This window comes from Microcoleus sp. B13-B6, from assembly GCF_036705405.1.
Classification (GTDB): Bacteria; Cyanobacteriota; Cyanobacteriia; order Cyanobacteriales; family Microcoleaceae; genus Microcoleus.
Genome location: NZ_JAUBUJ010000025.1, coordinates 1 through 57023, shown reverse-complemented (window position 1 = coordinate 57023; position 57023 = coordinate 1). Strand labels below are relative to the sequence as shown.

General features: G+C 44.3%; 57 protein-coding genes and 2 pseudogenes (1 of these 59 running past the window's edge). 33 read left to right on the top strand and 26 right to left on the bottom strand.

Annotated features, from left to right (window positions below; genetic code table 11):
* On the top strand, positions 1–1331 hold the 3' portion of the coding sequence (locus QUB35_RS13760; protein ID WP_333142434.1) for a CHASE3 domain-containing protein. Its footprint begins 127 nt before the window's first position; 1331 of the gene's 1458 nt are visible here — the last part of the coding sequence; its start codon lies beyond the left edge, outside the window; the stop codon is at positions 1329–1331.
* 353 nt (positions 1332–1684) lie between these two features.
* Here QUB35_RS13760 and QUB35_RS13755 read toward each other — a convergent pair whose 3' ends face one another.
* Positions 1685–2104, bottom strand: coding sequence for a hypothetical protein (locus QUB35_RS13755; protein WP_333142433.1), 420 nt, complete (start codon positions 2102–2104; stop codon positions 1685–1687).
* 31 nt (positions 2105–2135) lie between these two features.
* The gene (locus QUB35_RS13750) at positions 2136–2360 is read right to left on the bottom strand and encodes a hypothetical protein (RefSeq protein ID WP_333142432.1); all 225 of its coding nucleotides are present in this window, start codon (positions 2358–2360) and stop codon (positions 2136–2138) included.
* Between the two features lie 603 nt (positions 2361–2963).
* Here QUB35_RS13750 and QUB35_RS13745 point away from each other — a divergent pair.
* From QUB35_RS13745 to QUB35_RS13725, 5 genes are all read left to right on the top strand, one after another.
* On the top strand, positions 2964–5729 hold the full coding sequence (locus tag QUB35_RS13745; protein ID WP_333142431.1) for an HAD-IC family P-type ATPase: 2766 nt from the start codon (positions 2964–2966) through the stop codon (positions 5727–5729).
* A 941-nt stretch (positions 5730–6670) separates the two neighbouring features.
* On the top strand, positions 6671–8071 hold the full coding sequence (locus QUB35_RS13740; RefSeq protein ID WP_333142430.1) for a CmpA/NrtA family ABC transporter substrate-binding protein: 1401 nt from the start codon (positions 6671–6673) through the stop codon (positions 8069–8071).
* Between the two features lie 80 nt (positions 8072–8151).
* A complete protein-coding gene (gene ntrB / locus QUB35_RS13735) occupies positions 8152–8997 on the top strand; it encodes a nitrate ABC transporter permease (protein ID WP_333142429.1) in 846 nt (281 codons plus the stop codon).
* A 197-nt stretch (positions 8998–9194) separates the two neighbouring features.
* Positions 9195–11195, top strand: coding sequence for a nitrate ABC transporter ATP-binding protein (locus QUB35_RS13730; RefSeq protein WP_333142428.1), 2001 nt, complete (start codon positions 9195–9197; stop codon positions 11193–11195).
* Positions 11196–11341: 146 nt separating this feature from the next.
* Positions 11342–12187, top strand: coding sequence for a nitrate ABC transporter ATP-binding protein (locus tag QUB35_RS13725; RefSeq protein WP_333142427.1), 846 nt, complete (start codon positions 11342–11344; stop codon positions 12185–12187).
* Between the two features lie 599 nt (positions 12188–12786).
* Here QUB35_RS13725 and QUB35_RS13720 read toward each other — a convergent pair.
* A pseudogene (locus QUB35_RS13720) lies at positions 12787–13333 on the bottom strand (DUF6745 domain-containing protein); the annotation flags it as partial.
* A 149-nt stretch (positions 13334–13482) separates the two neighbouring features.
* Positions 13483–16353 (bottom strand): diguanylate cyclase, encoded by a 2871-nt coding sequence (locus QUB35_RS13715; RefSeq protein ID WP_333142426.1) that lies wholly within the window; start codon positions 16351–16353, stop codon positions 13483–13485.
* A 761-nt stretch (positions 16354–17114) separates the two neighbouring features.
* Here QUB35_RS13715 and QUB35_RS13710 point away from each other — a divergent pair.
* From QUB35_RS13710 to QUB35_RS13685, 6 genes are all read left to right on the top strand, one after another.
* Positions 17115–17693 carry a class I SAM-dependent methyltransferase gene (locus QUB35_RS13710; protein ID WP_333142425.1) on the top strand — a complete coding sequence of 193 codons (579 nt, stop codon included), beginning with the start codon at positions 17115–17117 and terminating at the stop codon, positions 17691–17693.
* A gap of 322 nt (positions 17694–18015) precedes the next feature.
* Positions 18016–18561, top strand: coding sequence for an RNA 2'-phosphotransferase (locus QUB35_RS13705; RefSeq protein ID WP_333142424.1), 546 nt, complete (start codon positions 18016–18018; stop codon positions 18559–18561).
* 71 nt (positions 18562–18632) lie between these two features.
* Positions 18633–19841, top strand: coding sequence for an AAA family ATPase (locus QUB35_RS13700; RefSeq protein ID WP_333142423.1), 1209 nt, complete (start codon positions 18633–18635; stop codon positions 19839–19841).
* Positions 19816–20001, top strand: a complete 186-nt coding sequence (locus tag QUB35_RS13695; RefSeq protein WP_333142422.1) for a hypothetical protein — start codon at positions 19816–19818, stop codon at positions 19999–20001. The genes QUB35_RS13700 and QUB35_RS13695 overlap by 26 nt, the downstream gene beginning before the upstream one ends.
* Before the next feature lie 426 nt (positions 20002–20427).
* The gene (locus QUB35_RS13690) at positions 20428–22638 is read left to right on the top strand and encodes a PAS domain S-box protein (protein WP_333142421.1); all 2211 of its coding nucleotides are present in this window, start codon (positions 20428–20430) and stop codon (positions 22636–22638) included.
* Positions 22639–22664: 26 nt separating this feature from the next.
* Positions 22665–22958, top strand: coding sequence for a TIGR03792 family protein (locus QUB35_RS13685; protein ID WP_333142420.1), 294 nt, complete (start codon positions 22665–22667; stop codon positions 22956–22958).
* Between the two features lie 237 nt (positions 22959–23195).
* Here the strand turns inward: QUB35_RS13685 and QUB35_RS13680 are convergent, their stop codons facing one another.
* Together QUB35_RS13680 and QUB35_RS13675 are read right to left on the bottom strand one after the other, a co-directional pair.
* Positions 23196–23408 carry a hypothetical protein gene (locus tag QUB35_RS13680; protein WP_106147613.1) on the bottom strand — a complete coding sequence of 71 codons (213 nt, stop codon included), beginning with the start codon at positions 23406–23408 and terminating at the stop codon, positions 23196–23198.
* 91 nt (positions 23409–23499) lie between these two features.
* A complete protein-coding gene (locus QUB35_RS13675; RefSeq protein WP_333142419.1) occupies positions 23500–23667 on the bottom strand; it encodes a BrnT family toxin in 168 nt (55 codons plus the stop codon).
* Positions 23668–24073: 406 nt separating this feature from the next.
* On the opposite strand from QUB35_RS13675, the gene QUB35_RS13670 reads away from it, so the two are divergent.
* Entirely contained in the window at positions 24074–24337 is a 264-nt protein-coding gene (locus QUB35_RS13670) for a hypothetical protein (RefSeq protein WP_333142418.1), read from the top strand.
* A complete protein-coding gene (locus QUB35_RS13665) occupies positions 24337–24558 on the top strand; it encodes a type II toxin-antitoxin system VapC family toxin (RefSeq protein ID WP_333142417.1) in 222 nt (73 codons plus the stop codon). The genes QUB35_RS13670 and QUB35_RS13665 overlap by 1 nt, the downstream gene beginning before the upstream one ends.
* Before the next feature lie 89 nt (positions 24559–24647).
* Here QUB35_RS13665 and QUB35_RS13660 read toward each other — a convergent pair whose 3' ends face one another.
* The 5 genes from QUB35_RS13660 to QUB35_RS13640 form a co-directional block, all read right to left on the bottom strand.
* Positions 24648–24806 carry a hypothetical protein gene (locus QUB35_RS13660; RefSeq protein ID WP_333142416.1) on the bottom strand — a complete coding sequence of 53 codons (159 nt, stop codon included), beginning with the start codon at positions 24804–24806 and terminating at the stop codon, positions 24648–24650.
* Positions 24807–25014: 208 nt separating this feature from the next.
* Entirely contained in the window at positions 25015–25623 is a 609-nt protein-coding gene (locus tag QUB35_RS13655; protein WP_333142415.1) for a pentapeptide repeat-containing protein, read from the bottom strand.
* Positions 25624–25691: 68 nt separating this feature from the next.
* Positions 25692–26399 carry a phytanoyl-CoA dioxygenase family protein gene (locus QUB35_RS13650; protein ID WP_333142414.1) on the bottom strand — a complete coding sequence of 236 codons (708 nt, stop codon included), beginning with the start codon at positions 26397–26399 and terminating at the stop codon, positions 25692–25694.
* Entirely contained in the window at positions 26396–27277 is an 882-nt protein-coding gene (locus tag QUB35_RS13645; protein WP_333142413.1) for an aKG-HExxH-type peptide beta-hydroxylase, read from the bottom strand. Before QUB35_RS13645 ends, QUB35_RS13650 begins: the two co-directional genes overlap by 4 nt.
* 179 nt (positions 27278–27456) lie before the next feature.
* A complete protein-coding gene (locus QUB35_RS13640; protein WP_333142412.1) occupies positions 27457–27663 on the bottom strand; it encodes a hypothetical protein in 207 nt (68 codons plus the stop codon).
* Positions 27664–27968: 305 nt separating this feature from the next.
* Here QUB35_RS13640 and QUB35_RS13635 point away from each other — a divergent pair, with 305 nt between their 5' ends.
* Positions 27969–29384, top strand: coding sequence for an ATP-binding protein (locus tag QUB35_RS13635; protein WP_333142411.1), 1416 nt, complete (start codon positions 27969–27971; stop codon positions 29382–29384).
* Positions 29385–29389: 5 nt separating this feature from the next.
* Here the strand turns inward: QUB35_RS13635 and QUB35_RS13630 are convergent, their stop codons facing one another.
* The gene (locus QUB35_RS13630) at positions 29390–29716 is read right to left on the bottom strand and encodes a hypothetical protein (RefSeq protein WP_333142410.1); all 327 of its coding nucleotides are present in this window, start codon (positions 29714–29716) and stop codon (positions 29390–29392) included.
* Entirely contained in the window at positions 29713–30093 is a 381-nt protein-coding gene (locus tag QUB35_RS13625; RefSeq protein ID WP_333142409.1) for a hypothetical protein, read from the bottom strand. The genes QUB35_RS13630 and QUB35_RS13625 overlap by 4 nt, the downstream gene beginning before the upstream one ends.
* 61 nt (positions 30094–30154) lie before the next feature.
* Here QUB35_RS13625 and QUB35_RS13620 point away from each other — a divergent pair, with 61 nt between their 5' ends.
* The 3 genes from QUB35_RS13620 to QUB35_RS13610 all read left to right on the top strand — a co-directional run bounded on the left by QUB35_RS13620 (position 30155) and on the right by QUB35_RS13610 (position 31382).
* Complete coding sequence (locus QUB35_RS13620; RefSeq protein WP_333142408.1) at positions 30155–30337, top strand: hypothetical protein; 183 nt, start codon at positions 30155–30157, stop codon at positions 30335–30337.
* Between the two features lie 153 nt (positions 30338–30490).
* Complete coding sequence (locus QUB35_RS13615; RefSeq protein ID WP_333142407.1) at positions 30491–30967, top strand: type II toxin-antitoxin system antitoxin SocA domain-containing protein; 477 nt, start codon at positions 30491–30493, stop codon at positions 30965–30967.
* A complete protein-coding gene (locus QUB35_RS13610; RefSeq protein ID WP_333142406.1) occupies positions 30948–31382 on the top strand; it encodes a hypothetical protein in 435 nt (144 codons plus the stop codon). The genes QUB35_RS13615 and QUB35_RS13610 overlap by 20 nt, the downstream gene beginning before the upstream one ends.
* A gap of 230 nt (positions 31383–31612) precedes the next feature.
* On the opposite strand, the gene QUB35_RS13605 is transcribed toward QUB35_RS13610, so the two are convergent.
* Positions 31613–31747: a hypothetical protein gene (locus QUB35_RS13605; protein ID WP_333142405.1), complete on the bottom strand. Its 135-nt coding sequence runs from the start codon at positions 31745–31747 to the stop codon at positions 31613–31615.
* 449 nt (positions 31748–32196) lie between these two features.
* Between QUB35_RS13605 and QUB35_RS13600 the strand changes: the two genes are divergently transcribed.
* From QUB35_RS13600 to gmk, 4 genes are all read left to right on the top strand, one after another.
* Positions 32197–33033 (top strand): hypothetical protein, encoded by an 837-nt coding sequence (locus tag QUB35_RS13600; protein WP_333142404.1) that lies wholly within the window; start codon positions 32197–32199, stop codon positions 33031–33033.
* 335 nt (positions 33034–33368) lie between these two features.
* On the top strand, positions 33369–35471 hold the full coding sequence (locus tag QUB35_RS13595) for a M3 family metallopeptidase (protein WP_333142403.1): 2103 nt from the start codon (positions 33369–33371) through the stop codon (positions 35469–35471).
* A 1031-nt stretch (positions 35472–36502) separates the two neighbouring features.
* Positions 36503–36769: an extracellular matrix/biofilm regulator RemA gene (gene remA, locus QUB35_RS13590; protein WP_190659785.1), complete on the top strand. Its 267-nt coding sequence runs from the start codon at positions 36503–36505 to the stop codon at positions 36767–36769.
* 79 nt (positions 36770–36848) lie between these two features.
* A complete protein-coding gene (gene gmk / locus QUB35_RS13585; protein WP_333142402.1) occupies positions 36849–37403 on the top strand; it encodes a guanylate kinase in 555 nt (184 codons plus the stop codon).
* Positions 37404–37519: 116 nt separating this feature from the next.
* Here the strand turns inward: gmk and QUB35_RS13580 are convergent, their stop codons facing one another.
* Positions 37520–38305 carry a hypothetical protein gene (locus QUB35_RS13580; protein ID WP_333142401.1) on the bottom strand — a complete coding sequence of 262 codons (786 nt, stop codon included), beginning with the start codon at positions 38303–38305 and terminating at the stop codon, positions 37520–37522.
* Between the two features lie 236 nt (positions 38306–38541).
* On the opposite strand from QUB35_RS13580, the gene xseA reads away from it, so the two are divergent.
* Both xseA and xseB read left to right on the top strand, forming a co-directional pair.
* Complete coding sequence (gene xseA / locus QUB35_RS13575; RefSeq protein ID WP_333142400.1) at positions 38542–39711, top strand: exodeoxyribonuclease VII large subunit; 1170 nt, start codon at positions 38542–38544, stop codon at positions 39709–39711.
* Positions 39708–39935 (top strand): exodeoxyribonuclease VII small subunit, encoded by a 228-nt coding sequence (xseB, locus tag QUB35_RS13570; protein WP_333082161.1) that lies wholly within the window; start codon positions 39708–39710, stop codon positions 39933–39935. Before xseA ends, xseB begins: the two co-directional genes overlap by 4 nt.
* Positions 39936–40015: 80 nt before the next feature.
* Here the strand turns inward: xseB and QUB35_RS13565 are convergent, their stop codons facing one another.
* Positions 40016–42169, bottom strand: coding sequence for a peptidase domain-containing ABC transporter (locus tag QUB35_RS13565; RefSeq protein ID WP_333142399.1), 2154 nt, complete (start codon positions 42167–42169; stop codon positions 40016–40018).
* 256 nt (positions 42170–42425) lie between these two features.
* Positions 42426–42734: a hypothetical protein gene (locus tag QUB35_RS13560; protein WP_333142398.1), complete on the bottom strand. Its 309-nt coding sequence runs from the start codon at positions 42732–42734 to the stop codon at positions 42426–42428.
* Between the two features lie 344 nt (positions 42735–43078).
* Here QUB35_RS13560 and QUB35_RS13555 point away from each other — a divergent pair, with 344 nt between their 5' ends.
* The gene (locus QUB35_RS13555; protein ID WP_333142397.1) at positions 43079–44389 is read left to right on the top strand and encodes an HlyD family efflux transporter periplasmic adaptor subunit; all 1311 of its coding nucleotides are present in this window, start codon (positions 43079–43081) and stop codon (positions 44387–44389) included.
* A gap of 181 nt (positions 44390–44570) precedes the next feature.
* Positions 44571–44693, top strand: coding sequence for a hypothetical protein (locus QUB35_RS13550; RefSeq protein ID WP_333142396.1), 123 nt, complete (start codon positions 44571–44573; stop codon positions 44691–44693).
* Positions 44694–44788: 95 nt separating this feature from the next.
* Here QUB35_RS13550 and QUB35_RS13545 read toward each other — a convergent pair whose 3' ends face one another.
* The 4 genes from QUB35_RS13545 to QUB35_RS13530 form a co-directional block, all read right to left on the bottom strand.
* Complete coding sequence (locus QUB35_RS13545) at positions 44789–45049, bottom strand: DUF433 domain-containing protein (RefSeq protein ID WP_333142395.1); 261 nt, start codon at positions 45047–45049, stop codon at positions 44789–44791.
* A 227-nt stretch (positions 45050–45276) separates the two neighbouring features.
* Positions 45277–45486, bottom strand: coding sequence for a CsbD family protein (locus tag QUB35_RS13540; RefSeq protein ID WP_006632574.1), 210 nt, complete (start codon positions 45484–45486; stop codon positions 45277–45279).
* A 195-nt stretch (positions 45487–45681) separates the two neighbouring features.
* On the bottom strand, positions 45682–46509 hold the full coding sequence (locus tag QUB35_RS13535; protein WP_333142394.1) for a PHP domain-containing protein: 828 nt from the start codon (positions 46507–46509) through the stop codon (positions 45682–45684).
* A gap of 218 nt (positions 46510–46727) precedes the next feature.
* Entirely contained in the window at positions 46728–47009 is a 282-nt protein-coding gene (locus QUB35_RS13530) for a hypothetical protein (protein ID WP_190740781.1), read from the bottom strand.
* Positions 47010–47480: 471 nt separating this feature from the next.
* On the opposite strand from QUB35_RS13530, the gene QUB35_RS13525 reads away from it, so the two are divergent.
* Positions 47481–47807, top strand: coding sequence for a hypothetical protein (locus QUB35_RS13525; protein WP_333142393.1), 327 nt, complete (start codon positions 47481–47483; stop codon positions 47805–47807).
* Positions 47808–47955: 148 nt separating this feature from the next.
* Here the strand turns inward: QUB35_RS13525 and QUB35_RS13520 are convergent, their stop codons facing one another.
* Positions 47956–48423: a hypothetical protein gene (locus tag QUB35_RS13520; RefSeq protein ID WP_333142392.1), complete on the bottom strand. Its 468-nt coding sequence runs from the start codon at positions 48421–48423 to the stop codon at positions 47956–47958.
* Positions 48424–48478: 55 nt separating this feature from the next.
* On the opposite strand from QUB35_RS13520, the gene QUB35_RS13515 reads away from it, so the two are divergent.
* Positions 48479–49099 (top strand): histidine phosphatase family protein, encoded by a 621-nt coding sequence (locus tag QUB35_RS13515; RefSeq protein WP_333142391.1) that lies wholly within the window; start codon positions 48479–48481, stop codon positions 49097–49099.
* Between the two features lie 37 nt (positions 49100–49136).
* Here QUB35_RS13515 and QUB35_RS13510 read toward each other — a convergent pair whose 3' ends face one another.
* Both QUB35_RS13510 and QUB35_RS13505 read right to left on the bottom strand, forming a co-directional pair.
* Entirely contained in the window at positions 49137–50045 is a 909-nt protein-coding gene (locus QUB35_RS13510; protein WP_333142390.1) for a HEAT repeat domain-containing protein, read from the bottom strand.
* 3 nt (positions 50046–50048) lie between these two features.
* Positions 50049–50405, bottom strand: a complete 357-nt coding sequence (locus tag QUB35_RS13505) for a hypothetical protein (protein ID WP_333142389.1) — start codon at positions 50403–50405, stop codon at positions 50049–50051.
* Positions 50406–50623: 218 nt separating this feature from the next.
* Between QUB35_RS13505 and QUB35_RS13500 the strand changes: the two genes are divergently transcribed.
* Both QUB35_RS13500 and QUB35_RS13495 read left to right on the top strand, forming a co-directional pair.
* Positions 50624–52288 carry an IS1634 family transposase gene (locus tag QUB35_RS13500; RefSeq protein WP_333142388.1) on the top strand — a complete coding sequence of 555 codons (1665 nt, stop codon included), beginning with the start codon at positions 50624–50626 and terminating at the stop codon, positions 52286–52288.
* Between the two features lie 461 nt (positions 52289–52749).
* Entirely contained in the window at positions 52750–53127 is a 378-nt protein-coding gene (locus tag QUB35_RS13495) for a VOC family protein (protein WP_333142387.1), read from the top strand.
* Positions 53128–53357: 230 nt separating this feature from the next.
* Here the strand turns inward: QUB35_RS13495 and QUB35_RS13490 are convergent, their stop codons facing one another.
* Both QUB35_RS13490 and QUB35_RS13485 read right to left on the bottom strand, forming a co-directional pair.
* Complete coding sequence (locus QUB35_RS13490) at positions 53358–53654, bottom strand: hypothetical protein (RefSeq protein ID WP_333142386.1); 297 nt, start codon at positions 53652–53654, stop codon at positions 53358–53360.
* A gap of 42 nt (positions 53655–53696) precedes the next feature.
* Positions 53697–54368, bottom strand: coding sequence for a phosphoribosyltransferase family protein (locus tag QUB35_RS13485; protein ID WP_333142385.1), 672 nt, complete (start codon positions 54366–54368; stop codon positions 53697–53699).
* Positions 54369–54536: 168 nt separating this feature from the next.
* On the opposite strand from QUB35_RS13485, the gene QUB35_RS13480 reads away from it, so the two are divergent.
* From QUB35_RS13480 to QUB35_RS13470, 3 genes and pseudogenes are all read left to right on the top strand, one after another.
* Positions 54537–55223, top strand: a complete 687-nt coding sequence (locus tag QUB35_RS13480; RefSeq protein WP_333142384.1) for a uracil-DNA glycosylase — start codon at positions 54537–54539, stop codon at positions 55221–55223.
* 223 nt (positions 55224–55446) lie between these two features.
* Positions 55447–56715: a DNA methyltransferase gene (locus tag QUB35_RS13475; protein WP_333142383.1), complete on the top strand. Its 1269-nt coding sequence runs from the start codon at positions 55447–55449 to the stop codon at positions 56713–56715.
* Positions 56708–57023: pseudogene (locus QUB35_RS13470) on the top strand (hypothetical protein); the annotation flags it as partial. The gene QUB35_RS13475 and the pseudogene QUB35_RS13470, both read left to right, overlap by 8 nt.

Below are 57023 nucleotides of genomic sequence, written 5' to 3'. Positions count from 1 at the left end.
GGCAAACGCACACTTATGTAGTCCAGACAAATTTGCAAGCCCTAGAAAAAGATTTAGTGGATGCTGAAACAGGACAGCGGGGGTTTATCTTCGCTGGCAAGGAGGAATTTTTAGAACCTTATAAAAATGGTCAAATAGCCTTTTATAAAACACTAAATGAGACAAAAGAGTTAATAAAAGATAACCCAGAACAAGTGAAAAAATTGGAGAAAGTAGAAAATTTGGGTCAGCAAAAACTAGATGAATTAGCGGAAACTATATCCCTGAAAAGGGCGGGTAAAGAACCAGAGCTAAGAGCCTTGGTGATTTCAGGGAAAGGCAAGATATTAATGGATGAAATTAGGGAGAAGCTGGCAGAAATGCTTACGGTAGAAGATGCTTTACTGGTTCAACGAACAAAATTAGCAAAACAGTCGGAGCAATTAGCGACGATTGTTTCTATAGGAGGTACGGTTGTTGCTGTAGTATTGGGTTCATTTATTGTATTATTTATTTTTGATAAAATTATCCGACCAATCAATCAGGTAGCAAATACGATCGCCAGTTCTTCCACAGAAATTGCGGCCACAGTAGAACAGCAGGAACGCACAGCCGCACAGCAATCGAGCTCTGTAAATCAAACGACAATCACAATGGATGAGTTGGGCGCGGCTTCCCAACAATCAGCCCAGCAAGCCCAAGCTGGTGCGGAATCTGCACGGCTTGCTTTAAAGAGCACTGAAAGGGGAACCCTAGCAGTGGAGCAAACCCTGGAATCGATGACAATATTGAAAGAAAATGTCGGGGCGATAGCGGCACAAATTCTGCAATTGAGCCAACAAACCCATCAGATTGGCAATATCTCTACTGATGTCACAGATTTAGCCAATCAAACAAATATGCTGGCACTGAATGCCTCAGTAGAAGCAGTGCGGGCGGGCGAAAATGCCAAAGGTTTTACCGTCATAGCCACAGAAATCCGCAAACTAGCAGATAAAAGTAAGAAATCTGCCGAGAAGATTAACCGCCTTGTCTATGATATCAAGAATGCGATAAATTCCACCGTAACGGTGACAAAGGAAGGTAATAAAACAGTAGAAGAAGGAACAAAAATTAGTCAAGAAACAGCAGCAGCTTTCTCGGAAGTAGCAAATGCGGTTAACAATGTGGTATTGAACAATCAACAAATTTCTCTAACGGCTCAACAACAAGCAGTTGCGATTAAACAAGTAGTGGATACTATGAACAGCCTCAACCTATCTGCCAAAGAAACCGCTAGTGGTATTACTCAAACCAAAGTAGGCACTCAACAATTGAACGATGCAGCCCAAAATCTCAATTCAATTGTCTAAAGGGTGCTTAGTCTTTTGGGCGAGCAGATTAGCAATTGATAGCATTGAGTGATGAATTGAGCTGGCAGCCCTCCCAGCTTGTCAAACCTGCGGCATCCAAGTCAATCGATTTTAGATTTTAGATTTTAGATTTTAGATTGGGCATGACTGATGACTATCTGGGTTTGCTGCTTGCCTACAGTTGCATTCTTTTTTTAAACTGGTATCAAAAGGAGCTCCGGCCCATCGCTACAGCCAGGGCGATCGAATTGCCTGGTAACACAGATCCGGACTCTGCCTCCAATTTTCCTGCTAGAAAAGCGATGATCGGGCTCTGGACATCGGTTCCTTGGCTCTTCCAGGGAACCAGTTATTTATGGTTTATTAGCAAGGGGGCGATCGCGTAAATAAACCCAAAATAAGATCACCATAGATAAAACGCAAGAAGCTTTCCAAACAAATAACCACCAAGGACTCCACCACGCGCCGGTTTGTACTTCGACAATATCTGAGCCACCAAACAACAAAAAAATTAGGCTAGTAATCAGGCGATTAATTCTGGTTCTTCCTGATGTTTTTCCGGCATTAATAGCGAAACCAATCGCAAACAAAAACCAGAGTAATGCTTCAAGATAATTGCCATATACATAGATTTCCTCTAATAATTTAGCTTGTGCTTCAGCTTGTTCTAAAGAAGCGGGATTTAACATGATTTGCCATGAATAAGCACCACCTATGCCGAGAAAAATAAATATAATTGTTAGTCTTATTGCTGCACCTTTTGTCAAATTCATAAATTAATTTTTAGGGTGGGTTAGGTGGTAACTATATGGGCAAAAAAAAGTTAATTCCCGTCTTATACCAATTTAATGTGAAGCAGACTAGCAATTGATAGCATTGAATCATCAATTGCGATCGCAGCCGTCCAAGCGTGTCAAACCCCGGCATCCAAGTCAAAAGGAACTCCGGTGATCGTATCGCTACCGCTTGGGCGATCGAATTTCTGCCCTTAAACAAATGCTCTTCTGTAACGGACGATCGAACTAACACCCGCCCGAACCGCATTTCCTAGACCAACAGCACTGAACCCAGCACCAGCGTCACTACTATTTCCATAAGTTCAGAATACGATCGCTTAACTCGGTTGTAACTCATATGTTGCACCATTCTCAATAAGCTTTTTAGGAACAGGCTTTCCGGCCTGTTCCACAAGAAAATTCACTCTTTGTGGAACAGGCCGGAAAGCCTGTTCTTGAGAATGGTGCAATATCTCAGTTTTAACACGCTTTGCGATCGATACCTCCTGACTCCTGCTCAATAATGAATCCGTGTATCCGTGACTTCCCTGTCGTGCCTTTCTTCAACCACACCTAAAACTTGCCAAATGTCAAGGGATTCCATCGACTTTTCCCCACCTTAGCCACCAAGTCCCAAACAAGATGTACCGCCGGAAAAAATCCCCCAAATTTTTTGCCACAAACGGCCACATCGGTTGTAATATAGATGTAAGTCACAGCCCGTTAAAGTAATCAACCAACAATTAAGCCGCTCAATATATTCACGCTCCAACGAGCGATCAGTTGTATTGAGCGCGCCGCGCCTATTAAGGAGCGCTAAAAGCTCGTCACACACCCCAAATATTCAGCAAGAATCATGCCATCAAGAGCCGCCAACGATGTAGACGTAGCAGAGCAATATTGGCACTACCTAGAAGTATCCAAGCTTGCAACTATCTTAGAAACCAACCTGGAAAGCGGTTTAGAACCGACAGAAGCCAACCATCGCCAACAGAAATTCGGGCCCAACGAACTAACTGTTAAAGCAGGGAAACCAGCCTGGTTAAAATTTATACTGCAATTTAACCAACCCCTCCTGATCATCTTGCTGAGTGCAGGTTTAATCAAAGCAGTGATCGGAGAATGGCTAAACGCTAGCGTAATTTGGGGCGTAACCACCACCAACGCTACTATTAGTTTCATCCAAGAAGCTGGAGCCGAGAAAAAAATTGAAGCCCTAGCCCAAGCTGTCACCACAGAAGCCACAGTTATTCGGGGCGGCAAAAAATTAAGAATTCCCTCCAAAGAACTCGTAGTCGGGGACTTAGTAACCCTGACTTCCGGCGACAAAGTACCGGCAGACTTGCGCTTAGTGAAAGTCCGCGACTTGCAAATCGACGAATCGGGACTCACCGGGGAATCTGTTGCTGTCGAAAAAGAATTAGGACAATCTGGAGACTTGGTTCTGCCACAAGAAACGCCACTAGCAGAACGGGATAACATGGCCTATGCCGGCAGTTTTGTCACTTTTGGCCAAGCTAGCGGCATCGTAATTGCGATCGCCAATAAAACCGAAACCGGCAAAATCTCCCAACTATTAGATCGGCACATCGATCTCACCACCCCCTTAACCCGCAAATTCAACCAATTCAGTCAAAACTGGCTGTTATTCGTGTTGGGAATGGCAACCTTGACCTTCGCAGTCAGATTGGGCAGACCTGTCCCAGAGGGGGTTTCAGCCTTTAAAGAAGCAGTCGAACCCGCAGTCGCCCTGATTGTCGGCGCAATTCCCGAAGGCTTACCCGCCGTCATCACCGTCACCCTAGCCGTAGGCGTTTCCCGGATGGCAAATCGCCACGCGATCGTCCGCAAATTGCCCGCAGTGGAAACCCTCGGCGGCGCTACCGTCATCTGTTCCGACAAAACCGGAACTTTGACGGAAAACGAAATGACGGTGCAAGAAATCTATTCTGGCGGCGAATCCTACTCGGTTACGGGTACGGGATACAGCCCCGAAGGTGAAATTCAACTCAACCAACTGCCAATTACTGTCAGCCAAACTCCAACTTTGCAAGAATGTTTGCAAGCTGGACTCCTTTGCAACGACTCTCAGTTGGAATTCAAAGACGATAATTGGATAGTCGTCGGAGATCCGACAGAGGGAGCGTTAATTGCTGCAGGCAAAAAAGCTGATTTGAGCCAGCAAATTTTGTCCAAGTCAATGCAGCGGCTGGATTCAATTCCCTTTGAATCTCAGTTTCAATACATGGCGACGCTGCACCGAACTCCCACTGGCAAAATTTTGTACGTCAAAGGTTCAGTAGAATCAATTCTCGGCCGCTGCGGTTCCAGTCTCGACACTCAAGGAAATCCGGTAGAAGTCGATCGCGAACAAATCCACCACCAAGTCGATGAAATGGCAAAGCAAGGCTTGCGCGTCTTGGCTTTAGCGAAAAAGCCAGTACCGCAAAGCCAAAATTCCGTCGATCACTCGGATTTGGAGTCAGGGCTGGTTTTCTTGGGACTGCAAGGCATGATTGACCCGCCGCGGGCAGAAGCGATCGCAGCCGTCCAAGCTTGTCAAACCGCCGGCATCCAAGTCAAAATGATTACCGGCGACCACATCGCTACAGCCAAGGCGATCGCCCGCCGCATGGGATTCCGCAAAACTAAACACCACAGGGAACTTGTAGCCTACACCGGTGCTCAACTCGCCGCAATGAGCAAGCAGGAACTCGGCGAAGCCGTAGAAGCCGGCTCAGTTTTTGCCCGCGTCGCCCCAGAACAAAAACTCCGCCTCGTAGAAGCTTTGCAAAATCAAGGCGAAATCGTGGCGATGACGGGAGACGGCGTTAACGACGCGCCGGCGCTGAAACAAGCGGATATCGGGATTGCGATGGGCAGCGGTACTGAGGTTTCTAAGGAAGCCGCCGACATGATTCTTACCGATGATAACTTTGCGTCGATCGAATCTGCTGTCGAAGAAGGGCGATCGGTTTACAAAAATCTGCTCAAAGCAATCAGCTTCATTCTCCCAGTCAACGGCGGAGAATCGATGACAATTTTGCTCAGCACCCTCCTCGGTCGAGAATTGCCGATTTTGTCGCTACAAATTCTCTGGCTGAATATGCTCAACTCGATCACCATGACTGTGCCTCTGGCTTTCGAGCCCAAGTCAGCGGGAGTCATGAAACAGCAGCCCCGACCGGTCAACGAACCTTTCCTCACGGGAAATCGGATCAAGCGGATCATCGCTATTTCTCTTTACAACTGGACTCTGATTTTCGGAATGTTTGAATGGGTACGCCAAGCTCCTTGGGGAACCTTGGAACTGGCCCGCACGATGGCGATTCAAGCTTTGGTAATGGGGAGAATTTTTTACCTGTTGAGTCTCAGCCAGTTGTTGCCTTCTTTGATTGCTAAATTTAGCGGTTCTAAGGAAGAAGTTAGCGGTGCTCCCGCCCTCGGTGTGGGAATTGTCCTGGCGGTGATTTTGCAGATCATCTTTGCTAATTCTCCGTTTGTCAATCGCATATTTGAGACGGCTCCGATGAATCTGGATCAGTGGTTGATTTGCTTCGGCGTAGCCCTGCCGATGATCGGTGTTGCTCTCTCCGTCAACCGCTTTGACCCGCCCAACTAAGCTGCTGTACAAAAGTGCGATCGAACTTGGAGGTACTGCCACCGATTAGTAATTTCGGGTGTTGAGAAACCGGGTTTCTGGAAGAAACCGGGTTTCTCTGTTTTACACAAAATCGAACCTAAAAGCCCACGTCATATCATCTCCGGTAAATCACTTACGATTAAGCGCCAATTTTAGGCCAATACGCTTGGGCCCGAGCCCGATCGCCCCTAGCCCCCCGCATCGTTGCGGGGGGACAAGAACTTACTCTTTCGTCCCCCAACAACCAGGGGGAGTAGGGGGTATGCGAGGGGATCACGCCCGGAATAAGCAGTTTTAACCCAAGCGTATTGAATTTTAGTCCACCAATGAAAACCAGTTAACCCTTTGACAACACCCAAAGCGTAAAATGTTAATTATTTCTGTATAATAAACTACAATTAGCTTAAAAAAAATAGACATATATTAACAAAGTAAATGTGCAGTGGCTGCGATGTTGGCAACTTATTGACAAGAGATTTGAAGGCGGCCCGATCGGCCTTCGCTACAACCCTTACCCAGCAAGTCTTGGTTTGAACCAGTTTTGATAAGCCAACCAGAGCGCCCTTCCCAACGGTTCGTTATCGATAGGGCGATCCCAAAAGATTTACTTATCAAATGAATTTAATAATTGTTTTATAATTTGTGCAAGAGTAAGGTAGAGTTAATTATCAAGCCAAGAAAACGTGCGGCTCGCAAAAAGTGAGTTCACACAACTCGGCCGCTCGAAATATCGATAATCAAAAAAGTCAAATCAGCAGGGATAGTTTAAAGAATTATGCTAGCGATAAATCTTTTGCTCCCTCCTGCCAAGGAGCGCTCAAAACAGTTCGCTAAATTCCATTAGCGAACAGAAAAAAAGCGCCTTGATAAACTTCAGTGATGTCGTTACAGAAGATTATGAATTGCAGCGAGGCTAGACTATGACAAAATTTTCAGAGCAATTTTCTCGGCGTAAATTTATCGTTACAGCAGGTGCATCTGCAGTCAGTTCAATACTGCTCAAAGGGTGTTTGGGAAATCCTCCCGAACCGGGTGCTAGTGCTGGCGGTGAGGCCGCTGCTGGTGGCGGGGCAGTGCCGGTGGCAACCTCAGCAGTTGCAGTTGCCAACGAGAGAAGAGTAGAAGGAATTGAAAGCAGTAAAATTACATTGGGATACATCCCGATCGTGGAAGCAGCACCTTTAATCATTGCCCAAGAAAAAGGCTTTTTTGCCAAATACGGCATGACTGAGGTAACAGTTGCCAAGCAAGCCAACTGGGGATCGACCAGAGATAACGTAGAAATCGGATCTGCCGGGGGCGGCATTGACGGCGGCCAGTGGCAAATGCCGATGCCTTATCAAATTAGTCAAGGCCTGATCACCAAAAACAGCACCCCAATCCCGATGTATGTTCTGGCGCAGTTGAACACTCACGGAAATGGAATTGCGATCGCGGGCAAACACCAAGGCAAAGGCCTCGGACTCAAACTAGACCAAGCAGCCCAAGACTACATCAAAGGCCTAGCGAAAGCAGGCACTCCCTTCAAAGCAGCCTACACCTTCCCCAAGGCCAACCAAGACTTGTGGATTCGCTACTGGCTTGCAGCTAACGGCATCGATCCCGATACAGATGTCAGCTTGCTGACAGTGCCGGCCGCCCAAACCGTGGCCAACATGAAAACCGGAAGCATGGACGCTTTCAGCACCGGCGACCCCTGGCCTTTGCGGATTGTCAAAGAAAACATCGGCTTCATGTCAGCGCTAACTTCCGAAATCTGGAAAGCTCACCCAGAGGAATATCTCGCAATTCGCGGCGACTGGGTAGACAAGCATCCCAAAGCCACAGAAGCCGTGATAGCAGCAATCATCGAAGCGCAACAGTGGTGCGACAAGCCAGAAAATCGCCCCGAATTAGTTGCCATTCTTTCCGGCAAAAACTTCATTGACGTAAATCCGGCTGTTTTGGCGCCGCCCTTTGAAGGCAAGTATGTCATGGGCGATGGCAAACCCGACATCAACGACTTCAAGAGCAGCCCGCTGTACTGGAAAGATAGCGTCGGCAACGTTTCTTATCCCTACGCAAGTCATGATTTGTGGTTCATTACCGAAAGCGTTCGCTGGGGTTTCTTGCCAACAAAAACCTTGGCAGACAAAAAGACACTCATCGGTAAAGTCAACCGCGCCGATATCTGGAAGAAAGCAGCCAAATTAGCCGGAGTGGCTGATGCTGATATTCCGAAAAGTACGTCTCGCGGCATTGAGAAGTTCTTTGATGGCAAAGAATTCAACCCGGATCAGCCCGAAGCTTATCTGAGTAGTTTGGCGATTAAAAAAGTGTGATGGGTAAAAGCTTCCCATAATTTAGCCTCAAAAATTTAGTCTCGAAAGAAAACACCGCAGAAACAGAGGAGATAAGCAGGATGGCTGTAAGTACAAGTCGGAGAGGTAGAGTCGCTCCGCAAGCGGCGCTGGGCGAGTTTTGGAAGAAGAATTCCGCGAATATATTGCCGCCAATCTTGGGGGTACTTGGATTTCTGTTTGTTTGGCAATTCCTGTCAAGTTCTGGAATTATTAAATTGCCGGGGCCGACAAGCGTTTGGACAGATGAACGGACGCGGATTTTGCTGCTGTATCCTTTCATGAACTCCAAAACCTACGGAGTCGGACTATTTTGGCAGACTTTAGCTAGTTTGGAACGGGTGGCAAAAGGCTATACTCTCGCCGCGGCTGTGGGAATTGGCATGGGGGTTGTGGTAGGTACAAATCCTTTTCTAAATAAGGCTTTAGATCCGCTTTTTCAGTTTTTGCGGATGGTGGCTCCTTTGGCTTGGGTGCCGATCGCCCTGGCTGCACTGCAACAAAACGAACCTGCTGCTTTGTTCGTGATTTTTATCACTTCAGTTTGGCCGATTTTGATCAACACGGCTGAAGGTGTGCGCCAAATTCCAGACGACTATAACAACGTTGCGAAAGTGCTGCAACTTACTCGGAAAGAGTATTACCTCAATATCTTGTTTCCGTCGGCACTTCCTTACATCTTCACAGGATTGAGAATTGCGATCGGTTTGGCTTGGTTGGCAATTATCGCTGCGGAAATTGTGATGTCCGGGATTACAGGTATCGGCTTCTTTATTTGGAACGCTTACCAGCAAAACTACATCAGCGAAATTTTGTTAGCTGTAGTCTACATCGGGGCTGTTGGTTTGCTGCTCGATCGCATGATGGCTTGGTTGCAGCAAAAAATTGCTCCATCTCAAGGAAAATAGTTGTGCAAGTAACTCGCTAAATAATTTTGAGTTTTGAGTTGAAAGATTTGAGTTCAAAACTCGATATTTATATTTCAGGAAACTGCAATCTACACTGGGTTACGATATCAACAACAAGCGACAGTTAAAGCTAGCTGCTAATCAAGAAAGACTAGCAGCTAGCGAAATAACAAACCTACAAAAAAGGCAAGAAAATCATGTCTATTTTGATTGAAATAGAACAACTGGAAAAAGTATTTAATTTATCAGACGGCGGCACATACGTTGCTCTCAAAGGCATCGATCTGGAAATTGAAAAAGGCGAATTTATCTCCTTAATCGGACACTCCGGCTGCGGCAAATCTACGCTGCTAAATATGGTGGCAGGTTTGGATTTGCCGACAGAAGGATTGGTGACAATTGAAGGACAAAGAATCACCCAACCAGGCCCCGATCGCATGGTAGTATTCCAAAACTATTCCCTGCTACCTTGGCGGACGGTCAGAGAAAACATTACCCTAGCCGTAGACTCGGTAATGAGTGGCTTACCCAAAGCCGAACGCCTCGAAATCATTCAAAAACACATCGACATGGTGGGCTTAACTCCCCACGCCGAAAAACAACCTGCATTGCTATCAGGGGGACAAAAACAGCGCGTGGCGATCGCCCGTGCTCTGGCCCTGCGCCCCAAACTCTTACTTCTAGACGAACCCTTCGGCGCTTTGGACGCTTTGACTCGCGGCAACTTGCAAGAAAAGTTGATGGAAATTTGCCAAGAGTACGAAATCAGCGCCCTGATGGTAACGCACGACGTGGATGAGGCGGTGTTGCTGAGCGATCGCATCGTCATGCTCACCAACGGCCCAGAATCGAAGATAGGCGGGATTCTCGAAGTAGACATCCCCCGCCCCCGCAAGCGGATGGAAGTAGTCTCACACCCCAGCTACTACGCTCTACGTAGCGAAATGATTTACTTCCTCAACCAGCAGAAGCGCGTCAAAAAACTGCGGGCGCGGAAAGTACCGGCGATCGCCCGCCACGGCCTGGAAAAAGTCAACCTCGAACTCGGCTTTATTCCGCTGGCAGCCTGTGCTCCCCTCGCTGTCGCCAAAGAAAAAGGCTTTTTTGCCAAGCACGGCCTCGATGAAGTCCACCTCGTGCGGGAAACAAGCTGGCGCGGCATCGTAGACGGCATCGCCGCAGGTTACTTAGACGCAGCCCAAATGCCCTCTGGGATGGCGATGTGGTTGAGCTTGGGGGGGCACCAAGAGCAGCCGATTCCGACGGTTACAGCCCTCACCATGAGCCGCAATGGCAACGGAATTACCCTCGCGAGGCGCTTTTACGACCAAGGGATCTACACTCTGGCAGACTTTAAAAAAATGCTCCAGAGAACGCCCGCCCAAACGCACCGTATGGGCATCGTTCACCCTTCTTCGATGCACAACCTGTTGCTGCGTTACTGGCTGGCTTCCGGCGGGATTGACCCGGATCACGATGTGTTGCTGAAAAATATCCCACCGGCTCAGATGATCGTTGACTTGCAGGGCGGCACTATTGACGGTTTCTGCGTCGGCGAACCTTGGAACTTGCGGGCATCGATGGAAGGAGTCGGCTTTACGGTGGCTACAGATTTGGAACTGTGGCCGGGGCATCCGGGAAAAATTTTGGGGGTGCGGGAAGACTGGGCAAATGCTTATCCCAACACTCACATTGCTCTAGTCAAAGCTTTGCTCGAAGCTTGCAACTATTGCGCCGATCCAAGTCGCGCCGCCGAGGTTTCGGAAATTGTCGCGGGAAGGGAGTACGTCGCTACTGATAAGAGTTACATCCAACTCGGCGACCCCAAATCTTCTGCTTGCAACCTCGATACTCCGATGCGGGAATACGCCCACCACTTGTTTTCTGGAGAGGGGGTGAATCGCCCAAGCCGCACCGAACAACTCTGGCACATGGTGCAGATGGCGCGCTGGGGCGATACTGTGTTCCCGCGCAACTGGGTGGAAATTCTGGAGCGGGTGGTGCGAGTCGGTGCGTTCAGCACGGCGGCGCGAGAGCTGGGGATGGCTGATATTACTTACACTCGCGGTTCTCTCAGCTTGTTTGACGGCTCGGTGTTTAATGCTGACGATCCGATCGGCTATCTCAACAGTCTGGCGATTAAACGCGATTTCACGATGGCGGAAGTTGTACTTGATTCCGACCGTAGAGTTGCTTAAAGTGGTTTTCAGTAGGATGCAAACAGGGTAATTGCTAATTGTTTAGTTGCTCATTGCTAATGGCTAGTTAGTAATTCCTTCTTCCCTCTTCCTTCTTCCTTCTTCCTTCTTCCTTCACCTATAACCCACTAACAAGTTCCAAAATCATGCTCAACACCACTACGAACCAAACTCAAACCAAAAAGCAAGACAAGAAAGTAAAGGATCGCCGGAAGCCTTTTTTGGTGATGGAAAATGTTCACAAATCATACCCAAATGGTTACAGAGCTTTAGAAAACGTTAACTTGACTGTAGCTGAGGGAGAGTTTATTACGCTGATCGGACACTCGGGTTGTGGCAAGTCAACGCTGTTGAATATGGTGTCGGGTTTTAGCCATCCGACTCAAGGCAGCGTCAGAATTAGCGGGCAAAAAATTGAGAAGCCGGGCCCCGATCGCATGGTGGTGTTTCAGGGTTACGCTTTGTTGCCTTGGCGGACGGTGTTTGAAAATGTTTACCTTGCGGTTAATGCTGTATTTCCTGAGAAGTCGAAGGTCGAAAAAAATGCGATCGTCAACGAGCATTTGGCGATGGTGGGATTGACTGAAGCTGCTGAGAAAAGACCGCCGCAAATTTCGGGGGGGATGAAGCAGCGGGTTTCGATCGCCCGCGCTTTGGCAATTCGCCCGAAAGTGCTGATTTTAGACGAACCTTTTGGTGCTCTGGACGCAATTACTAAGGAGGAATTGCAAGAAGAGTTGCTGAAAATCTGGAACGATCACCGCTGTACGGTGTTGATGATTACTCACGACATTGATGAAGCGCTGTTTTTGGCCGATCGACTGGTGATGATGACTAACGGCCCGTCGGCGACAATCGGTGAAGTTTTGGAGATTCCTTTCCCGCGTCCGCGCGATCGGGTTCAAATGATGGAAGATCCGGAATACTACAATTTGCGGAACTACGCCCTAGATTTCCTGTTCCGTCGCTTTGCACACGATCACGATGCCTAATCGGTTGGGAAATCAAAGTTCAAGAGGAGAATTATGAGACTTCTCGAACAAGTTTAATTCTTGTGCGGAGTAGGGGTTGGGCATCCTGCCGGCCCAAGACGAGCTTTTTTGCAGAAGTCTATTGAAAAGTTTAAGCCCCAGTGTTCCCCGATGTCAGGGGAACATCGCTGCGGGCGCAATTTTCCCGATCCGGTTGGGTAAACTGAAGCTTAATGGTGGACGAGAAGTTTTTTCGGACGTTCGGATCTTTTTCCGATATTTTACGTCTACCAGCGAAGAGACCCGATTGCCTAGCTGTCGGTAAGCTGGCATGAATAGAGCCCACCTTCGATCGAGGGTGGGCTTCTTCTTGATGTTATTAACCGTTTGTGGGCGATCGGTGGTTGGTGCATTCCACCCTTGGAACTGGCACACTGCAGGAACGTTTATCGGTGTTTCATGGATTAAGGCTGTTTTCAATATAGCGGTTTTCAGTGGAGTGAAGTACAGACGATCGGGTAGGAAAACGGCTGATCCTAAGTCCGGCGCGGGGATTTGCGACTTTTAACCATTGGTATAAGAGTGATGATTGTAGCAAGACTTTTTTTAATTTGTATTACTCAGGTTTGCACGGAAAACTCCTCTGGGTCAATATCCCAATTTACCCAGCGAATTGCTTCTTTAGCAGATCGCACATCAGGCGGCACTCGCAAAACGTGAATGTGTCCCGTACTCGGACAAGTCATTTTTAACAAATAAACTGGCTTTGCATTACCCACCCGATCAAAATCAGCGTCAAACTCGATGCTTAATAAAGTGTATTCCTGCCAACTATCTAATTCTGTCACCGCTAATTCTTGAATTATGCGATCGTAAGTAATTCCCTGAATTAACGCGCGCCGAATTTCTGCATTCTGTTCCTTCAACACCCACTTAGGATCGCGAATTAAATAACTTACAATTTTAATTGTTATTGTGGGATGGGCGTCCCGCCCGTCCCACAATCTTGTGGAAGTTATTTAATTCTCATTCCTTAGACTGCGACTGGTGCGGGTGCAGGCTACCTTACCATTCGGGTAAAATCACGCCGTGATAGGCATAAATCGAAACACCGTCGGCCAATTGTACCGCTGGTGTTCCTTCGGCGTGCAAGCGGTGGTTGCTGTCATGGCACGACCTCCTTTAACTATATTTATAGCAATTTGAATTCACCAAAGTTTGCCAGCACATTGGTAGGGTGCGTCTGACACAAAAAATTTGTTTAAATCGAAACCATAGATTTATGACGCACCATACAAGTTGATTTAACTATTATATTATCCTTGAAATCGGGCAACCGAAACCCGATCGCGCCCTGCTTCTTTCGCCCGATAAAGCGACTCATCGGCGATCGCAATTAGCTCTCCCGGCTGCGACTTCGCCTCTGGAATGCAGCAAGCTACACCCAAACTCAGCGTCACATATTCGCTGACAGCAGACTTAGCGTGAGCTATGTGCAAACCCCGCACCTGTTGTGCGATCATTTCAGCTACGCAAGTGGCACCTTCAATATCCGTATTCGGCAAAACTACTACAAATTCTTCTCCACCGTAACGCGCTACTAAATCTGCCGCTCGTTTTACCGAATGCTGGATCACCGCCGCCACTTTCCGCAAACATTCATCCCCCGCTTGGTGACCATAAGTGTCGTTGTAAAGTTTGAAATAATCAATGTCGCACATAATCAAAGACAGCGGTGCTTCCTCCCTCGCCAAACGCCGCCATTCCGTATCGAGGTATTCATTAAAAGAGTGGCGGTTTCTTACCTCAGTCAAACTGTCGTAATTTGCCAAATAATGCAAGGCTCGATTCACTGTTTCTAACTGCTGTTTCTGCTGCAGCAACTGACGGTTGAGTTCCGCCAACTGCTGTTCGGCTGAGTGCGATCGCAACAAATTTCTCACCCTTGCGAGCAATTCCCTCTCGTCAAAAGGCTTAGAGATATAATCGTCAGCACCCGCATCCAAACTTTCGATCCGAGATTCCATCCCCGCTCGCGCTGTCAAAAAGATTACCGGAGTCGATTTCAATTCTGGCGTGTTCCGAATCTCCTTGAGCAAATCCAGCCCGTTTTGTCTGGGCATAACTTGGTCGCTAACAATCAAATTTGGCTGCAAACTTTTGGCTTTTTCTAAACCTTCAACCCCGTCACTCGCCACGGCGACACGATAGTACGGACTTAATAAAGTTTGGAGGTAAGCCAGCAGAAAATTGTTGTCTTCTACTACCAGCAACAGCGGTAATTCTCGGCTGTCACTTGTTAATTGTTCCAGATGATTTTTGTCGTCAAAACTGTTAGATTCCGGTAGCAGGGCCTGGGGTGTGGTCGTCCGGACATTTCCCGAACCCCACTCTCCAGAGCCGAACCCCGTCAGTCCAGCCAATTGGGCGATCGCGATCACCAACTGATTCGCTTCCACCGGCTTCGACAAATGCCTCTGAAACCCGGCCTCCAGCGCTTCGGCCGAATCTTCTTCCTCGATGCCTCCCGTCAGCGCCACGGCCGGCAGCAGTTCCCTGTGCTCGGACATTTCCATTGCTCTGATGCGGCGGATTAAATCGCAGCCGTCGGCTCCCGATACCGTCATATCGCTCACCAACACGTCGGGCCGCGACTGTTGCAACTCGGCCATCGCTTCGCAGGCGCTACCCACCGCTGTTACCTTGGCTCCAAATGCTTCGAGGCCTGTTTTGAGAAATTGCCGGATCTCGGTGCTGCTTTCCACCACCAGGACTTGCTTTCCCGCTAGGGGTTTGGAAACCGATCCGCGTCTGCTTTCCCTTTGGGCGATCGCAGCAGTGCGATCGTCGGGTGCATTTTCCTTGGCAATCGGTAGCAGCACCCCAAAGGTCGCCCCCTGACCGAGGCCGGGACTCGAAGCCCAAACACTTCCCCCGTGCAGTTCCACTAACTGCCGCACAATTGAGAGCCCGAGTCCCAGCCGATTTTGTTCCTTGTTCTGGAAGCTGTCTGCAGGGCGGAAGTAGTCAAAGATGTACGGCAGAAATTTGGGGTCGATGCCGCAACCGCTGTCGCTGACCCGAATCAAGACGCCCGACTCAGTAGCCTCGATCCGCACTTGAACTGGGTATGGTGTCGATTCTGGGGTGAATTTGATGGCGTTGGCAAGGAGGTTCCAGACTATTTGCTGCAAGCGTTCTGCATCTGCCAAAACGTAGCTGACGGCGGGGTCGAAATGTTTTTCTACGCGGAGGTTTTTAGCATCGGCGGCGGGACGGAGGGTGTCGATCGCAGATTCTATGAGAGACGGGAGGTGAACTTGGCCGAGGTTCAGGCACACTTTCCCTCGCAGCAGCCGCGAGAGGTCGAGGAGATTGTCTATTTGCCTGTTTTGTAATTTGGCGTTGCGCTCGATGATTTCCAAAGCGCGGCTGGTGGTGGCTTCGTTTAAATTGCGCGATCGAGCTAGCTGCGCCCATCCCAAAATCGCGCTGAGGGGCGATCGCAGTTCGTGGGAGGCGATCGCCAGAAATTCGTCTTTTGCCCGGTTGGCTTCGGCTTGGGCTGCTTCAACGGCTTTGCGATCGGTGATGTCGAATCCGATCGCCAAATACTGACAGGGTTTTCCCTTACAGTCCAACAGTGGAACTACTGCTGCGTACACCCAATAATCACTTCCATTCTTGGCTTTATTCTGAATATCTCCTTGCCAACTTTTACCTTTGGCAACAGTTGATAGCAGATTTTTGATGATTTCCGAAGATTTATATTCCGAATGGAGGATGCCGAAGTGGCAGCCGATTAGTTCGGCTTGGGAATAGTTGGATATGGAGCAAACTCGTTCGCTGACATAGTTAATAATTCCTCGCGCGTCAGTCCTCAGCGCCAGTGCCGATCGGTCGATCGCTCCTTTAAAATCTAAACATTCTTGTAGCGACGAATCTAGTTCTTTTGTCGTAGAAAATTGACCGAGCCGATCGGACGCGTTGTGTTGCTGGCGATCGGGCTTATCCTTACTCCGTTGTTGGATTTCCATTGCTTCTATTTTCCCCTGACGGCTGACACCTAATCTACTCGCATCCTGATTCATTATCACAATTTTCTTTCCCGCACCTGCGGGTGTAATATTTTGTATCTCTTCATCTTCCTGAAAAATTGGCAGGCACCACTTCCACTCGGGAGTCACCTCAATTGTTGTTTATAGTTGGCTAAAGTTTGTCAATCTGAGGACTGATTTTTCATATCTAGCCGATCATCGGCTGCTGGCTCATTTTTTTTTATCTTTTATCTTTTATATTTTACTAGGGGGAATCACGGAGAAATTTATGGTGTAGAGCACACACCGACAGTTGCATTGTTGTTTGAAACGGATATCATAACCGTCAACTTTTTTCTCACAATTACTCCTAGTATCTGGCACAAAGTCTCGTCTTCGGCAGGCTTTCGCGTCTGTGGCATTCTGCCTCATCTGCACTGAAGGAGATATATGTGCAGGGCTAGACAGTTCCCAAATCAGGGGCGGGTTTGGGTGCACGAAGTCCCTATCTGGCGATCGTCCGTAACTTCTTTTAAATTATTTTCTTCAACATCTTGACAGGTCTGTATATTTTTTGTATTATCAAATGTAATATGCTTTCCGAGAATAGAATCGGCAAACTGCCTAGACGCACTCAACTATTAACAATCTGAGGAAAATCGTCTGTGAATTTAGACGCTGTACGCGAGCAATTTGAACAAAGAGCTTTGATTATGACCAAGAATTTCAAAGGTGGTACCCGCCACGTGATTTATCAGTGGAATCAATCCCAAATCGAAAATCGAAAATCAGAAGAGCCCCCGCATTTATCCGTGGGGTCGCCTCTAAAATCTAAAATCTAAAATCTAAAATCGATTGACGGCTTAATTCCCCGCCTCATTCCGCGCTATGGCGAGCAACACGATGTAATATTGCAGTTAATCCCTTCTGAAACTAATGCTAACATAAAAGTTCTGGATTTAGGTGCGGGAACTGGCATACTGTCGGCTATGATTCTGCAAGCATTTCCTCAAGCAAAAGTCCTAGCCTTTGACATGGCCAAGAATATGCTGAAAACTTGCCAAACTAACTTGTCCGCTTTCCGAGAACGGCTGACCTTGCAGCAAGGAAACTTTGCCAAAGATGATTTCGGCAGCGGTTACGATTTGGTAGTTTCAGGGTTGGCAATCCACCACCTCGACAGCGCAGGCAAACAACAGCTATTTCACAAACTTTTCCACTCCATGAATCCAGGGGGAATCTTGCTAATTCGAGATATTGTGACAGGTGCTACTCCCCGGCTGACTGAGCAATACGAACAGTTGTGGCGGCAGTACATGAAAGCTAACGGAGAAGACGATGCAGCCTGGTTCCAAAAATATCGAGAAGAAGATATTCCCTCCTCTGTGGAAGAGCAGACAAAGTGGCTTGCAGAAGCTGGTTTGGCCGACGTAGGATGTCACTGGCGCTATCTCAACTTTGCTATTTTTGGCGGAGTTATCCCAAGGTAGAAGGCATTCGGCAGAATGCAGAGTTTTTGATAATTATCAAAATATAAAGCTCGTGAAAAATCGCCGATCCAACACTTTTTTATTCGCAGACGCCGAACCTAATTGTGTAGGTAGTTAAGGGCGGAGTTTAGCGCTAGAATTCGCGCATAAGACCATTTTTGACGTTCGGGAATCATTTTCTGCAAACCTTTAGATGCGGGTTCACTCAAGCGCCCTCTGGTAGTACAAACAGATTCAACAAACCCGCCTCAAATCAATGATATAACCCGCTAGTGACATTTTATAAAAGGTGATTTAAAAGCTCAATCAATAAAGTAGAATTATGAACGATTCTCGATTAGTAAAAATCAGCAGATATCTCAGCAAACACCTGCGTCACGCGCCCTCGCGCATCGGCATTGAACTCGCTCCCGGTGGCTGGGTTTCTGTTAGCGAACTCCTCGATGCGTGCCAAAAAAATAACTTTCCAGTTCAGCTTGCAGAACTCACCACAGTAGTCGCGCAAAACGACAAGCAGCGCTTTTCATTCGACTCCACAGGCACTCTAATTCGTGCTAACCAAGGACACAGCGTAGAGGTTGACTTGCAGTTAGAACCCGCTGTTCCCCCGGATATTTTATATCACGGAACAGGTAGCACTGCCGTCGAGTCTATTCTCAGTCAAGGAATTAGGAAAATGTCGCGACATCATGTTCATTTGTCGGTGAATATCCAAACGGCGCGCCAAGTAGGTGCAAGACATGGCATCCCGACAGTCTTTACTGTAGATGCCGCAGCCATGCAACGCGACTGTCATACATTTTACTGTTCGGCTAACAAAGTTTGGCTAGTAGATTTTGTGCCGCCCGCTTATCTCAAAATAAGTTGAGAAATTTCACTTTTTTTGTAGAATGTGTACCACAAAAACTGTAAAATAAGAGTAACTAGGAGTTTTGCAAAATGAGTGCGGAAGATATGGGCGATCGCGAAAACAATTTTCATCAAAGCAATTCTCAAAATAGAGGTCTGCTAGGCTCTGGTTGGCGACCTTTTTACCGTCAATTTGATTGGGAACACCTGGCACATTTAGCGTCTAGTGACCCCTTAGAACTAGCTCAAAAAACTTTAGGGGCAGCTAGCGACATTGCCGACGCCATGGGACGGCACCAATATACCTGGTGGGCAAATATTTTAAATGTCTTCTCGGAAAATACTCGCTACGAAATTGATGAGTTTTGGGATTACATTACTCCGCAGCCAGTTTACCCTGATTACCGCTACAAAGACATTTTAGCTACCGAAACGCCAGTGGTACAATTGGTCAGCCGCGCTAGCATTCCTATCGACTACGTTCTCAACAAACTCCAAGAGATTACTGTTTTCAAAGTTCTGGCTTTGCTAGGGAAACCGGATGCAATTACCCAGTCTTTTATGGAGCGACATTTTTCTTATCCCCCGGAGCGATTTGTTAGCTGGGAACGCTTGGAAGTTTTGGGTACTGTTTATGCTTCTTGGGCTCGATTCGGCTGCTGGCTACAAATTGAGAGTTACGACAGGGGAAGACGCTGTTACACTCTGATTTGCCAAGATATTGCGCCGCTCGTTAGCAAGGCAACTTATAATTTAGCGGTGATTCTGGGCGGGTACAAAAGCCGCGTCGGACAGGTTCACAGCCAGTTCCCAATTCGCACGTTTTCTGCGGAGGTTCAAAGTTTTACCGATACAGTTCAGCAGGCAATTTTGGATCAAAATCAGTTGGCTGTTTTGGTTAGTGGCGAACCGGGAACGGGCAAAACTGCTTGGACGCAAGCGGTAGCAAAGGAAATTTTAGTGCCGCTGGGTTATGTGATTTTTATCTTAGACCACGATGCTGTGGAAAATTTTGTGCCACCGAGTTATTTGGAGCGGATTTGTATTATTATCAATGAGGCTGATAATTTGGCTCAAGATCGATCGACCCCAGAAGCCCAACGCACTAACAAAACTGAACATATTTTGAGTTTGCTGGATGGAACTTTGTATCAAAGCGTCATCGACGATCAAGGGATTCAATTTCAGCAAAAACTCGTAGTTTTGATGACTTGCAACACCACTGAAAGATTAGATCCTGCAATGTTACGGAAAGGGAGAGTGGATTTTACCAGTGAATTTACGCACAAATTTGTTTGAGCGCTCTCTTGCATTCTTAAGCGATCGGGCGATCGCACTGGCTACACGATCTCATACCATGTTCGATGTGGGATTTTCAATTAAAGAATTGGGAATGACTGAGGAAGCTCATGGTTTGGATCGCGGGTCTACAGTTGCATTCTTTTGGGAACTTGTATAAAATACCGAACAATCACCAGGAAATCTTCTGAATATCAAAGTTTGGGGGAAACTTTCTTGAGTACCTATAGACCATTAGTGTCAACAATCGCCTAAAACCCTTTTTCTCTCTCGTTTTTTGCCTAGTCTCGCTGCCCTCTTGCGCCCCGGAATAGTCGCGGGAGACAAGAGAGCACTCCAGTCCCCTCCGACTATTATTCGGAGGGCGCCAGCGCGATCTATGCCTAATCCTCAAACAGCAACCGGGCACTAGCTTTGGTCTTAAGTAGATAGCAATGCCTATAGACATATCCCCATCAAAAATGATATCAATGATGGGTGATACCCTCTAAGGGTATCGTCCGAGAGAGCAAATCAGGGGAAAATAGCATTTTTGGTCTCAAACAGAATTTTTCAAACTTGACAGCTATGGAGGAAATCCCAAACCGTGCACACTAAGCCAGTTCAGCAAAAAAGTCAGGGACTGGGAAGGTACGTTGACGGGACTTTCCCGATCGCCCAACAACCTGCAGAGGCAGCCGTGTCCGAGAGTAAAGAGCGATTTCGGCGGTTTGTGGAGCGCTCCGCCGAGGCCGTGGCAATGGTAGATTGTGAAATGCGCTATCTGTCGGTTTCTCGTCGCTGGGAAACAGATTGGGGGTTGGGCGACGGCGAGGCCATCGGCCGATCTCATTGGGAACTGTTCCCGAATCTCCCGGAATATTGGGAGCAAAATGCCCAGGCTTGTTTGAGGGGAGTTTTGGAATACAGCGAGTTTGTGGCAGGGCGATCGATCGCATCTGTATCAGGAAAAAGCGCAAGCGGCTGTGTCAGCGAGTCGGTAAGATGGGTATTTCAGCCTTGGAAAAATAGCGAAGGTGCGATCGGCGGTTTGATTTTGTTTGCATCTAAGATAGCTGAGGCTCCCGCTCAAACCAATTGCTATAATAAATTTCAGTCCGAGGTCAAAAGAAAGCAGTTAGAAACAATACCAAAACTAACTCAAATTGCCCTCGAAAATGCTGCTGATACAATCTTTTTTAGTACCTCCGACGGTCAAATTTGCTACGCGAACAAAGCCGCTTGCCATCTTTTCGGCTACTCGGAATCGGAACTGCTAAACATGAGAGTTAGCGACATCGATTCGCATTTGCCAGCATCGGATTGGCGAGAACACTGGGATCAACTCAAGCAGCAAACCAACCTCACTTTTGAAACCAGTTACAAAACCAAAGACGGCGCCAGTTTTTCCGTCGAAGTTAAAGTCAATTATTTAGAATACGGCGGGTGCGAATACCGCTGCGCGATCGCCCGCGACATTTCCGCTCGCCTCGCAGCAGAATCAGCGCTCGTACAGGCAAAAGAGCAACTTCAAGCCGTTTTGGACGCCGTGCCCGGATTAGTTTCTTGGGTAAGTTCCGATTTGCGCTACTTGGGAGTAAACCGACATTTAGCTAGCGCTTATAAAATGCCGTCCGAACTATTTATCGGTCAAAAAGTAGGTTTTTTAGATACAAGTCCTAAATTTAACGATTTAGTATACGATTTCTTTGGCAGCCATAAAAAGAAGACATCTCAAGAAGTAACAGCGAGCATCAGAGGAGAAAATAAAACTTATCTAATAGTGGCTCAAAAATACCATAACAATACGGCGGCGGTATTTGTGGGATTGGATATTACAGACAGCAAACAGTCTCTTTTAGCTTTGCAAGAATCCGAAGAACGCCTGCGACAAGAAGCGTCTAAATTAGAGCAGACGCTGTTAATTTTGCAGCAAACTCAAACTCAACTGATTCAAACAGAAAAGATGTCATCCCTGGGGCAGTTAGTAGCAGGAATAGCGCACGAAATAAACAATCCAGTTAGTTTTATTTCCGGCAATGTCAGCCACGCCACGGGCTACATTCAAGAACTGCTGCGAACGATCGACCTTTACCAAAAGTATTATCCCCATCCCGTGCCGGAAATTCAAGATTTGATTGAAGAATTAGACTTAGACTTCATCAAAAAAGACTTGCCAAAACTGCTAAATTCAATGAAAGTCGGTTCTGAAAGGATTCGCGATGTCGTGCGATCGCTCCGTTTGTTCTCGCGTACCGACGAAGCCCAAATGAAGCCGGCTGATATCCACGAAGGTTTGGACAGCACTTTGCTGATCTTGCAAAATCGCCTGCAAGCTAAAGGGGGACGGCCGGGTATTTCTCTAGTTAAAGAGTACGGAGATTTGCCGCGAGTTCACTGCTATCCGGGGCACTTAAACCAAGTGTTCATGCACTTGTTGACAAATGCGATCGACGCTTTGGAAGAAGGGGGGAGAAATGCCGAAAATTATGGTAAAATTCAAAATCAGTCTTACTTGTCTTCAGCCAGGTCGAGTTCTGAAATATTCAATCCCGAAATTCGGATTCGCACCTCCGTGGTAGGGGAAAACGAAGTTGCGATCGCCATTAGTGACAACGGCCCTGGCATGACTGAAGAAGTCCTCGACTGCATCTTTGACCCTTTGTTTACCACTAAATGTCCAGACACAAGCACTGGTTTGGGTCTAGCAATATCCCAGCATTTAGTAGTAGAAAAGCACGGCGGTAAGTTGCACTGTGTTTCGCGTCCGGGAGAGGGAACTGAGTTGATAATTAAAATTGCGATCGGCAACGATTAATGAGCGATTTATAACAGGCAAATAATATGGTAATCGAGTGGCTAAAATTTCAAGTGCCTCCCGAAAAGTGGGAGGCATTTATTCAGCGAGATGAAGAAGTTTGGACGGCAGGATTGAGAAGTTTACCCGGTTTTTTGGGCAAGGAAACTTGGGTAGATCCGGTACAAAATGAGGTGGTGATACTGATTCGCTGGCAAACTAGAGAGTTGTGGAAGTCGGTGTCGCAAAGCACCATAGATGAGCTGGATGCCCAAATGGGCGATTTGCAAATTGCGATCGCCGAAAGTCGCGAATATCAAGTTCGCAAGTTTTTGCATTAGTTAGTCAGCAGTCAGTTGCTCGTGTTAATTTTTGAAAGATTAATCATGCGTTTTACCTTGATTGTACCGCAGACATTGATTTGGTATTTGGTGTGAAGGGCGATCTATCTCGGTACAATCATCCCAGTGTTTGGTATTTGGTGTTAGGGGCGATCGCACCACCCCTTGCTTTCCACCTATGCAACCACAGATAACCTGGAAACTTTCGGTTCTGATTTGTTGTGCTGTGTGCGCTACCTAAACAGTGACAGACTTGGCAATTTTTGCCAGCAATCGCAACGCTTCATTGACAGAAGCTGAGTCTCGAAATATTTCTGCTACGTCTGGATCGAGAATCACAACATTACTTGATTTCATATAGGCTTCATAGTATTTGCCACGGACACCACCTGAAAAATCGTATTCAGGTCTCATCTCGTCATTAATTGTTACTTCAGGTTCCTGACTCATAGCTTTTTCTCTCTTGTCGGGTGGCTAAACGGGCGGTGATTAAACGCACTTCACCTTCTCGTTCTGTATGGGACACAACAAAAAGGCGCTGTTAATTTGACTGACCGATCGTTAAAAGACGGAACTCACCTACAGAGTGGTTAGGGTCAGAAATTGTAATAGCTAGTGGATCTCCGAAGACAGTGACAGCTTCTTCAAAAGACACACCATGCTTTTTGGCATTACTAATCGCTTTGTTTGAGTCCCACTGAAACTTCATAGATATATTCTACTCTCAAGCAGAAGAGGGAGGTTGGCAATTGCCTAGCTTACTGCTGTATTTTACTATTTAGGGCCAAATGGCGAAAATCAAAAATGTCAATGTGACTGACTTCTAGGAACTCATAGACTCTGAGGAATGTTGAACTGCTGCTGTAGCGCTGTCATAGCTCTCTCTGCTGGGATTCCTTCACCTCGATCGGACGATCGCTCTTGGTAGAATCATCGTACTGTTTGGTATTTGGTGTGAAGGGCGATCGCACTTTCATTTGAGGCGATCGCTCATCAGAAACAAGAAAGGGCGATCGCTATCTCTGCAAGCATTTCACTGTTTAGTATTTGCTTTGGTCAACAGTTTTGAGGTAAACTAGAATTGCTCAAAGTTTCTGGAGTCTGACATGGAAACAATGAAACTGATCTCGCATATTGGAAGCGATGGCATATTGCTTCTCCAAATGCCCACTGAGTTTAAAGATACTTCTGTTGAAGTGGTAGTAGTTGTACAGAGTCTACCATCAGAGGAAATTAAACCGAAGTATAACGCTTGGGGAAAACTGACTACTAAAAAATCAATTCAAGCAGCAATTGCGAGAATGGTACAACTGCGGCAAGAAATTGCCTTGGATCAAAGCTCAATCCGTTCCATGATTGAAGAAGGGCGAAGGTTTTAATGCAGTTTGTATTGGATTGTTCTGTAGCCATTAGTTGGTGCTTAGTCGATGAAGATAACGATTATGCCAATGCTATACTCGCAATGATGCCAGATTGCGAAGCATTTGTACCAGGCATTTGGTCGCTAGAAGTTGCTAATACTCTCCTGGTTGCCGAGCGACGCAACCGCATGACAACCGAGCAATCTGAGATAGCTATTACTTTGTTACAATCACTTTAAATTCAAGTTGATGAAGCTACGGATAGCAACGCACTCTCGTCAACTCTGGTGCTAGGAAGACAAGAAGGTTTAGCTGCTTATGATGCAGCTTATGAGAGAGTTAGCACTACGATTGAAATTGCCGAGCGCAACTCTTGATAATCGCTTGGCGGAAGCCGCAACTCGCTGTGATGTGGGGTTGGTAGTTGTTGGTGGAAAAATTCCAGAGACGGAGCCGTAATGCAATTGACAACAGATAGTTGCTGCATTGGTTTTATGCGATCGCACTTTCATTTTATGCGCTCGGTCATCAGAAACAAGAAAGGGCGATCGATCTTTTTTAACTCAAGCATCGCCACCCGTACAATCATCATACTGTTTGGTATTTGGTGTGAAGGGCGATCAATCTCCCTATAACCCTATCAGCGATTACCGTATAGGAATAGAGGTTAACGGAAATGTTAGAGAATTAAACTATTAATCTGTGAAGATAGATGGAACAGTAAACCCGTGCGACATCGCCAATCTTGCAGCCGCATCACTTCCGATGGCAGTCTTACCCACTTTAGTATTTTCGGGATTAATAAACACTCCAATTGATGTAGAAAAGTCGGCTTTGCGAACATCTGATCCAGTGAAAGAACTATTACTTAAGTCACATTCCATAAAATGTGATTTTCGTAGATCGCAGTGTGAAAAATTGCACTCAATAGCTGAACATTTCTCAAATTTTTTGCTACGAAGAATCAGTTTAAAAAATGATGAATAATCCAATATACAATTAAAAAACTCTGCATCAATAGCTAAACCTGCAATAGACCAATTGATTCCAATAAGCTTACAATCATCAAAGTGCGCCTCTCCAAATTCACATTGAGTGAATGAGCACATTGCCAAATCACACCCTTTGAAGCTACAGCGAGTGAATGTTACCTTAGTAAGCTTTGCTTCCAAGAAGTTGCAACCAATAAAAGTACAATTCACAAAGTCAACATTCTCAATTGCAGCACCACCAAGTTGCACTCTTTCGATAACTTGATCATCTACTGAGCTATCAGATTCTCCTTTCCAAATTATTGATGTCATAGCCTTGGACTCATCCACTCTGACTAAATTTTCTTACTTAAACAAATCCAATTTCTACTAAAACCCTATCAAGGTTTGCCATAGATAAATACCACAGCAATACGATCTTTATTCGAGCGATTTGGCGTACCTCTGTGTATGACATAACTTCGGTGAAGTATAATGTCACCCAATTTACAAGGAATGGTTGCTCGATTTGAAAATTCATCGTTAGTAATATCTGCAACTAGAGCTGATAAACGCCCTTTAGCTAGAGGATCATGGCGACGCAGTTCTTTGCCCAAGTGAGAACCAGGCAAAAACTCTAAACAACTTTCTAGTTCTGATAATATGTCCTGAAGAGGTATCCAACACGTAATGTTATCATGAACTATTGATATATCACCATAAGCTGGATCTTGATGCCAAGGCGTTTCTCCACCATTTTTTGCAGGCTTAAAGAAAGCATGAACACTGCGAAGCTCCATATCAGGATCAAATACATCTCGAATCACTTTAGTGATTGATGACTTTATAGATAAGAATGCTTCCTGCTCTCCGAATAAGTTTTCAATACTGGGTAGCCTCAATGTTTCTATCTGCTGAGATGGAACCCTTTGCCAAAACAGTTGTTGAGTAGTAGAAAAGCTTGTTTGTTTCATCTGGTCAAATACCGATAACAACTCACGATGGAGTTCAAGAAGAGATTCAGAGAGTAGTATGTCTTCTAAATGTACAAACCCCATTTGATCAAGTAATTGAAGATTTGAATTCGAGAGTTTATCTAAGCTAATCATCTTCTAACTGTAGTAATCCCTGATATTTCATGGAACAGTGCTAAATCAGTGTTTCCAATTTCTGCAGATAGCCACTTAAAATCTTGATTTTCAGCGAAATCAGCAAGCTGTTCAACAACTGACTTACCATAGGGGGTGTAAAATTTTTCCTTCTTCAGTAATCCTGAAACGCACACTCTTAGCGACTCACTAAACATATCCACAAGCTCAGTTTTTGACTGAAGATGCTGAATATACATCAGTGGAACTGCAACTATTGCAGAGTGAAGTGCTTTATCCAAAGGTCGCATCTGTCCAATTCGTACAGCAGATACAACTTTTGCATCGTCCTCTGCTAGTCGAGCAACAGGTACAGTAAAAAGCGAATTCACCATATCACAAATGAACAGATTAAGGTGCGTTGCCTCATGTAAGATCGATTCCAATAGGTCTGAGGCATTCCACGAATCAGAGGGACTAACGCAAACAACTCCAAAGAGATGAGAGCCTGAACCGCCGCCAACTCTCTCAGATTTTAAAAATACAACATCAGTAACAAGTAGGTTTACTATAAACCACAGCCTATAGTCGAGGTCTTTCAGTAAATCCATAGACTCTGCTGTAAGCTTTGTAAAATGATCTCGTTGATCAGAAGAAAGCGATTCTATGCCGTAGAAGATTTCCTGGAAAACTCCTGATGAGCGAATAAAACCACCTAGATTACCATCTTCAAAGGTGACTTTATATGATAAGTCAGGTGGAGGAATCACCCTCATAGAGCGAACAACTTTACGGTAATCAATTCCAATATCAGTAAATCCAGATGGAACAGTTCCAAGGCTCTCACGAATCAATCTAACGACATTTGTGGAAGTATGAAAGTAGTTGAGAAAGTACATTTTGATTAAGCATTCTAATGGATATAGCTACGAAAAAACTGAAAAGATCCTTCACTGTAGTCTCTCTTCAAAACAAATAGGCTAAATTCTTCCCATCTTAAGAATTTAATCCATAGTTCCCAATTGAGGAACTATGGAAATTTTTTCTGCTCCCCAAAAACAGGGACAAACATTGGAATTTATGTCCAACCGCCCATCATAGATACATTTGCTTCGTCAAGAAACCTCGAAAGAGATTGACAGACAGAGTTTTTGGTAGACAAGGAATCTTGTGAAAGAGCTTGAAGTAAGTTATCAATTTGCTGCTCGTTCAAATCCTGTGTAAGAATTTCATCAGCGTTATTAGTAGGCAAATTCAGGTCATTCTGAACATAACTGGTATTCATCATCATTTCTCCAAGGGTTGTGATACTTTGCTTTCCCACTATTAATTAGAACGCCAAGGCGGTCTAACACACCGTTACAAGGTAGAAAACGGCAAGCGTTTAATCCCTAAATTAACTCTTTAATACTTCTTCCATAATACTTATAAATAAAAGCTTGGCAACTCAAAAAATGTTCAACTTTGTCCCGATGCCCGTCTCCTCGTCCACCTCATTTAATGTACTTTTGTACACAAATGTAGAAAAATATATTAAACTGTTCCCAAATGTGAGCTATAATACAAAAAATAATCCATCTTCCTGGCTAAATGAATATTAAAGAAATGTTAAAATTAGCTGATGAGATAGTATTTGCTAAAACAGGTCAACACCTTGACGATTTACAAGCAGCGGTACTCCGGGGAACTCTACAACGCGAGACATACAAGCACATAGCCAAAAAATTTGAGTGTTCGGAAAGTAGTGTTCGGAAAGTAGGTTCAGAACTATGGAAAATACTTTCAGAAGAGTTTGGAGAAGATGTTAATAAAAATAATTTTCAATCGGCAATGGAGAGGTTCCAAGTCTCTAATGTTTCAAATTTTGCACAAAACGTCAGCGAACAACACATCAGTGGTAGTTTTAACACCTGTGGAGAAGCTAGACACCCCCCAGATATATCAACGTCACATCCAGATAATGACGAAACAGCTAACACAAAACCAACCAAAACTCTACATCAAGATTTAAGCGAGATGCCGGAGTTGGGTAATTTCTTCGATCGCACCCCCTCTCTTAACACCCTCACAACCTGGATTCTACAACAAAACTGCCGCCTCATCACCCTCACCGGTATCAGCGGAATCGGCAAAACATCCCTAGCAGTACAACTCGTAAAACAAATCAAAGACGAGTTTGAGTACGCAGTTTGGTACACGCTAGACGAATTCCCCACCATAGATAAATTTCAATCCAACCTAACACAGCTTTTTTCCCAGTCAGAAAACCCTGATTCATCCCCAACAAACCAGAAACGCTTACCGCTGATTAAGTATTTACAAAACCATCGCTGTTTAGTAGTCTTGGATGACATTCACAACCTTTTCTGTAGCGGCGAATTAGCCGGAAAGTATAAACCAGACTACCAAGAATATCGCTCCCTATTCAAACAAATAGAAAAATTATCCCATCCCTGTTGCTTTCTGCTAATCGGTTGGGAACCGCCGAAAGAAGTTCCTCAACTCACCAGCGAAAATACTCCCATTCGTACTTTACAACTCCCTGGTTTAGACACCGCAGCCGCCGGAGAAATTCTCAGAGATAAAGGATTAGCAGAAATCGATAACTGCGAAGCACTCATTCAGCGCTACCAAGGCAACCCGTTATGGTTAAAAAGCGTGGCGACTCTGATTCAAGAGTTGGGAATCGGCGCGACTGAGGTATTAATAGATGATACCATATTGTTACCCGAAGATTTGAAAGATGTTTTACAACAGCAGTACGATCGCACTTCCGAACTAGAAAAACAAGTCATGTCATTGTTAGCGACAGAAAACCAGCCAGTCAACTTCGCCAACTTGCTACAAAACGGACAAATATCATCATCCGATTTGCTAAACGCATTGCAATCTCTATCGCGGCGCTGCTTGCTCGAAAAAGAAGCAAGTCTTTACACTTTGTCACCTGTACTGAAGCAGTATATCAAAACTCGACGATCGCACTTAACAAACATCGACAGTGAATAAACATTTCAAACAACACCGCTTGTCAACTCTTGTTTCCTCAAATTCGGCAACAATGCCAAAACATCCAAATACCACCACCAACGCTGAGGTGTAATCTCCTCAAATTTGCGCTTCTGGGCTAAATCCACAAATCTCGACAACTCCTCATAAAACTCCATTGCTTGTTCAACTAACCGTCGATCGGCATTTGCTAATAAACCTTTCTCTTCCTCACTCAGTTGAGATTCAACTTTTGCCAACTCATCTCTAAGTTGCAACATTTCTAAATGTTCAGCCCCACTCACATCAGGAAATTCAACCATTACACAATAGTTTTTTACCAAAGTATTCATAACAAATCCTTAACTAAACCTACATAAATAAACATTGAATTAGCCAGGTAGCTTTCCGGTTCCTTTGGAGGAAAAGCCGTTTCTAAAACTCCATCCAAGCCCATCATTACCCGCCATATTGTGTTGTTTACACTGCTGGCAACTGTCGGATAAAATGTTTGTCCGTAAGCATACACATAAACTTTAGCGTCAGCATCCCTAACAATAAAACTGATAAGTCTATTATATTCTTCAAGGGTCGCGTCCGGCCCTAAATGGCCTAAATTAATCCTTTTGAGTAAATGAGACATTGCTTTTCCAGGTTTCCAGAGAATTCCGTCTCTCACCCGCTCAATTGCCTGCACAACCTCTAATTGCCTACCTTCGTCAAAAATCAACTTTAACCTTATCTGAGAAAAACTGAACTGCAAACAAATATATCATAACCTATTGGGCATTATGGCAAAATTCCTACAAAACGGACAAATATCATCATCAGATTTGCTAAACGCCTTGCAATCTCTATCGCGGCGCTGTGCGATCGAAAAACAGGAAAGTGGGTGGGGGCGGGTTTACGAGATTGTTCGTTTTAGGCAATTATTGTTGGTGAACCCGCCCCTACAAATTTTTGACAGAGGGTAAGATTTCAGTTAGACCCAATCCGGCTTAAATACCTCCTTTATTTCTTAGTCTGCAGAGGCAGACTTTGTTTGACAAGAAGCGGTTGAAACCGCCCCATCATAAAGGGTGGTGACTGTGTTATCATAGAATACAAAACTTATTGAGTCGAGTTATATGACCACAATAACTACAGTCACAACAGCCTCAAAACTCGCTGATTACTACATCTGGTTGGCGAATGATGTAGGCTCCTATCTCAGCAACCACAAGCTACAAAAACTCTTGTACTACGCCCAAGCATGGTATTTAGCCTTTGAAGATACACCGCTTTTTGATGAAGATTTTGAAGCTTGGGTGCACGGGCCAACTATCCCGGCTTTATTTTATGAATACAAAGAACAATTTGACTGGAAGCCAATTCTGAAAGAAGTCGAAAAACCCGAATTTCCCCAAGAAGTACAAGAGTTTTTAGACGAGTTATCCGACGAATATTTCTTTTGCGATGCCTATGAGTTAGAATTGATGGTGCGCCGCGAAGACCCTTGGATTAATGCTAGAGGTGATTTGCCAAAAGATGAACCTTCTCATGCTATTATTACCAAGGAATCAATGAGAGAATTTTACAAAAGCCGTGTCATCGAAGAAAATTAAGAAAGCAGATATACGCCGCCAGGAATCTTTATCTAGCATCAATCGTCTCGATGTAAAAATACCGGAAGGAATTAGTTTTTCTTTCAGGTATTATCAGGATGACAAAGATAAGTTTTCAATTGGCGGTAGAGATGCTAAGTATCTAGCATCTTTACTGAGAAGGCTGCGCGATTTGTCACAATTGAACGCTCAAGAAATTATCAATAATCAAAGTAAAAGTCTGCGCTGTCATGGCATAGTTTGGAAAAATACTACTGAACCTAATGGCTTTGGGATTCCCAATGAAGATATCCTAATCAATATCCCCTACCAGTTTCAAATATCTGCTAATGAATACGGCAGAGTGCATGGATTTTTTAGTGAAAATGTTTTTTATATTGTCTGGCTAGACCCAGACCACAATCTTTACAGTTGAAATTATAGCCGAAGGAAGAAGGAAGAAGGAAGAAGGAAGAAGGAAGAATGCAATCCAAACAACTGAGTTCGTGCTTAAGATGCGAGACTTCTTGAAGAAGTTGGGAATCTCAAACAGTCCGGGACTCACTCCGACTAAAGAAACCGGGTTTTTTACCTTATCAGGAGGCTGCGACGAAGTATTTTTGTAAAAAAAATTGGTTTCTGAACCCCATGCGTCCAGGACTAATTTTAAGAAAATTTTGCATAGAGAGCTGAAATAAAATTAACGCTTAAAAAGCCTACTCCTAGTACGAGAATGATAAAGATGCCGATACTGAAAATAGACTTTAGCCGATCGCCAATTCCGGGTTTTTCTGAGTTCATCGGTCAATTTTTACAGTAAATTGGAGAGGAGCAATTGAGAAAGAGTAGATTATACCAATGCGCGAACAAAAAGGCAACTGCCGACAAGCTCCAAACGACGATCGCCCTGAGTAGGTCACATTTTTTTAACTTTTAATCTAAAATCTAAAATCTAAAATAGTCTTAGGCATTTTTCGGTGAGCCTGGGCAGCTATTGTCGATCGCCCGAACCCGATGGCGCTAACTCCTGTAAAATAGAGAGCGCGTTGGGGCGAACCTTTTAACAGCCGGAATTAGGGGCGATCGCCACAGGCTCCCAAATACATAATAATATGGCAGTCATCCTTAACTTACTCACAAAGGTAAAAATAGAAGAGTGGCAAGAAATAATCTAAAACATATAACTGAAAAAAGGATAGAAATCGATGCTCCACCCAGTCTCGCAACCTTACCCACAACGAGCAAATACTATGACCCAAAGAGCCGTGCGGAAGCCAAAACCCTCTGTTGCAAACCACTTGAGACCAAGTTTTCCTCAAAGGCACTGGCTGGAGATGGCAGAGTACGCCTCTCTGGCGGCCTCTGGTGTGGGTTCCCTGGCGGTGGCTGTATCGGGTCAAGCTTTTTACGGGGTGGCTCCCCTAACTTTGGCTTTGTCGCTGAATGTTGCTAACCGGTATCGGTTCGAGCAGCAAGTGCGGGTGCATCAAAATTCGGAAATGGCCCAAGTCCAAAAGTCTGTCAATAAAGTCGAAAAAACGGCGGTGACGGTAATTGTTAAATTACGCAGGCAGTTGTCTGCAGATATTGCAGCGCTGCGCCAGCAAATGGCTGCACTGCCTAGGGCTGAGGGCTTTGAGGAGTCGATCGATATCCAGCGACAGTTACTGAGTTTAGGAGAGTCGGTAGCTTCTTTGCAAGAAATCGTGGCGTCTGCTGTGCTCGATGTCCGCCAGCAGGTGAGCGAACAACTGCAAGATTTATCGGTTGACCAACGGGCGAATCTCCAAGCTGTGGAACAGGCTATAGAGCAACTGCAAAGTGCGACGCAAGGCTTGACAGAAACTTCTATCAGCCGAGATGACTGGGAAGTAGTAAATACTAGATTTTTGGAAATCCAAAAAGTCATGGCCAATTTGCAAAGCCAACTGCAAGCTCCCGCACACCAATCGGGTGCGGATTTGTCGATTGTCCAAGCTCAAATTCACCGTTTGGAACACGAGCAGCAAGAAGTTGTCAAACCTCATCTCAAGCGCTTAATCTCAGTTGTCAAGGAGTTGCAGCACACACCAGAGAACCGTCAGTAGTCATTAGTCAGCAGTCATTAGTCAGTAGTCATTAGTCAGGAGTCATTAGTCATTAGTCAACAGTCAACAGTCAACAGTCAGCAGTCAACAGTCATTAGTCAACAGTCATTAGTCAACAGTCAACAGTCAACAGTCAACAGTCAACAGTCAACAGTCATTAGTCAACAGTCATTAGTCATCAGTCAGAAGGAATACTTTTTCCATCGGACACGCTCGACATTCTCCGACTCTCCGACTCTCGCCCGATCGAGTCCTACTTTTTCGACAACTGTGTTAAAAGATTAAAAGCTAATCTGTCTAGTTCAACTGTCTTCAACCTGTTACAAGAAAATTAAATGACTGCAACCGTAACTATTGCTGATAACCCGTTACTAATCGGTCAAGGATTGCCCCCATTTGACGCGATCGAACCACAACACGTAGTCCCCGCCATCACCCAACTGCTGACCGAACTAGAAGCCTCGCTAGCTGACTTAGAATCGTCTGTAGAACCGACTTGGAGCGGCTTAGTAGAACCATTGCAGCGACTCGGAGAGCGTTTAAATTGGAGCTGGAGCATTGTCGGACATTTGATGGGGGTGAAAAATAGCCCGGAACTGCGATCGGCTCACGAAACAGTGCAGCCAGAAGTAGTAAAATTTTGGAGCAAGCTCAGTCAAAGCAAACCGCTTTATGAAGCTTTTAAAGCGCTGCGGGCTAGCGAAAATTGGGACAGCTTAGAGTCAGCTCAAAAGCGAATTGTTGAAGCCGCTCTCCGAGACGCCCAACTCTCCGGCGTCGGTTTAGAAGGCGAGCAAAAAGAGCGTTTTAATGCCATTCAATTAGAATTGGCCGAAATTACAACCCAATTTTCCAATCACGTCCTCGACGCTACCAAAGCATTCAGCATCACCCTCACAAACAAAGACGAAATTGACGGTTTGCCGCCGAGTTTGTTGAGTTTAGCAGCTCAAGCCGCTCGCAGCGCCGGCGAAGAAAATGCAGATGCCGAAAATGGCCCTTGGCGGATTACTTTAGACTTTCCGAGTTACGGCCCTTTCATGCAGCACGGCACCCGCCGCGACTTGCGCGAAAAGTTGTACAAAGCTTTTATCGGCAGAGCAAGTAGCGGAGAATTGAATAACTGGCCGTTGACCGATCGCATTTTAGCTTTGCGCCAGGAAAAAGCTGCTTTGCTGGGGTTTAGTAGTTATGCCGAATTGAGCTTGGCGAGCAAAATGGCTCCCGACGTTACAGCAGTGGAAGCTTTGTTAGAAGAATTGCGTCAGGCTAGTTATGATGCTGCTATCAAAGATTTGGAAGAATTGAAAGCTTTTGCTGCCGAAAAAGGCGCGGCGGAAGCTGGGGATTTGAAGCACTGGGATGTAGGTTTTTGGTCGGAACGGCGCAGGGAAGAAAAGTTTGCTTTTAGTGCCGAAGAATTGCGGCCTTATTTTGCTTTGCCACAGGTATTAGAGGGGTTATTTGGATTAGTAAAGCGGCTGTTCGGCGTGACAGTAACGGCGGCGGACGGTCAAACTCCTGTGTGGCACAAAGATGTGCGCTATTTCCAAATAGATGATGAAGCAGGAAATACGATCGCCAATTTCTATTTAGACCCCTACAGCCGCCCCGAGGAAAAGCGCGGCGGTGCTTGGATGGGCGAGTGCGTGGTGCGCGCTAAATTTGTGGAAGCGGGAAAAACAACTACGCGGTTGCCGGTGGCTTATTTGGTGTGCAACCAAAGTCCTCCGGTTGACGGCAAACCGAGTTTAATGACTTTTTTGGAAGTCGAAACTTTGTTTCACGAATTCGGTCACGGTTTGCAGCATATGCTGACAACGGTAGACTATCCGGGGGCTTCGGGCATCAATAATGTTGAGTGGGATGCAGTGGAATTGCCCAGTCAATTTATGGAAAATTGGTGTTACGATCGCGCGACTTTGTTCGGGATGGCAAAGCATTACGAAACCGGGGAAACTTTGCCGGAACACTACTACCAAAAACTGCTAGCAGCGCGCCACTACATGAGCGGCAGCGTTATGCTCAGGCAAGTACATTTTAGCAGGGTTGACATCGAATTGCACCACCGGTATCGATCGGGCGGCAGCGAAACTGTAGCCGATGTCCGCAACCGCATCGCTAAAACTACGACTGTTTTGCCTCCTCTGGAAGAAGACGCATTTTTGTGCGCTTTCGGACACATTTTTGCGGGTGGCTATGCGGCGGGATATTACAGTTACAAATGGGCGGAAGTGCTAAGCGCTGATGCTTTTGCGGCGTTTGAAGAAGCGGGTTTGGAAGATGAAAGCGCGATCGCCTCTACAGGTAAGCGCTTCCGAGATACAGTATTAGGATTGGGCGGCAGTTTGCACCCGATGGAAGTGTTTAAAACTTTCCGGGGACGCGAACCGATCACTAAAGCTTTGTTGAGACACAGCGGTTTAGTTGCAGCTTAATTAAGTGTGGAATTACTGGGGATTAATGCGGGTGAATTTATCTGCATTAATCCCTGTTTTTTGTTAAACAAGATTTAGGCATATCCTTTATGTTTAGGGTGTTTATATCTAGTCCGATCGATTGACCATAATATCCCGGCCGGGCGGGTTTTTGAGATTGTCAATTATTGGCAGATATTGTTGGTGAACCCGCCCCTACCTGATTTCGGCTACTCGACCGGACATGATATTAGGGGCCCACCTTACCGCTATAATTCACACGTAAAACCACTTTTGGCGTAACTTTTGCTGAATAAAAAATGTTTCTAGTGAGGACTAAAGCGCTCAGATTTTTATACTAATCCCACAAACTATTGCTACATATAATCGTGTTACCACCTGTAGGGAAACGGCAATGCCGTGTCCGGCGCGGGACTCGACAAAATTTCATAATAGTTATAAAATTGAGAATTCTAGCAACACTTTTTTTATTGGTATTAATAGGACTCAAATTTTCACTTCCGACCCATTTTATTGTATAACACGATCCAAGAAACATCTGTAGTTTGGCACATCATTCCCAATATTTTTGTGGAAAATCGGGCAGAAAGTGCGTTAGCGAAGCCCGCCCCTACGGGGGCTACGCCAACGAAGAGGATCGCCAGCGGCTTTTAGTTTAAGTTGAAGGCCGATCCAACCAGCATTTGCGAATATTTGCTGTCATCGATCAGTGATTATACTTAACTTTCCCTCTCCCTGAAATTAAATTTATATTTCGCAACATTTCCGGGCTGTTTTCTCGATACAGCTAATGCTTTTATTTGCAACTAAAAATCGACGCTTTTACCGAATCTTTAAGATAGAGTGGCAACAGCGAGTGTTTTTTGAATTTTCGATAAAGAACGGGGTACTCGGCGTCAAAAGGGTAAAAAATTAATCTCAATTAAAAAAATTAGTTGAGATTAATTTGAGGATTGTAATAAAAAATCTTTGTATATATGATAAAAAGTAAGGAGTGATAGTTAGTCGTTCACCCATAAATTAAGATTTTCATGGATATTCAATTAATTAATATCGGTTTCGGTAACATTGTGTCTGCTAACCGAGTGATTGCCATTGTCAGTCCCGAGTCAGCGCCAATTAAGCGGATTATTACTGATGCGCGGGAGCGGGGACAACTGGTTGACGCAACTTACGGCCGCCGCACGAGAGCGGTAATTATTACAGATTCGAGTCACGTCATCCTCTCGGCGATTCAGCCGGAAACGGTTGCTAATCGTTTTGTGATCAGCAAAGATGGTCAAAGTCGGGATGATTGAGGTTTTTCAGTTGCAATTTGAGCGCTTACAGTCTAAAGTAAGCGGAAACTTAAATTGTTACAGGTTATCTATTCTAAAAATGAAAGCTGGTAAATTAATTGTTCTGACGGGGCCTAGCGGTGTGGGGAAAGGCACCTTAGTACGATCGCTCCTCAATCGCCATTCCGAATTGTATCTTTCGGTATCGGTGACAACTCGTGAGCCCCGTGAGGGAGAAATTGAGGGACAGCACTACTATTTTGTCAACCGCAGTCGGTTTGAAACAATGGTTGAGGCTGGAGAGTTGGCGGAATGGGCTGAGTTTGCCGGTAATTTTTACGGTACTCCTTATTTTGGTCTCAAGCAAGGAATTGGTGAGGGAAAATGGGTAATCCTCGAAATAGAGTTGGAAGGGGCTAGGCAAATTAGGAATAATTTTCCAGAGGCGCTGCGAATTTTTATTTTACCTCCTTCTTGGGAAGAATTGGAACGGCGCTTGCGGAGTCGGGGTCAAGATTCCGAAAGTGCGATCGCCCGTCGGTTGGTGCGGGCTAAAGAGGAAATTGAAGCTGCGGGGGAATTCGATTTCCAAGTTGTTAATGACGACTTGGAAGTTGCTTTGAAAAAGCTAGAATCAATACTTAATTTGGAGTAATTTTTAGGTGGGGATGAGTGAATTTTGAAGTTTTATTGATACTAATGCCCAACAGCACGACACGGAAGTCACGGATACACTGATAGTTGTTTTTTCTTCTCACTTCTGAATCACCATTAAGAATTAATCCGTGTATCCGTGTCAAAATCAGTGTCGTGCATTCCTTGTTCCTTCAATCTTACCCATTTCTCCGTCCTGGCTAAAGCTTCGCTACTTTGTTTGATAGCAACACAAACTTTTAAATTCAATTCCAGAATATTCGATGAAGGCGAAATTTTTCTCAACGGTTCAATTTCGCGAGCAGAACAGCCCAACATTTCCATATAAGCTAGCGTCCAGCCAATAGCTGAAATGTCCCCTACCGTGCCTTCTCCGGCGCAAAGGTAACAACCCAATTCGCCCTCCGACCCACACTCAGGACAAACCCAATTGCCCAGTTGTGAATGGGGCAGATTTGTGCGGGACGCGGATGCAATTGTTAATGCTTTAATATGATTTTGAACTACTTGTTTAAAACCTCGGTTGTGGTTGCTGCGGTGGTCGGAATTACCGTGCGATCGCCCGATTGCTACTGCTTGCTGTTGTGGCGAAGCAACAGAGGCTGTTTGATTCTCCCTGGTTACTCTAGATTCGCCTAGATTCGCAGTTAGCTGAATACGATAGTCCTTCGACTCTTCAGTCTGAGAGTGGTTGAGTGCGCTGGAGGAATCGGGTTCGGAAGTTGTGAAGGATTGTTCTATGCGATCGGCAAAATCTTGCATTGAGAGGTGATGTTCGATCGCCAAAGACCAAGTTCTTTTATGTCGGAGGTCGCCATATTTTCTGGCTTCTTCCTCAGTAATGCCGATCGCCGCAGCCTCTTGGCGCAGCACATTCATCGAAGTCATTGTATCTGATATCATTAGTTTGTTTGCAGTTAAATTTACGATCGCCGGCTCAGCCTACAAATAAATTACCTTAGATATACTACAATAGTCCGGACTATTTTGAGATCCTAGTCGGAAACCCTTGATTTTTCGTTAGGAAGTCGATTCTGCAATCGCCCTGAAACCCTTATTTTACGCTTGGCAATCACCCACTGTCCGCAGCATTGATAGTAGCCTAAATCTAAAATCTAAAATCTAAAATCTAAAATTGGATGACTTCAATTCTTCCCGATACAGCTTTATCTGTTGCCGGACTAACATCATACCTGCAAGACTTGTTGGAGGGCGATCGCAACCTGCAATCAATTTGGCTGACAGGCGAGGTGTCTAACGTTTCGCACCACCCTAGCGGCTGCTTTTTCACTCTGTGCGACACCGACAAAAGCGCTGCTATTCGCTGCGTGGTGTGGAATTCTCAGCGGCAAAAATTGGTGCAAATCCCGGAAAAAGGGGAACAGTTGCTGGTTTTGGGAAGCATCCGGGTTTACAAAAATCGCGGCGAGTACCAGTTGACTGTTGTGCAATCGCTACCGGCTGGGGCAGGATTGCAGGCTTTGCGGTTGCAGCAATTGCGATCGCGCTTGGATGCTGAGGGTTTCTTCGATCCCGCCAGAAAGCGCCCGATTCCGGCACACCCGCAAATTGTGGCCGTGGTGACATCCGATACTGGCGCTGCTTGGGGAGACATTCAGCGGACTCTAGCCCAAAGATATCCGGGTTTGCGGGTGTTGCTGTCGCCGACAGGAGTGCAGGGAGAATTGGCTGCTGCTGCGATTGCTAGGGCGATCGCCCGTGTAGAATTGGACGGTAGGGCTGATGTGATCATTTTAGGGCGGGGCGGCGGTTCGGCGGAAGATTTGGCTTGTTTTAATGATGAGAGAGTTGTCAGGGCGATCGCCAATTGTGCGATTCCAATTATTACAGGTATCGGACACGAAAGAGACGAATCTCTCGCGGATTTAGTAGCAGATAAACGAGCCCACACTCCCACTGCGGCGGCCGCTCAAGCTGTACCAATTTTAGCAGATATTTACTTTGAACACAAGCAGCGAATGGTCAATTTAGCAAACGCTGTGCGGGCCAGATTTCAGGCAGAAGAAGAGCATTTACAACTATTACAAAATCGATTAAAACGCTTGCCTGCGACATCCCGAACTTTGCGGCAAGCAACTGGTAAACTGGAGGTATTGCAAGAAAAGTTATCCGCACTGAACCCAGCGGCGGTATTGCAAAGGGGTTATGCGGCGGTAATCCAAAGTGACGGTACTATCGTCCGCACAACTGACGGTTTGGAATTGGGAGAGGAATTGACTGTGAGGTTGAGTCGGGGCGTGCTGAAAGTTAAGATTGTAGAAGTATTGGATGCGGAAGAAAAGTTATGATTGATTCGCAGTTGCGCCAGTCAGACTGGAATTATGAGGAAACGGTCGATCGAATTGAAGCGATTATCGATCGGGTGGAATCGGGAGAGTTGCCTCTAGAGGAGGTTTTCGAGCAGTTTGGGGTGGCTGTGGAGTGTTGGCAGGAGTGCGAAAGCTTTTTGGCGCGGGGGAAGGAACAGATGGATTTGTCGATCGAGCTTTTGGCTGCGGAACCCGATTTTTAACCGGAGATAAACTCGGAGTAATGTGGATAAGCGCAGGCTCTAGCAAGGTATATAGCCATTTTTTGTCTCAAAGTTATAGATTAAGAGAAGGACGAAGTTAAAAATTTTAAATGTTCACCCTCAATTTGTAGTACATCCTCTAAGCTTCCTTGTAATTTTAATTGACCTTCTTGCATATAAATAATATGATGGGCTCTCCGATTTACGGTGGGACGATGACTAATGAGAATTGTTGTTTTTTCTTGACGATATTCTAATAATTTATCTAGTAGTTTTTGTTCACTAATAGGGTCTAATCCGGCGGTAGATTCATCTAAAATTAGCACAGGTGGATCGTTGACAATTGCTCTGGCAATTGCTAATCTTTGACGTTGACCTCCTGATAAGTTGGTTCCAAATTCTCCTAATACGGTTAAATATTTCTCAGGAAGCCGATTGATAAATTGATCTGCTTCGGCAATTTGACAAGCTTTAACAATTTCTTCAAAGGTGACATGGGGTGAACCTAAGCGAAAGTTTTCAATGATACTCCGACTCCAAAAATGGGCATCTTGAGGAACTAAGATTATCTGTTTTCTAACACATTCTATGGCTAAGTTTTGTAAGTTATAAGCTCCAACTTTGATTGTTCCTCCCTGTTGTTCGTATAATCCGGTAATTAGTTTTACTAGGGTACTTTTACCGCAACCAGATTGACCAAGAATGGCTGTTACTTTTCCCCCTTCTATCATTACATCAAAATTATTTAATAAATCTAGTCTTCCAGCATGATGAAACTGTAGATCCTCGCAATATATATTATCATGAGGTTGGAAACCTACCCATTCCTTTTTTTGATCGTCTTGTACTTCTGAACGATAATCAATTACTGATGTTAGTCGTTCAATTGCGGTTTTTACTTTGACAAATTCATCAATCAAGCCAATTATTGTACCAATAAAACCCGAAAAATTACCATTCATACTATTAAAGGCTAATAGTTGTCCAATGGTTAATTCTTTATCGATCACAAGGGTACTACCTAGCCAGAGTAAGCCAACTCCACCAATATTAGAAATAATACCGGAAAATGTGCTATTAGTAATCCCAATTTGGGCTGTTCTAAAACCCATATTGGCGAGTCGTCCGAATCGAGTTTGTAAGTCTTCCCAAAATTGCGGTTCGGCAGTGGTTGTTTTTAAGGTAAGAGCACCTTTAAAGGTTTCTACTAATACCCCTTGATTTTCGGCATCTAAAACCATGATCTCTCTAATTTTACGCCGTAATGGAACGAGAAATATTAGGGGGGATACAGCATTTAAAAGAGTTAGTATTACGATAAATAAGCTGAGTTTCCAGCTATAAAATAGCATGAGTGCAAAAGAAATAACGGCAATAAAAAACTGACTCGGTAAACTAATTACAATTTGGGCGACTAATTGGTTAATTTGTTGAATGTCTCCTAAACGACTGATGACTTCGCCGCTGCGGTGAGATTCGTAATATTGGAGGGGTAAACGCAGTATTTTACGTCCAAATTCTTTGACGAATCCCAGTTCTAAACGTTGGGTAAATTGGGTGATCAAATTGGCTTGTACTACTCCTAAGCCACTACTGACTAAGTTCATTATGATAATGGCTATTGCCAATCCTCTTAAAATTTGTGTCTCACCTCGAATCAGTACGTCATCGGTTAATATTTGAATTAAAAATGGTGAAGTTAAAGATAAAAGTCCGACGCAAATATTAATTATAAAGGATTCAAATAGGATAAATTTATAAGGTGTAACGCGCTGGAAGAAGCGGCTAATTCCCTGAATTTTATCTTCAGGTTGTTGGGCAAAGCGAATAGGATCTGGTTGTAATAAAAGAGTGGTTAATCCTGTCCAGTTTTGGGCTAATTCTTGACGGGTAATATAACGAATTCCCACAGCCGGGTCAGCAATGACATATTTTGTCCATTTTTTACCATATAAAACAACATAATGATAGCCTTTCCAGTGGATTATTGCTGGTAAAGGAGCATCTTTCATTTTGTTCAAGATGTCGGGGTTTGCTCGTTTAGAAACAGCATCAAATCCCAGATTTTCTGCACCTCGTCTTAATCCGGTTAAGGTTGTGCCTAATTGTCCTGTTCCAATGGCTTCTCTAATGCGATTTATACTAAAACTTTTATTATAATACTTGACAATTGTTGCTAAACAGGCTGCACCGCAATCTTCTTCATTTTGTTGTAAGATGCTGGGGTATTTCATTAGATAGATGCTCTGATTTCTAAAATATTAATATTATTTAATTTTTAGGTTAGTTAAAGGATATTACGGCGTGTTTCTATCTAGGGCACGTCAGTAAAGATTAAACAGTAGTAAAGTAAATATTGACTACCTTACTACTGTTATTTTCTCATTCCCATTAGATGAGTAAATTATATTAACTGGCGATTAGCCGGCCTTTACTATCTCGATAGGGAGCATTACATTTGTTGTAATCATTATTGTCGGCAGTAAGATTTCAAACATTGAAAGTTTCCCATCTTCCATTGTTCTTAATACCGAATCTGGCGCTACCAGGTACATCCCTATCGTTTGCGATGCCCACACCTGCTCGTATTCCATCACCATAGGTGTTTTTGTTATCCCAAAAAATAACCCCATTACCGCGTTGGTTCAACCACCACCGGGCAGCATTTATTGCAGCCCTGACTGCTGTGGGACCCCATTTAATTGCTGCACGGATAAGAGCCGGATTACCCCCCTGTACAGATACTTCTTCCTCAGCGGTGATGTCAGTAAACAAAGGATTGTTATGAATGTCTTTCATTGATGTCTCCTACTTGATTAATGATTTAGTTTGGCTAATGTGATACAATGTAAATGATAAAAAAAAATTATCAATAGACTCAACGCACCTTTACAAAAGATTTATAATTCGGCAGAGTTTTGTGAGTTTTTCGTGAATTTTTATCCTGAAAGCTTTACCCATATTGAATCGTAGGAAATTCCGCAATGTTACTGAGAAACCCCAACCCCGATTTTCTCCCCGTTTCTGGGCAGGATGATTTTTTGCCCCCCGTTAGTGGCTGGACAATTTTTGGGGGCATATTTTTAGTGGGTACAGTGGCGATCGCCTTTACCGTAGCCGCGTTTACCCCCTTACCCGTCACCGTGAAAGCCCCAGCAATGGTGCGCCCCACTGGGGAGGTGAAACTGGTACAAGCACCCACCGAGGGGACTGTGATCGGGATTGATGTGAAAGAAAATCAAACTGTAACTCAAGGACAACCTTTAGTCACTTTAGATGCTTCTCGGTTTAGCACTCGTCAATCCCAACTTCAGGGGGGTGTAGAACAAAATTTGCAACAATTACAACAGATTTCAGAACAATTAAAAAATTTAAACCTGCAACTGGATGCAGAAACAGAAAGAATGAAGCGAACCATAGCTTCTGCTCAAGCGGATTATTTTCGCCTTCAACAAGAATATAATGAACGACGTTTAACTGTACAAGCTCAAGTAAATGAAGCCACAGCTAACTTGCAAGTTGCTGAGCAAGAATTGCAAAAAGCTCAAAGCGATATTAACGCTTCAGAAGCCTCTTTACGTGCTAGTAAGTCAGCTTTAAAAAATGCACAGGAAAAACGAGATCGCTATCAAAGTTTTGGCTTAGATGTATTAAGCCAAAACCAGTTAGAAGAAGCTCAATTAGCGGTCGAACAACAACAAGAAACAGTAGCAGAGCGTGTCGCATTATTGCAAAGTCAAAAACAAACTGTACTGCGTCAGTTTAAATCTGTAGACTCTGCTAAAGCACGTTTACAAGCAGCCTTAGCCAGTCTTAATCCTAGTAATGGAGCGGTGACAATGGCCCAAGAAAAAATTGCTCAGGAAAAAGCCACAGGACAAGGCAGTTTCGCGCGTTTAAAGCAGGAACAAAATAGTTTATTACAGCGTAAAAGTGAACTTGAGAAGCAATTAGGGAGCGAGCGTCAAGAATTATTACAAGTGCAACGCGACCTCCGTAAAACTGTTGTTTCTGCACCCATATCAGGGATTATTCTAAAATTAAACTTACGTAACCCTAATCAAACAGTCCGTACAGGGGAAGAGATTGCTCAAATTTCTCCTAGCAATACTCCTTTGGTGATTAAAGCTAGGGTTTCTACTCAGGATATTGGTAAAGTCAAAATTGGACAAAAATCACAAATGCGGGTGAGCGCTTATCCTTACCCAGATTATGGAATATTAAAAGGAACAGTAACTGCGATTTCTCCTGATTCTCTTAGCCCACAAAATACAGGAAATAATCCTATTATTCCTTATTATGAAGTAACGATTAAACCGGAGCAATTATATTTAAAAGATGATCGGAAAAATGTTTTACAATCTGGGATGGAAATACAAGCAGATATTGTCGCTAAAAATGAAACTGTTTTGAAATTTATTTTACGTAAAGCACGGTTATTAACTGATTTGTAAGCAACTTAGCAAGCTAAACACTAGACCAGACGAAGGGAAAATTTTCCATTGAGGATACAAAGCAATCAACCTTAAAAGCCTGCTACCACTGCCCCATTGAAGCAAATACCCAACCAAGCTGATTTTTGTCTTCTGCACCTAAACCCTATCTATAAGAGATGTCGCAGGAGTTAGCCAGTTTATGCAAATTCAAAAAATAAATCATATCAAACCCAAAGGAACAGATGGATTTGTCGATCGAGCTTTTGGCTGCGGAACCAGATTTTTAACCGGAAATAAACTCGGATTAATGTGGATGAAATAGGGCGTTTTGCCCCAAGTCAGACAGGGAATTAATTCCCTGTTTCATAGCTCTCGAAACAACCCGGATGCTGCCCAAATTTTCATCAAGTTTTAACTTCACTTTAAAACTACCTTTTTTTCACCCACAGAAATTTCCACATAACAATCTCTTGCCAACTCAGCCCCATAAGCAATACAAGCCAAAATGTCTTCTCGTTCAATTCCCGGATATTCCTCAAGCAATTCTTCAAAAGTCATTCCACTAGCGAGAAAGTCAAGAATCAGAGAAACCCAGATGCGATGGCCGCGAATACAGGGTTTGCCAAAGCAGATATTCGAGTCGATTGAGATGCGAGACAGTAAATTATTTTGAGTCATGTCTTTTCAATTAGATATTTTCCATTGATTCATTGTAATGAATTTTAGGGTTGAGTTGGGTGGGGCGGGTTTACAATAGGGACTTCTCCATTGCGCTTGTGAAGGGATATCGCAGGAGTCACCCAGTTTATGCACATTCAAAAAATAAATCATATCAAACCCTATTGATAGCAAAGGATTTGATATGAAGCGAATTCTATTAGCCAGGATTTGGTATAGCGCGGTTTCTACAATTTGTCGATCGACCTTTTGGCTTTATCTGCCAGATTTTTCACCGCATTTTTAGCATCTTCTGCAGCGTGGCGGGCGGCAGCTTCGGCTTGTTTCGCTTTACCTTCAACCTGGTCTTTTCTGTTGCCCGTGATATTACCGAAAATTTCCTGAGCTTTGCCTTCTAAATTTTTGCCGATCGCCTTCGCTCTGTCTTCTGTACTCATGATAAGCTCCGCTGAGTAGTTAAACCTTACTCCTACCCTAACATTAACTCAACTGAAATTCCTCGCTAACTTCATATTAATTTATGTTTCCTTTGATTTTTATCAGTTTTTAGTAGGGTGCGTCAGAATGGCTTGATTGTTGCCATTTACTCTGATATAATGCTGACGCACCCTACAGTTAGTTACAATTACAAACTATTTCAAACTCGCCGCAGCAACTTTAATCGGTTCCAGTAATTCTAACGGCAAATGCAGCATATTCAATTGGGTGCTATCTGCTGCTTTCCTTTCAGGATCGGGGCCGTGATAATCGCTGCCACCAGTTGCCAGCAAACCGTAATGAACGCACAAATCTTTCAACTTTTGGATTTGGCTGGAACTGTGGCTGGGATGGTATACTTCAACTCCCATTAAACCAGCATCTACTAATTCTTTTAAGACTTCCTCAACAGCGCCGCCGCGAAATAAATAAGGGTGAGCCCAAACTGGTACTGCGCCACAACTTTTCAGTAAATCAATGCCTTCGACGATCGAGAATTTCTCGTAATGCACATAAGCCGGGCCGTCATCTCCCAGCCAGCGATCGAATGCTTCCCGCGATGATTTGGCGTGACCGGCTTTTACAAGTGCAGAGGCGATGTGAGGCCGTCCCGGTGCCATTCCTGGGGATGTTTTTGGCAGTTCGATCGCGTATCCCATTGCTGCTAATTTTTCGACCATTTCCTGCGATCGGCGAAACCTTCCTTCCAGGCGATCGTTCAAAGGAACTCGCAACTTATTTGCATCGGGATAAAAACCTAAAATGTGCAGCGATCGGCCGTTGTGAACCGTGCTGAGTTCGAGTCCGGGGACTATTTCGATACCGTGCAAAGCAGCGGCAGCGAAGGCTTCATCCCAACCCGACATCGTATCGTGATCCGTGACGGCCAAGGCGCGAACCCCCGATGAAGCGGCCGCGGCTACGAGTTCGGCAGGGGTGAGAGTGCCGTCGGAATAAGTAGTGTGACAGTGGAGTTCTAGCATTTTTTTTGGTAAGTTAAAGTCTGCGAAATCTGCAATTATTCCCCTCACTCACGCGACATCTATCGTCCCTGCGATCGACAAGTTTTTGGGTTATTTCAATCTATTAGCTGTAATAAGTTGTCGCGCCTTTAATTGGGACATTTCTGTTTATTAAAAGCTGGCGTGGGCTGGGCATCTTGCCCGCCTTTTCAGTAGAATTTAGATTCAGAATACCTTAGCTATTTCTTGATTTCTCGCATTGGGTAAAGGACACCCTCTGGCAATTTGGGAGGAACCGGCGATATTTCAATACTTTGTATGTTGTGAACTGGGATAACTACCAGTTTATCTGCCAATTCGAGAATTACCGGGTCTGCTGTCAACATTTTGTGCAGGCGAGTGCCTAAAGTTGCTTGCTCTCCTACTGTTCCCTCTGGCGCAATGAACTGGAAGTGTTGCTGTTTGCCGTTGGTATAGTGGATTGTCAGATTGATAATTCCTTCTTGGTTGGTTGCTTGCATAATTTTTTTCCCTAACAGTCGATCGGGACTTGGCAAAATTAACAATAAATCAAAACTGGCGATCGCACCACGATTGCAAAGCTCGTTGGAAAGCTTTTGACAAGACCAGGCTGTCGGTACGAAAGTCCGGTTACTGCTAATTTTATCACAAAAACTGTACGGAAACTCGCCAACTTACCCAGTATACAATTGCCAGTCGCGCTGTCTTTGCTCCTTAATGCGCGAGATCCTTCGCCAGCAATATTGGGTCGATCGGGCTTTCTTGTATGCCAGTTGGCAAAGTGGCTCAATTTAGCCTGTGTAGCGACTTGACTCAAAGCGGTCTCAAGTCTTACAGCAGAGGCATTTGAGCGCTTTGGGTGTCAAGGTTTTTCGAGGTGGGAACTGTGGAGGTTGAGATAGCGGCATTCTGCTGTCACTGCCGTAGAGGATTTTTTTATAAATTAATAACATAACATTCAGGTACAGCTTATGAAATCCACACTTTGTTTTCCCGAAACTTCTCTTCACTCTAACACCGTTGCTGTTAATAATAATGCTAGTGACTCTTGTATCCTTGCAGCTTGGATTGACTTAGTAGGAGGAGATTTTGAGAGCTTGGGAGGAGATGATTGGCTTCCCTTGTGCGGCGACATTGATGACGGCGAAATTTACCGGGAATGGTTTTTGTGGCAAGACAGCGAAGTGACTCAAGAGTGGGAAGCTTACGATCCCATTACTAATTATCGAGTTGTGGCACCTAGCCGAGAAATGATGATTTCTCAAATCGACAAAATAGAAGATGCCCGAAAAATTTAGTTGAGCGGGAGAAGGTTAAATCTTGATTTTCAACTATCATAAAAATTCTGTTAACAAACCCGGTTTCTCCCAACCACATTAAAGAAACCGGGTTTTTCAGACCCCCACTCTAGGTGTGGGTTGAGTTTCACGGCCCGAACATAATAATTTATGTCGCTACTGCCTTTTGTTTTTCTCGTTCTAATTTGCGCTGCTTCAAGGCGGCCAGATTTTGTTTAATCGTGTCGATCGCAAATCCAGCCCCCTGCTGTTGGTATAATTCGCTGGCACGGATCAAATCTGCAACAGCCTCGTCATCCGATCGCAAATTTGCAAAAGCCAAGGCGCGATTGTGGTAAGCTTCTGCCAAAGTTGAAACTTGTTCTACAGCGCTGGTAAATTTATCTTTGGCTTTGCGGTACTTTCCAGACTGATAAGCCTCAATTCCTTGTTGAAAATAAACGGAAGCTTTACTGCCGCTGTCGGTATCGGGAAATTCTGGGTAAGTTAAAATTGGTTCTTTAAAGAGTACAGAAATGCTGCCCTTGCCGAAGTAAGCCCAAGTCATTGTTCCAAACCCAATCCCCAGCACCAGGGCAATAATGACAGACAGAGCAATAAAATTGGTGAGTTCCATAGAGCAATATTTGTTGTATTATAATATGATAAGTTAATTCCTAACTTCTGCACCAATGGCTGCGCGGATTTACCTTAACTGGAAATGGTTTTTCGGCTCGCTAGCTTTAGTATTGTCGATCGGCTTAATGATTGCAACTGCAAGTTCTGACGCAGCAACCAACGCGCAAACTCAAGCAGGGTGGCAATTGTTGCAGCGGGGTGAGACGGGGTTGGTGGTAGCAATGCGACACGCGATCGCCCCAGGTACGGGAGATCCTGCTAACTTTAAGTTGGGCGACTGTTCCAGCCAGCGCAATTTATCAGCACAGGGAAGAACCCAAGCCAAGCAAATTGGAGCAGAATTTCGCAACCGCAACATCAAAGTTGCCAGAGTTTTATCGAGTCAGTGGTGCCGATGTTTGGAAACAGCAAAATTGATAACTTTAGGCAAAGTCGAACCGTTCCCAGCACTGAATTCGTTCTTTAGGGACAGCAGCACAGAAGCCAGCCAAACAGCAGCAATTCGCAAATTAATTGTGGACAACCGCAATACAAAAGGCGCGATTATTATGGTAACTCATCAAGTAAATATTACCGCGATTACTGATCTTGTACCGCAAAGCGGCGAAGCTGTGATTCTCAAAAGCGATCGAGAAGGTAAAATTAAAATATTCGGACGAATTCGAGGATTTTAAGGAGGTAGAAATTTACAGCAGATTGCGGTTAAAGTTTCTAACAATCCTCTAAAATTTCTAGAAGATAGGAACATTCTTGCCGAACATCAGGTGCTTCATCCGACAAGAGACTCTCAATAATTTTTGGTTCCAGCAAACTCGAATATTGTTCGTCTAGCCTGCACAACTCAATAGCTGCAAGTACGCCCGCCATTCTTTCCTCAGACTCCGACGACATCATCCGGTTAATAGAAGCAAGCAATACATGGTTTGGTGGTGATAGAATCTCAACAAGGTTTCTCGCTGTCTGCCGTACAATCGAATGTCGATCTCCGAGACGTAAGAACATCCACTGCAATAAAATATTGTCACCCTGCGGGAATTCCTGATGCCTTAGATTTCCTAATGTTTCGAGGGCAATCGATCGCACATCCCACTCATCGTCAGCGAGGAGACAAGCCAGTATGGGAGCAACAACAGGATTATCTAAATCTCCTAATTTTGCCGCAGCATTATATCTGACATCATTGCGATCGTCCAGTGTTTCGGTAGCAGCAGCAGCCACAACATCAGGCCACTTGGACTCTGGACTGTTTCCCATCCAAAAATCCTCGTCAAGATCACCAAAATCTCCTATAAATTCGTCTGCTAGGTAGTTCAAGTGAGAATTTACTACAGACACATCTTTGCTAATAGCACCACTAAAGTCTGTTGGCGGATAATCATCCGAAGAAAAACAGCCAATAAATTTCGTTTTCTGCAAATTGGCAGCTTTAAATAAGGTACCATTCAGATGGCAACCAAAGAACTCTACCATTGATAAGTCGAGTCCTTCTAAACTGCAATTTCTTAAGTCACAGAAACTCAGAGTGTCCTTTGGCTTGATAGGAAGCTCATGCTTTGTATCCCGCCAGTTCCTGCCCTGATACGGTGTTTTGTAAGTGTTCTCTAGCTTAATAATATCCATTGATTATTTTCCTAACTGATCTCTCCAAGAGTTTGCCCATCGGGGAATCACCGGATCGTTGCCGTTGCGGTAGTCTTCTGCCCATTGTAGCGCCTCTTCCATTTTTTTAATTTCTCTAGTAATCTTTTCTTTAGGCTCATTAGGCTCAGACGGCAAATCTAGCAATCTTTTTTTTAAATGTGAAATATATTGACGGCACTTTGTATGGTGGAGAGTTCCTTTTTTGAGGGACATTGGCTGGTTTTCTACTCCCCCTTCAAATTGTTCTTTCATCACCATAAAAGCACAACTTCCATCTCCGTACTCTGCCTCTTCCCGATAGAGATCGTTCATAACCTCTTGAGCATCATCTATCGCCATAGCAACTGCACGCGGAAATCTAGATTCTCGATTCTCAATCAACCTAGAATCTGGGGTTGTTGGAGTGACTCTGAGTCTTCTAACCCACATTCCGCAGGTCTTTAAATACAATTGAGGGTTATAAATTTTAAAAATTAAAGCCTGAAGTGATTGCCCCGTAATCACTTCAGGCTTTTTTGAGATACAATGAACGAATTAGGAGCCAAGAGGAAAAAACCATGAATGAGCATCAAGAAGCCATAAAAGTCCTAAATTTAGACCATTTAGGAATAGTAGCAGGCATAATAGACGAGATGGAATTAGTAGAAGAAGTCAATAAAATAGTAGGAATAACAACCCAAGAAATGCTCAGCCCAGGACAAGTCATGAAAGCAATGATTTTGAATGGACTAGGATTTTTAAGCGCCCCATTATACATATTCGAGGAATTTTTCGTAGGAAAAGCAACATCACATCTAATAGGAAAGGGAATATTACCCGAACATCTAAATGACGATAGACTGGGAAGAACCCTTGATAAATATTATCAAGTGGGAACCACAAAACTCTTCACAACAATCGCCATAAAAGCCGCCCATAAATTCCAAGTAAAAATGAACAGCATCCATTTAGATGGAAGTTCAATGTATGTACAAGGAGAATATAAAACCCAAGTTAAAAACAGCGACCAAACAGAAAAAGAACCCGAACCAGAAACATCAGAAATGAAACCAATAGAAATAGTTCACGGATACTCGAGAGACCATCGACCCGACCTCAAACAATTTATCATAGACATGATTGTAACAGGAGACGGAGACATACCACTATATCTAAAAATAGATTCAGGAAACATCGACGACAAAAGCGTATTCGTATCAAGACTAAAAGAATTCAAAAAACAGTGGACATTTGAAGGAATCTGCGTAGCAGACAGCGCCTTATACACCAGGGAAAACCTATCAGCAATGACAGGAATCAAATGGATAACAAGAGTCCCATTAAGCATAAAATCAGCCCAAGAGAAAATCGTAGACATCCAAGAAAGCGAATGGCAATCAAGCTCAAAAAAAGGATATAAGATAGCCGAAAGAGCTAGCGAATATGGAAATATCCAACAAAGATGGTTAGTCATAGAAAGTGAACTCAGAAAACAAGCAAGCATCAAACAAATAGACAAACAAGTAAACAAACAAGAATCAAGCGCCCAAGCCTCGCTACGTAAGCTTTCCCGGCAAAAGTTCGCTTGTGTTGCCGACGCAGAAACCGCCATAAAGAATCTATCAGACACATGGAAATATCACCAAATTACCGAAATTGAATCTCAAGAAAAAAGCCATAAAAAACAAAAACAAACCACCAACAAAGCTAGTAATATAGACACAATATCCTATCAAATAATCGGTAAAATAGAAACCAGACCCGAAATAATATCAGCCGAAAAAATCAAAGCAGGGAGATTTATACTGGCAACAAACATCTTAGATAAAAACGAAATAACCAACCAGCAAATATTAGAAGAATACAAAGACCAACAAAGTAACGAAAGAGGATTTAGATTTTTAAAAGATCCATTATTTTTCACATCAAGCGTCTTCGTGAAAAAACCCGAGAGAGTAGAAGCAATTGCCATGATAATGGGAGTATGTTTATTGGTATATAATCTTGCCCAAAGAAAGTTGAGACAAGAATTAGAATCAGCCAATGCCAGCATCAGAAACCAGGTCAAGAAAATGACAAATAAACCGACAATGCGGTGGGTATTTCAGATGTTTCAAGCCGTACATTTAGTCAACCTCAATGGAGCCGAACAAATAAGCAACTTAACAAAGGAACGTCGGGAGATATTAAATTATTTAGGAAAGGTTTGCGGTCAATATTATTTAATAGTTGAAGATGGGTAACGCGGAAAATACACCGGAGAATATGGTTGAATAAATTCAAATAATTGGCAACATAACAATCATGTTGCCGGAATTTTAGTGTCTAATTTAGGGAAAACCAGTTCAGATATTGCCGAAGGAATATATTGGGAAATATCTGTAAATTCAAATTTCTTATATTTCGCCAAAATCGCAAAAAAATGATACTAAAATTAGAAAAGGTAGGCACAGATATTTTTCCTACACTGAATGTATGATAATCCTTAGTCATTAAAGCCAGAACTGCGGAATGTGGGTTCTAAGATTCTGGTTCTCTTGATTTCCTTTTGGATTCATCTCACTTTGAGTAGTAAAGGGATTGCAGGGCGAGCAATTGATTATACCAAGACTTGCACAGTCACTCCCTTTTAACTCCGAAGTTTTGATATCGCAGTGAATGTTGTATAATATTACCAATTCCCAATTCCCCATTACCAATTTATATGAGTTTCCAATACAGCGCCGCCCTAGTGACTTTAGCAGACCTTGATAAAGAAGTTCTCGTTAAATTTTACACCAAATTTCTCGACATAGAACCAAACCCTTATATTCCCAATACTTATGCTGAATTTCAACTCCCAGGATTAAGACTCGGCATATTCAAACCCAAAGATTCCCACAAATCGGAATTTGCAAATCGAGCAAAAACAGGCATGAGTTTGTGTTTGGAAGTCAGCGATATCGAAACTGCGATCGCCCGAATTTGGGCTTTAGGATATCCGCCCGCAGGAGAAATTATCAAAGCTTCTCACGGTTTAGAAATCTATGCCTTCGATCCTGCCGGGAACCGCATAATTTTACATCAACCCATGCGAATCTAGGATAATGGCTAATTATTGGTGAACTCTCCATCTTCTCTTCTCTTTCTACCCTACCCTTCGGGAACCCCTGCAGGGAACGGGAACGGCTTCGCCGAACGCGTCTTCGCGGTTCGTTCAAAAAAACATCTAGTTCACAACCCGCTGAGGATTGCTATATAACTTATGCAATTGCTTAACCGCCTTCGCAATGACATTGTAAAACCCGCCTCTACAAATCAAAACTGCCTTAACTATCTAATCAGTTCAGCAAAACTATAAAAACTGATAATTAATATTAATAACAACAAAGCAGTCAAGTGAGTTAGCTGAAATTGAGACCGCGGGTCGAGGGATTCCCGCACCAAAATTGAAAAAGACGAACCAATTATATAACTCAGAGACAGTGCTAAATATTGCCACTGCAATGTTACACTCCACAGCCCCAGCAACATCATCGCCAAAGTCAACATCACCAACTCAACAAAGCGAGGCGGATTGTGCTGAGTAGACAGAATCAAAGTGTCCAACCAATATTGCCAAGGTCTCATGTTTTAGCGATCGAGCTTTTGGATTTAGCCTTCTAGCTTAACCTACGATCGCCATTCTGTTTGTTGCTGCAAACACCTTAAAGCCTCCGCCGTCTCAACCTGCGGAAATTGCCCGTAAAAGCGGCTGACACTGTAAAAAGGGTGAGGAGTCTCCAGAACGATCAACTTATCGGCCATCTGGGCCAAAAATCCCATCAAATCTGCCGGGGCGACAGGCGCGCAAATCCACAAAGCCGCCGGTTGCTGCGACTGCAAAGCCTTAGCCGCCACAGCCATCGTCATCCCTGTAGCAATGCCGTCATCTACCAAAATCGCCAAAGCCCCCGCCGCGGTGAGATTGGGGCGTCCCGGAGACAAATCTGCCAGCAGAGATTGAGCATTATTTTGAGCCACCGGCAATGCTGATTTTTGCAAGCGTAAATTGTGCTGCTTTTGCTTTTCCCAGAGGACATGACCGTCAGCAGTTGCAGCCCCGATCGCCAATTCTAAATTATCTGGGCGAGTAATTTTCTTAGCGACAACCACATCCAAAGGACAGCCCAAGCGACGCGCTATCGGCACAGCAACGGGCAAACCCCCGCGTGGCAAGGCGTAAACAATCGGTTTCACCGCCTGCTGTGTCATTAAACTCAACTTGCCGAACTCGTCCACAACTGCCTCGGCCAGTTTTTCGCCTGCATCGGCGCGATCGTCAAAAAACGGGTTAGAGAACATATTTTTGCCTGTACGAGCTCAACCAAACAATTGGAGATTGTGCCAGTGTTAATTAGGGATTGTGCAATCGACAGCATCGCACACAAGCTTCTAGCCAATCTCAAATCACCAAACCCGATCTAAACTATAAACTCTAGACTCCAAAATATCTCCCTAATTGTAAAATTTATGTCCAGCGACTTGCAACTCAGCCTTTTTGACAACAATCAAAGTGCCACTTTCCAAACAGACTCAATACCAGCAAATGCCAAAATTCCCATTCCTCCCGGCACTTATCAAAATATGGAACAAATCGGCGAGCACTGCAACCGCTGCTACCGCTGCGAATTGGGCAACAGCCGCACTCACGCCGTCATCGGGCGCGGCAATCCTCAAGCCTCAATTTTGATTGTGGGAGAAGCGCCCGGACAAAACGAAGATGAAACCGGATTGCCCTTCGTCGGGCGATCGGGCAAACTGTTAGATAAGATTTTAGAATCCGTGGGATTGAGTGCAGAAACCGACGTATTCATTGCCAACGTCATCAAATGTCGCCCTCCCAACAACCGCCCTCCGACAGCCAAAGAAATCGAAGCTTGCAAACCTTACTTGCTCGAACAAATCCGCATCTTAGACCCCAAAATTATTTTATTAACTGGTGCAACAGCCCTGAAAGGTTTGCTAAGCGACAAGCGGCCCATTAGTAAAATTAGAGGTCAATGGATTGAATGGGAAAATCGTTTGTGTATGCCAATTTTTCACCCGTCGTACTTGCTGCGAAATCCCTCCCGCGAACCGGAAACTCCGAAATGGTTTATGTGGCAAGATATGCAGGCTATCAAGGCTAAATTGGATGAATTCAAAGAGCAATTATAATCAATTTTTCTTGTGGATTTGTAGGCAGGTTTGAGGCACAATCTCGGATTTTTACCCACAATCTTAAAACCCGCCCCCACCCACCGAAAAATTATAATTAATTTTCATGTGTAATTTGTAGGGGGCTGGTTTCACCAACAATCTCTGATTTTTACCTGCCATCTACAAAGCCAGTTCCCGCTTTCCATTCATAAATTTACGCCCCGTAGTAAAAATCCGAATTATGGTTGTCTCTAGTATTTTTAGTGAAACTCCTATCAATAGACAAGAAATTCCTCAACAACTATTAGACATTGAAGATAAACAACGTACTAATCCACTTCCTTGGAAAGGGCAATTCTCCCCCCAGTTCGTCGAAACTTTAATTGACAAATATGCCAATAAAAATACTGTGATTTTTGATCCATTTTTAGGTAGTGGAACAGTTTTATATGAGGCAGGAAGATTCGGACTGGAAGCCTGCGGAACCGAAATCAATCCAGCCGCTTTAATCCTAGCTAACACTTATAAATTCATCACTCTTTCACCAATAAAGCGTGAAAAATGTATCAATTCTTTTCTCACTAAACTAAAAACAGAGATATGGGAGAGAATGCCACTCTTCCAAACAATACAAAAAGAAATTACACCCAATGATTTAATAGATAAAATTGTAGAGGTAGCCGTTGATGATGAAGAAAAATTCCTTAATATTCTACATGAAGTATTAGTGATATTGCTAGACTTAGAAAACAAAAAACTTACCAAATCAAGAGTTTTTACACTGGCGGAAAATATCGCTACTTTTGTCCTTAAACTACCCTATAGTAAAAAGCCGATAAATGCCTACAATGCCGATGCAAGAAACGTTCCCTTACAAAACTCCAGCGTCAATCTTGTGATTACCTCCCCCCCTTATATCAATGTATTTAACTATCATCAGCAGTATCGCGGTTCTACTGAAGCACTAAACTGGAAAATTTTAGAGGTGGCAAAATCCGAGTTTGGTTCTAATCGCAAGCATAGAAGTAATAGATTTCTAACTGTCATTCAATATTGCTTAGACATCGCCTATACTTTGCAAGAATTGTTAAGAGTATGCAGCCCTAATAGTAGAATAATATTTGTAGTAGGTAAAGAATCAAATATTAGAGGAACGCCGTTTTTAAACGGGGAGTTAGTTGCCGAAGTTGCTCGTCAAGTATTGGGAATTAGCTTAGATATCCGTCAAGAAAGAAGTTTTGTAAATCGTTATGGAAAAACTATCAAAGAAGATATACTACACTTTACAAAAAGAGAAGACTTACAGTATTATTTTGACATACATCAAGCCAGAACTCTTTCTGTAGAAGCTTTAATATCTGCTTATTCCGTAGCGAATGAACAAGTAAAATATGAAATCAAGGATGCTATCGATAAGGCAGCCACAGTACAGCCCTCACCTTATTTCGATCGGCAGCGTTCACGAAAAACCATTGAAATACTCAACCAAAAAGAAGAAAATTATGTTTAATTTAGCTCAACCACATGGGGACAAACTAGCAGCATTACTTGATAACGTGAAATTACCTCCTACAGATAAACGGCGTGTTAATCAAGCAATCGAATACTACAAAAAATGGTTGGAAACGCTTAAAAACATCAGGGGGGATGATCTGAAAGTTGTTCCAGAGATGGTATCCCATCTAACCTCCTATAAGCGATACATTGACGTTGAACTAATTTTTGACAGTGACAATGATTTTTTGGGAGCATCTCATATTTGTAAAAATACTTCTTCTGGCTCCTTCCTTCTGCCTCTTTCCTTCTGCCTCTTTCCTT

Bases quoted from the DNA above. Each gene is read 5' to 3' on its own strand.
- QUB35_RS13675 (WP_333142419.1), bottom strand. From the start codon at position 23,667: ATGAAGTTTCAGTGGGACTCAAACAAAGCGATTAGTAATGCCAAAAAG.
- QUB35_RS13650 (WP_333142414.1), bottom strand. From the start codon at position 26,399: ATGATTAGCTTAGATAAACTCTCGAATTCAAATCTTCAATTACTTGAT.
- remA (WP_190659785.1), top strand. From the start codon at position 36,503: ATGGATATTCAATTAATTAATATCGGTTTCGGTAACATTGTGTCTGCT.
- QUB35_RS13475 (WP_333142383.1), top strand. From the start codon at position 55,447: ATGGTTGTCTCTAGTATTTTTAGTGAAACTCCTATCAATAGACAAGAA.
- QUB35_RS13640 (WP_333142412.1), bottom strand. From the start codon at position 27,663: ATGAATACCAGTTATGTTCAGAATGACCTGAATTTGCCTACTAATAAC.
- QUB35_RS13645 (WP_333142413.1), bottom strand. From the start codon at position 27,277: ATGTACTTTCTCAACTACTTTCATACTTCCACAAATGTCGTTAGATTG.
- QUB35_RS13630 (WP_333142410.1), bottom strand. From the start codon at position 29,716: ATGAATACTTTGGTAAAAAACTATTGTGTAATGGTTGAATTTCCTGAT.
- QUB35_RS13745 (WP_333142431.1), top strand. From the start codon at position 2,964: ATGCCATCAAGAGCCGCCAACGATGTAGACGTAGCAGAGCAATATTGG.
- QUB35_RS13620 (WP_333142408.1), top strand. From the start codon at position 30,155: ATGGCAAAATTCCTACAAAACGGACAAATATCATCATCAGATTTGCTA.
- QUB35_RS13665 (WP_333142417.1), top strand. From the start codon at position 24,337: ATGCAGTTTGTATTGGATTGTTCTGTAGCCATTAGTTGGTGCTTAGTC.
- QUB35_RS13540 (WP_006632574.1), bottom strand. From the start codon at position 45,486: ATGAGTACAGAAGACAGAGCGAAGGCGATCGGCAAAAATTTAGAAGGC.
- QUB35_RS13530 (WP_190740781.1), bottom strand. From the start codon at position 47,009: ATGCAAGCAACCAACCAAGAAGGAATTATCAATCTGACAATCCACTAT.
- QUB35_RS13510 (WP_333142390.1), bottom strand. From the start codon at position 50,045: ATGGATATTATTAAGCTAGAGAACACTTACAAAACACCGTATCAGGGC.
- QUB35_RS13755 (WP_333142433.1), bottom strand. From the start codon at position 2,104: ATGAATTTGACAAAAGGTGCAGCAATAAGACTAACAATTATATTTATT.
- QUB35_RS13495 (WP_333142387.1), top strand. From the start codon at position 52,750: ATGAGTTTCCAATACAGCGCCGCCCTAGTGACTTTAGCAGACCTTGAT.
- QUB35_RS13595 (WP_333142403.1), top strand. From the start codon at position 33,369: ATGACTGCAACCGTAACTATTGCTGATAACCCGTTACTAATCGGTCAA.
- QUB35_RS13635 (WP_333142411.1), top strand. From the start codon at position 27,969: ATGAATATTAAAGAAATGTTAAAATTAGCTGATGAGATAGTATTTGCT.
- QUB35_RS13565 (WP_333142399.1), bottom strand. From the start codon at position 42,169: ATGAAATACCCCAGCATCTTACAACAAAATGAAGAAGATTGCGGTGCA.
- QUB35_RS13700 (WP_333142423.1), top strand. From the start codon at position 18,633: ATGAGTGCGGAAGATATGGGCGATCGCGAAAACAATTTTCATCAAAGC.
- QUB35_RS13500 (WP_333142388.1), top strand. From the start codon at position 50,624: ATGAATGAGCATCAAGAAGCCATAAAAGTCCTAAATTTAGACCATTTA.
- gmk (WP_333142402.1), top strand. From the start codon at position 36,849: ATGAAAGCTGGTAAATTAATTGTTCTGACGGGGCCTAGCGGTGTGGGG.
- QUB35_RS13485 (WP_333142385.1), bottom strand. From the start codon at position 54,368: ATGTTCTCTAACCCGTTTTTTGACGATCGCGCCGATGCAGGCGAAAAA.
- QUB35_RS13730 (WP_333142428.1), top strand. From the start codon at position 9,195: ATGTCTATTTTGATTGAAATAGAACAACTGGAAAAAGTATTTAATTTA.
- QUB35_RS13560 (WP_333142398.1), bottom strand. From the start codon at position 42,734: ATGAAAGACATTCATAACAATCCTTTGTTTACTGACATCACCGCTGAG.
- QUB35_RS13680 (WP_106147613.1), bottom strand. From the start codon at position 23,408: ATGAGTCAGGAACCTGAAGTAACAATTAATGACGAGATGAGACCTGAA.
- QUB35_RS13615 (WP_333142407.1), top strand. From the start codon at position 30,491: ATGACCACAATAACTACAGTCACAACAGCCTCAAAACTCGCTGATTAC.
- QUB35_RS13685 (WP_333142420.1), top strand. From the start codon at position 22,665: ATGGTAATCGAGTGGCTAAAATTTCAAGTGCCTCCCGAAAAGTGGGAG.
- QUB35_RS13545 (WP_333142395.1), bottom strand. From the start codon at position 45,049: ATGACTCAAAATAATTTACTGTCTCGCATCTCAATCGACTCGAATATC.
- QUB35_RS13660 (WP_333142416.1), bottom strand. From the start codon at position 24,806: ATGCAGCAACTATCTGTTGTCAATTGCATTACGGCTCCGTCTCTGGAA.
- QUB35_RS13605 (WP_333142405.1), bottom strand. From the start codon at position 31,747: ATGAACTCAGAAAAACCCGGAATTGGCGATCGGCTAAAGTCTATTTTC.
- QUB35_RS13550 (WP_333142396.1), top strand. From the start codon at position 44,571: ATGCAAATTCAAAAAATAAATCATATCAAACCCAAAGGAACAGATGGA.
- QUB35_RS13705 (WP_333142424.1), top strand. From the start codon at position 18,016: ATGAACGATTCTCGATTAGTAAAAATCAGCAGATATCTCAGCAAACAC.
- QUB35_RS13600 (WP_333142404.1), top strand. From the start codon at position 32,197: ATGACCCAAAGAGCCGTGCGGAAGCCAAAACCCTCTGTTGCAAACCAC.
- ntrB (WP_333142429.1), top strand. From the start codon at position 8,152: ATGGCTGTAAGTACAAGTCGGAGAGGTAGAGTCGCTCCGCAAGCGGCG.
- QUB35_RS13580 (WP_333142401.1), bottom strand. From the start codon at position 38,305: ATGATATCAGATACAATGACTTCGATGAATGTGCTGCGCCAAGAGGCT.
- QUB35_RS13670 (WP_333142418.1), top strand. From the start codon at position 24,074: ATGAAACTGATCTCGCATATTGGAAGCGATGGCATATTGCTTCTCCAA.
- QUB35_RS13535 (WP_333142394.1), bottom strand. From the start codon at position 46,509: ATGCTAGAACTCCACTGTCACACTACTTATTCCGACGGCACTCTCACC.
- xseA (WP_333142400.1), top strand. From the start codon at position 38,542: ATGACTTCAATTCTTCCCGATACAGCTTTATCTGTTGCCGGACTAACA.
- QUB35_RS13520 (WP_333142392.1), bottom strand. From the start codon at position 48,423: ATGGAACTCACCAATTTTATTGCTCTGTCTGTCATTATTGCCCTGGTG.
- QUB35_RS13740 (WP_333142430.1), top strand. From the start codon at position 6,671: ATGACAAAATTTTCAGAGCAATTTTCTCGGCGTAAATTTATCGTTACA.
- QUB35_RS13490 (WP_333142386.1), bottom strand. From the start codon at position 53,654: ATGAGACCTTGGCAATATTGGTTGGACACTTTGATTCTGTCTACTCAG.
- QUB35_RS13515 (WP_333142391.1), top strand. From the start codon at position 48,479: ATGGCTGCGCGGATTTACCTTAACTGGAAATGGTTTTTCGGCTCGCTA.
- QUB35_RS13725 (WP_333142427.1), top strand. From the start codon at position 11,342: ATGCTCAACACCACTACGAACCAAACTCAAACCAAAAAGCAAGACAAG.
- QUB35_RS13525 (WP_333142393.1), top strand. From the start codon at position 47,481: ATGAAATCCACACTTTGTTTTCCCGAAACTTCTCTTCACTCTAACACC.
- QUB35_RS13480 (WP_333142384.1), top strand. From the start codon at position 54,537: ATGTCCAGCGACTTGCAACTCAGCCTTTTTGACAACAATCAAAGTGCC.
- QUB35_RS13505 (WP_333142389.1), bottom strand. From the start codon at position 50,405: ATGGCGATAGATGATGCTCAAGAGGTTATGAACGATCTCTATCGGGAA.
- QUB35_RS13655 (WP_333142415.1), bottom strand. From the start codon at position 25,623: ATGACATCAATAATTTGGAAAGGAGAATCTGATAGCTCAGTAGATGAT.
- xseB (WP_333082161.1), top strand. From the start codon at position 39,708: ATGATTGATTCGCAGTTGCGCCAGTCAGACTGGAATTATGAGGAAACG.